Annotated in this window: 50 protein-coding genes, 3 tRNA genes and 1 riboswitch (2 of these 54 running past the window's edge); of the genes, 40 read left to right on the plus strand and 13 right to left on the minus strand. The window is 61.7% G+C overall.

Going from position 1 to position 56,652, the window contains the following annotated elements; translation table 11 throughout:
- Nucleotides 1–123 carry the beginning of a 50S ribosomal protein L13 gene (rplM, locus tag RTP54_RS06270; protein WP_112809941.1) on the minus strand. The gene continues 342 nt to the left of window position 1, outside the view, so only the first 123 of its 465 coding nucleotides appear in the window; it begins with the start codon at nt 121–123; its stop codon lies beyond the left edge, outside the window.
- A gap of 226 nt (nt 124–349) precedes the next feature.
- Nucleotides 350–781, minus strand: a complete 432-nt coding sequence (locus RTP54_RS06275) for a PaaI family thioesterase (protein ID WP_112833990.1) — start codon at nt 779–781, stop codon at nt 350–352.
- Nucleotides 782–952: 171 nt separating this feature from the next.
- On the opposite strand from RTP54_RS06275, the gene RTP54_RS06280 reads away from it, so the two are divergent.
- Entirely contained in the window at nt 953–1,774 is an 822-nt protein-coding gene (locus RTP54_RS06280; RefSeq protein WP_312361595.1) for an enoyl-CoA hydratase, read from the plus strand.
- Nucleotides 1,775–1,777: 3 nt separating this feature from the next.
- On the opposite strand, the gene RTP54_RS06285 is transcribed toward RTP54_RS06280, so the two are convergent.
- Nucleotides 1,778–2,614 carry a DMT family transporter gene (locus RTP54_RS06285; RefSeq protein ID WP_112809938.1) on the minus strand — a complete coding sequence of 279 codons (837 nt, stop codon included), beginning with the start codon at nt 2,612–2,614 and terminating at the stop codon, nt 1,778–1,780.
- Between the two features lie 198 nt (nt 2,615–2,812).
- Between RTP54_RS06285 and RTP54_RS06290 the strand changes: the two genes are divergently transcribed.
- Nucleotides 2,813–3,241: a CoA-binding protein gene (locus RTP54_RS06290; protein WP_112810081.1), complete on the plus strand. Its 429-nt coding sequence runs from the start codon at nt 2,813–2,815 to the stop codon at nt 3,239–3,241.
- Nucleotides 3,242–3,457: 216 nt separating this feature from the next.
- Nucleotides 3,458–4,741 carry an O-acetylhomoserine aminocarboxypropyltransferase gene (locus RTP54_RS06295; RefSeq protein WP_112809937.1) on the plus strand — a complete coding sequence of 428 codons (1,284 nt, stop codon included), beginning with the start codon at nt 3,458–3,460 and terminating at the stop codon, nt 4,739–4,741.
- A 136-nt stretch (nt 4,742–4,877) separates the two neighbouring features.
- Here the strand turns inward: RTP54_RS06295 and RTP54_RS06300 are convergent, their stop codons facing one another.
- Genes RTP54_RS06300 through RTP54_RS06310 form a run of 3 tightly spaced genes read right to left on the minus strand, consistent with a single transcriptional unit; the run spans nt 4,878 to nt 6,460 of the window.
- Nucleotides 4,878–5,720: a universal stress protein gene (locus RTP54_RS06300; protein ID WP_312361596.1), complete on the minus strand. Its 843-nt coding sequence runs from the start codon at nt 5,718–5,720 to the stop codon at nt 4,878–4,880.
- Between the two features lie 47 nt (nt 5,721–5,767).
- Nucleotides 5,768–6,139 carry a hypothetical protein gene (locus tag RTP54_RS06305; protein ID WP_312361597.1) on the minus strand — a complete coding sequence of 124 codons (372 nt, stop codon included), beginning with the start codon at nt 6,137–6,139 and terminating at the stop codon, nt 5,768–5,770.
- 39 nt (nt 6,140–6,178) lie between these two features.
- Nucleotides 6,179–6,460 (minus strand): hypothetical protein, encoded by a 282-nt coding sequence (locus RTP54_RS06310; protein WP_409517091.1) that lies wholly within the window; start codon nt 6,458–6,460, stop codon nt 6,179–6,181.
- 109 nt (nt 6,461–6,569) lie between these two features.
- Between RTP54_RS06310 and RTP54_RS06315 the strand changes: the two genes are divergently transcribed.
- From RTP54_RS06315 to ppk2, 3 genes are all read left to right on the plus strand, one after another.
- Nucleotides 6,570–8,327, plus strand: coding sequence for a hypothetical protein (locus tag RTP54_RS06315; RefSeq protein ID WP_312361598.1), 1,758 nt, complete (start codon nt 6,570–6,572; stop codon nt 8,325–8,327).
- Between the two features lie 190 nt (nt 8,328–8,517).
- Nucleotides 8,518–10,266 (plus strand): SulP family inorganic anion transporter, encoded by a 1,749-nt coding sequence (locus tag RTP54_RS06320; RefSeq protein WP_312361599.1) that lies wholly within the window; start codon nt 8,518–8,520, stop codon nt 10,264–10,266.
- Nucleotides 10,267–10,268: 2 nt separating this feature from the next.
- Nucleotides 10,269–11,102, plus strand: coding sequence for a polyphosphate kinase 2 (gene ppk2 / locus RTP54_RS06325; RefSeq protein ID WP_112809931.1), 834 nt, complete (start codon nt 10,269–10,271; stop codon nt 11,100–11,102).
- Between the two features lie 50 nt (nt 11,103–11,152).
- Here ppk2 and RTP54_RS06330 read toward each other — a convergent pair whose 3' ends face one another.
- Together RTP54_RS06330 and RTP54_RS06335 are read right to left on the minus strand one after the other, a co-directional pair.
- Complete coding sequence (locus RTP54_RS06330) at nt 11,153–12,268, minus strand: AI-2E family transporter (protein ID WP_112818398.1); 1,116 nt, start codon at nt 12,266–12,268, stop codon at nt 11,153–11,155.
- Nucleotides 12,269–12,398: 130 nt separating this feature from the next.
- Complete coding sequence (locus tag RTP54_RS06335) at nt 12,399–12,869, minus strand: hypothetical protein (RefSeq protein ID WP_312361601.1); 471 nt, start codon at nt 12,867–12,869, stop codon at nt 12,399–12,401.
- Nucleotides 12,870–13,084: 215 nt separating this feature from the next.
- On the opposite strand from RTP54_RS06335, the gene RTP54_RS06340 reads away from it, so the two are divergent.
- Nucleotides 13,085–13,429 carry a cupin domain-containing protein gene (locus tag RTP54_RS06340; RefSeq protein ID WP_112809928.1) on the plus strand — a complete coding sequence of 115 codons (345 nt, stop codon included), beginning with the start codon at nt 13,085–13,087 and terminating at the stop codon, nt 13,427–13,429.
- A gap of 9 nt (nt 13,430–13,438) precedes the next feature.
- Here the strand turns inward: RTP54_RS06340 and RTP54_RS06345 are convergent, their stop codons facing one another.
- Nucleotides 13,439–13,927 (minus strand): MarR family winged helix-turn-helix transcriptional regulator, encoded by a 489-nt coding sequence (locus RTP54_RS06345; protein ID WP_312361603.1) that lies wholly within the window; start codon nt 13,925–13,927, stop codon nt 13,439–13,441.
- 125 nt (nt 13,928–14,052) lie between these two features.
- On the opposite strand from RTP54_RS06345, the gene RTP54_RS06350 reads away from it, so the two are divergent.
- Complete coding sequence (locus tag RTP54_RS06350; protein WP_312361604.1) at nt 14,053–14,871, plus strand: SDR family oxidoreductase; 819 nt, start codon at nt 14,053–14,055, stop codon at nt 14,869–14,871.
- Between the two features lie 71 nt (nt 14,872–14,942).
- On the opposite strand, the gene RTP54_RS06355 is transcribed toward RTP54_RS06350, so the two are convergent.
- The gene (locus tag RTP54_RS06355; protein ID WP_312361605.1) at nt 14,943–16,190 is read right to left on the minus strand and encodes a cytochrome P450; all 1,248 of its coding nucleotides are present in this window, start codon (nt 16,188–16,190) and stop codon (nt 14,943–14,945) included.
- Nucleotides 16,191–16,442: 252 nt separating this feature from the next.
- Between RTP54_RS06355 and RTP54_RS06360 the strand changes: the two genes are divergently transcribed.
- The 9 genes from RTP54_RS06360 to RTP54_RS06400 all read left to right on the plus strand — a co-directional run bounded on the left by RTP54_RS06360 (nt 16,443) and on the right by RTP54_RS06400 (nt 29,073).
- On the plus strand, nt 16,443–17,090 hold the full coding sequence (locus RTP54_RS06360; protein ID WP_312361607.1) for a VOC family protein: 648 nt from the start codon (nt 16,443–16,445) through the stop codon (nt 17,088–17,090).
- A gap of 204 nt (nt 17,091–17,294) precedes the next feature.
- The gene (locus RTP54_RS06365) at nt 17,295–18,152 is read left to right on the plus strand and encodes an endonuclease/exonuclease/phosphatase family protein (protein WP_112810080.1); all 858 of its coding nucleotides are present in this window, start codon (nt 17,295–17,297) and stop codon (nt 18,150–18,152) included.
- A gap of 22 nt (nt 18,153–18,174) precedes the next feature.
- Nucleotides 18,175–19,734, plus strand: coding sequence for a phospholipase D family protein (locus RTP54_RS06370; protein ID WP_112818393.1), 1,560 nt, complete (start codon nt 18,175–18,177; stop codon nt 19,732–19,734).
- A 290-nt stretch (nt 19,735–20,024) separates the two neighbouring features.
- A complete protein-coding gene (locus tag RTP54_RS06375; RefSeq protein WP_112809922.1) occupies nt 20,025–20,657 on the plus strand; it encodes an ATP-dependent Clp protease proteolytic subunit in 633 nt (210 codons plus the stop codon).
- Nucleotides 20,658–20,951: 294 nt separating this feature from the next.
- Nucleotides 20,952–22,229 (plus strand): ATP-dependent Clp protease ATP-binding subunit ClpX, encoded by a 1,278-nt coding sequence (gene clpX / locus RTP54_RS06380; protein ID WP_065787148.1) that lies wholly within the window; start codon nt 20,952–20,954, stop codon nt 22,227–22,229.
- 376 nt (nt 22,230–22,605) lie between these two features.
- The gene (lon, locus tag RTP54_RS06385) at nt 22,606–25,026 is read left to right on the plus strand and encodes an endopeptidase La (protein WP_112809921.1); all 2,421 of its coding nucleotides are present in this window, start codon (nt 22,606–22,608) and stop codon (nt 25,024–25,026) included.
- Between the two features lie 222 nt (nt 25,027–25,248).
- Complete coding sequence (hupB, locus tag RTP54_RS06390) at nt 25,249–25,524, plus strand: DNA-binding protein HupB (RefSeq protein ID WP_034803616.1); 276 nt, start codon at nt 25,249–25,251, stop codon at nt 25,522–25,524.
- Between the two features lie 120 nt (nt 25,525–25,644).
- Nucleotides 25,645–25,794, plus strand: a riboswitch (FMN riboswitch).
- 77 nt (nt 25,795–25,871) lie between these two features.
- Nucleotides 25,872–26,780: a DMT family transporter gene (locus RTP54_RS06395; RefSeq protein ID WP_409517092.1), complete on the plus strand. Its 909-nt coding sequence runs from the start codon at nt 25,872–25,874 to the stop codon at nt 26,778–26,780.
- Nucleotides 26,781–26,877: 97 nt separating this feature from the next.
- Nucleotides 26,878–29,073, plus strand: a complete 2,196-nt coding sequence (locus RTP54_RS06400) for an esterase-like activity of phytase family protein (RefSeq protein ID WP_312361616.1) — start codon at nt 26,878–26,880, stop codon at nt 29,071–29,073.
- An 89-nt stretch (nt 29,074–29,162) separates the two neighbouring features.
- Here RTP54_RS06400 and RTP54_RS06405 read toward each other — a convergent pair whose 3' ends face one another.
- Together RTP54_RS06405 and RTP54_RS06410 are read right to left on the minus strand one after the other, a co-directional pair.
- Nucleotides 29,163–29,636 carry a MarR family winged helix-turn-helix transcriptional regulator gene (locus RTP54_RS06405; protein WP_112810079.1) on the minus strand — a complete coding sequence of 158 codons (474 nt, stop codon included), beginning with the start codon at nt 29,634–29,636 and terminating at the stop codon, nt 29,163–29,165.
- A gap of 183 nt (nt 29,637–29,819) precedes the next feature.
- Nucleotides 29,820–31,658 carry a HAMP domain-containing methyl-accepting chemotaxis protein gene (locus RTP54_RS06410; RefSeq protein WP_312361617.1) on the minus strand — a complete coding sequence of 613 codons (1,839 nt, stop codon included), beginning with the start codon at nt 31,656–31,658 and terminating at the stop codon, nt 29,820–29,822.
- A 376-nt stretch (nt 31,659–32,034) separates the two neighbouring features.
- Between RTP54_RS06410 and RTP54_RS06415 the strand changes: the two genes are divergently transcribed.
- The 3 genes from RTP54_RS06415 to RTP54_RS06425 are packed head-to-tail and all read left to right on the plus strand — an operon-like array spanning nt 32,035 to nt 37,232.
- Nucleotides 32,035–33,312: an exonuclease SbcCD subunit D gene (locus tag RTP54_RS06415; RefSeq protein ID WP_312361618.1), complete on the plus strand. Its 1,278-nt coding sequence runs from the start codon at nt 32,035–32,037 to the stop codon at nt 33,310–33,312.
- Nucleotides 33,312–36,773, plus strand: a complete 3,462-nt coding sequence (locus RTP54_RS06420; RefSeq protein ID WP_312361619.1) for an AAA family ATPase — start codon at nt 33,312–33,314, stop codon at nt 36,771–36,773. The genes RTP54_RS06415 and RTP54_RS06420 overlap by 1 nt, the downstream gene beginning before the upstream one ends.
- 60 nt (nt 36,774–36,833) lie before the next feature.
- On the plus strand, nt 36,834–37,232 hold the full coding sequence (locus RTP54_RS06425) for a cupin domain-containing protein (RefSeq protein WP_112809916.1): 399 nt from the start codon (nt 36,834–36,836) through the stop codon (nt 37,230–37,232).
- Between the two features lie 263 nt (nt 37,233–37,495).
- On the opposite strand, the gene RTP54_RS06430 is transcribed toward RTP54_RS06425, so the two are convergent.
- Nucleotides 37,496–37,571 (minus strand) — tRNA-Val (locus RTP54_RS06430).
- Nucleotides 37,572–38,240: 669 nt separating this feature from the next.
- On the opposite strand from RTP54_RS06430, the gene RTP54_RS06435 reads away from it, so the two are divergent.
- From RTP54_RS06435 to RTP54_RS06530, 20 genes are all read left to right on the plus strand, one after another.
- A tRNA-Asp gene (locus tag RTP54_RS06435) sits at nt 38,241–38,317 on the plus strand.
- Between the two features lie 75 nt (nt 38,318–38,392).
- Nucleotides 38,393–38,469 (plus strand) — tRNA-Asp (locus RTP54_RS06440).
- 306 nt (nt 38,470–38,775) lie between these two features.
- The gene (locus RTP54_RS06445; protein WP_112809915.1) at nt 38,776–39,141 is read left to right on the plus strand and encodes an NADH-quinone oxidoreductase subunit A; all 366 of its coding nucleotides are present in this window, start codon (nt 38,776–38,778) and stop codon (nt 39,139–39,141) included.
- The gene (locus RTP54_RS06450; protein ID WP_077498495.1) at nt 39,132–39,710 is read left to right on the plus strand and encodes a NuoB/complex I 20 kDa subunit family protein; all 579 of its coding nucleotides are present in this window, start codon (nt 39,132–39,134) and stop codon (nt 39,708–39,710) included. The genes RTP54_RS06445 and RTP54_RS06450 overlap by 10 nt, the downstream gene beginning before the upstream one ends.
- 18 nt (nt 39,711–39,728) lie before the next feature.
- Nucleotides 39,729–40,334, plus strand: a complete 606-nt coding sequence (locus RTP54_RS06455) for an NADH-quinone oxidoreductase subunit C (RefSeq protein ID WP_112809914.1) — start codon at nt 39,729–39,731, stop codon at nt 40,332–40,334.
- A gap of 57 nt (nt 40,335–40,391) precedes the next feature.
- Nucleotides 40,392–41,582: an NADH-quinone oxidoreductase subunit D gene (locus tag RTP54_RS06460; RefSeq protein WP_112809913.1), complete on the plus strand. Its 1,191-nt coding sequence runs from the start codon at nt 40,392–40,394 to the stop codon at nt 41,580–41,582.
- Nucleotides 41,582–41,836 carry a hypothetical protein gene (locus RTP54_RS06465; RefSeq protein WP_112809912.1) on the plus strand — a complete coding sequence of 85 codons (255 nt, stop codon included), beginning with the start codon at nt 41,582–41,584 and terminating at the stop codon, nt 41,834–41,836. Before RTP54_RS06460 ends, RTP54_RS06465 begins: the two co-directional genes overlap by 1 nt.
- Nucleotides 41,837–41,852: 16 nt before the next feature.
- Nucleotides 41,853–42,980, plus strand: a complete 1,128-nt coding sequence (locus tag RTP54_RS06470; RefSeq protein WP_312361622.1) for an NADH-quinone oxidoreductase subunit E — start codon at nt 41,853–41,855, stop codon at nt 42,978–42,980.
- Nucleotides 42,981–42,991: 11 nt separating this feature from the next.
- Nucleotides 42,992–44,296 carry an NADH-quinone oxidoreductase subunit NuoF gene (gene nuoF, locus RTP54_RS06475; RefSeq protein ID WP_112809910.1) on the plus strand — a complete coding sequence of 435 codons (1,305 nt, stop codon included), beginning with the start codon at nt 42,992–42,994 and terminating at the stop codon, nt 44,294–44,296.
- A gap of 6 nt (nt 44,297–44,302) precedes the next feature.
- Nucleotides 44,303–44,956: an NADH:ubiquinone oxidoreductase gene (locus tag RTP54_RS06480; RefSeq protein ID WP_312361625.1), complete on the plus strand. Its 654-nt coding sequence runs from the start codon at nt 44,303–44,305 to the stop codon at nt 44,954–44,956.
- A gap of 104 nt (nt 44,957–45,060) precedes the next feature.
- A complete protein-coding gene (gene nuoG, locus RTP54_RS06485; protein WP_312363197.1) occupies nt 45,061–47,142 on the plus strand; it encodes an NADH-quinone oxidoreductase subunit NuoG in 2,082 nt (693 codons plus the stop codon).
- 20 nt (nt 47,143–47,162) lie between these two features.
- The gene (gene nuoH / locus RTP54_RS06490; protein ID WP_112809907.1) at nt 47,163–48,206 is read left to right on the plus strand and encodes an NADH-quinone oxidoreductase subunit NuoH; all 1,044 of its coding nucleotides are present in this window, start codon (nt 47,163–47,165) and stop codon (nt 48,204–48,206) included.
- Between the two features lie 64 nt (nt 48,207–48,270).
- Complete coding sequence (gene nuoI / locus RTP54_RS06495; protein WP_112809906.1) at nt 48,271–48,762, plus strand: NADH-quinone oxidoreductase subunit NuoI; 492 nt, start codon at nt 48,271–48,273, stop codon at nt 48,760–48,762.
- A 136-nt stretch (nt 48,763–48,898) separates the two neighbouring features.
- Nucleotides 48,899–49,513, plus strand: coding sequence for an NADH-quinone oxidoreductase subunit J (locus tag RTP54_RS06500; protein WP_112809905.1), 615 nt, complete (start codon nt 48,899–48,901; stop codon nt 49,511–49,513).
- A gap of 28 nt (nt 49,514–49,541) precedes the next feature.
- Nucleotides 49,542–49,850: an NADH-quinone oxidoreductase subunit NuoK gene (gene nuoK, locus RTP54_RS06505; protein ID WP_025426592.1), complete on the plus strand. Its 309-nt coding sequence runs from the start codon at nt 49,542–49,544 to the stop codon at nt 49,848–49,850.
- Between the two features lie 7 nt (nt 49,851–49,857).
- Complete coding sequence (nuoL, locus tag RTP54_RS06510) at nt 49,858–51,852, plus strand: NADH-quinone oxidoreductase subunit L (protein WP_112809904.1); 1,995 nt, start codon at nt 49,858–49,860, stop codon at nt 51,850–51,852.
- Complete coding sequence (locus tag RTP54_RS06515) at nt 51,852–53,363, plus strand: NADH-quinone oxidoreductase subunit M (RefSeq protein ID WP_112810078.1); 1,512 nt, start codon at nt 51,852–51,854, stop codon at nt 53,361–53,363. The genes nuoL and RTP54_RS06515 overlap by 1 nt, the downstream gene beginning before the upstream one ends.
- Nucleotides 53,364–53,382: 19 nt before the next feature.
- Complete coding sequence (nuoN, locus tag RTP54_RS06520; protein WP_112809903.1) at nt 53,383–54,828, plus strand: NADH-quinone oxidoreductase subunit NuoN; 1,446 nt, start codon at nt 53,383–53,385, stop codon at nt 54,826–54,828.
- A complete protein-coding gene (locus RTP54_RS06525; RefSeq protein ID WP_162704520.1) occupies nt 54,828–55,592 on the plus strand; it encodes a biotin--[acetyl-CoA-carboxylase] ligase in 765 nt (254 codons plus the stop codon). Before nuoN ends, RTP54_RS06525 begins: the two co-directional genes overlap by 1 nt.
- Nucleotides 55,593–55,615: 23 nt before the next feature.
- Nucleotides 55,616–56,652, plus strand: partial view of a ribonuclease J gene (locus tag RTP54_RS06530; protein WP_312361630.1) — the 5' portion only. Its footprint extends 631 nt past the window's final position; 1,037 of the gene's 1,668 nt are visible here — the first part of the coding sequence; the start codon lies at nt 55,616–55,618; the stop codon falls past the right edge of the window.

Below are 56,652 nucleotides of genomic sequence, written 5' to 3' on the forward strand. Positions count from 1 at the left end.
TTTGTGCTTGCCGCGCAGGCGGTTCGCGATGATGGAGGCGAGGCGACCGACAACGAGGCCTTCGGCGTCGATGATGATCCACTTCTTCTCCACCTCTGCAGGCTTCTGAACGAAGGTTCCCATAACAAAACTCTTTCTTTGGACCCATAACGGCGAACCGTTGGGCGTTTCTTGTTGCTTGGTTTTGACCGAATTTCAGCCAAAAGAAGAAAGCGGCCCGAGAGGGACCGCGATCTGAGGGTGCTTATACGCAAGCGCGAAAAAGGCGTCAACAACGTCGATTTTGCAATGCTGAAATAAACATAAGCAAAAACAATGTATTAGGTATGGGGTATTTTGATACCTCAATTTAACGCGGTGGAATCGAATAGGTCGCCGTTGCATGCGCCACGAGATCGTCGCTGCCGACCATGGCGATCGAAGCATCCAGAACCGCCAGACGCTTGCCGAGCTTGAGAATGCGACAGGTGCATTCGAGCGGTTGGGGCTCCGGTTTTCGCAGGAAATTGATGTTGAGATTGGTGGTGACCGCAAGTGCCACGGGGCCGATATGGGCGATGAGCGCGATATAGGCGGAAACGTCGGCTAGGGCGAAAAGCGTCGGCCCGGACACGGTGCCGCCCGGCCGGATATGACGTTCGTTCGGATCGAGCCGCATCGTCGCAAATCCGGGGCCCGTGTCCGTGACCTGGAAGACCTTGCCGTCCGTGTGGACCTGGGGAAAATCGGTGTCGAGAAACTGGTTCAGCGCCTCGACCGTCATGATCGGCTGGAATTTCATGGGTCTTCCTCTGCGCGGGTCTTTCGTTACGTCAACAGATGCCGCCATCCGATTCTTCGCAAGGCGGAAAAAGGTCTTAGTCGCCCTGATCATCGCCGACTTGAAAGCAGGCGGGAGGCGGCGTACCACGATGCCCATCGACTGGAATAGACAAGACAGCAGGAGAAGGACATGGCGGACGTTGTTTCATTTCGCAAGGAAGAGCCGAATGGCTTGCTGCTGCGCGAACTCAATGGGCCGGTTCTCCGGTTGACGCTCAACAACCCGCCCGCCAACGTGCTTTCGATCGGGATGATGGAGGCCCTGCACACGGCGCTCGACGCCATCGCCCATTCCGGGGAGATCAGGGTTGTCATCCTTTCGGCATCGGGCAAGCTGTTTTCGGCAGGCCATGACCTCAAGGAAATGACCGCGCATCGCGCCGATGCCGATGGGGGCAGGGCATTCTTCGAAACGACGATCCGCCTCGCTGCGGAACTGATGATGAAGATCACCCGGCTGCCCCAGGCAGTCATCGCCGAGATCGACGGTCTGGCGACGGCGGCCGGCTGCCAGCTTGTCGCCAGTTGCGATCTCGCGATCTGCACCGACAGTTCCACCTTCTGCACGCCGGGCGTCAATATCGGTCTGTTCTGCTCGACGCCGATGGTGGCGCTGTCGCGCGCATCGCACCGCAAGCAGGCGATGGAAATGCTGCTGACGGGCGAAACCATCGATGCCTCGACGGCAAAGGACTTCGGCATCGTCAACCGCATCGTGCCGCAGCAGTACCTTCGCCAGGTCGTCGACAAATACGCCGCCGTAATCGCCTCGAAATCGCCGCAGGCACTGAAGATCGGCAAGGAAGCCTTCTATCGCCAGGCGGAAATGAGCCTTCCCGAGGCTTACGATTACGCCGTCGGCGTGATGGTCGAAAACATGATGGCCGGCGACTCGGCAAACGGCATCGGCGCCTTCCTCGACAAGCGCATGCCGGAATGGGACGGCAAATAGCCGTCAGGCAAGCTTCAGAAGAAGCGCGCCGAGCGCGATGACGCAGGCAGCTGCAATGCGCCAGACGCTGACGCGCTCTTTCAGGAACACCACCGAGATGACGACGGCAAACAGGATCGAGGTTTCGCGCAGTGCGGCGACCGACGCGACTGGCGCCTTCGTCATCGCCCAGAGCGCGAGCCCGTAGGCGCCGATCGACCCTGCGCCGCCGACGAGGCCGCGCCACCAGTTCTTGTAGACGTGGCGAAGGACGGGTTTGACGCCGCGGCGCGCGAAGGCCCAGGTGAAAAGCAGCACTGGCGGCAGCAGCGCCATCCACAGCGTGTAGGCGATGGCGTTGCCCGATACGCGGGCGCCGATACCGTCGACAAAGGTATAGCATGCAATCACGCAGGCATTGAGCAGTGCCAGAATGATCGCGTGCTTGCCTCCCTTTCGCGATTCGAACGCCAGCGTCAAAACACCGACGCTGATTGTCAGCACACCCGCCATCGCACCGGTCGTCAGCCTTTCGCCGATGATGACGCTGCTGGTGGAGGCGACGATCAGCGGAGCGACACCTCGCATCAATGGGTAGACGAGGCCGATATCGCCAGCGCGATAGGAGGCGGCGACCAGCTGGAAATAGGCAAACTGGAAGACCGCCGAGACCAGGATATAAGGCCAAGCTTCCGGTTGAGGTAACGGCAGGAACGGCAAAAGCGGGATGGCGACGACGGCTGCGCCAAGCGCGATCATGGCCGCATCGAGCGATTTTTCCGAACCCGCCTTGACCAGGGCATTCCAGGTCGCGTGCAAAAGCGCCCCGAAAAGGACGAGCGCAATGACATCAAGGGGCAAGATGAAACCTCGGTGGACGATAGGGCAGGCCGTTGCCAGCGTTGTCGCGCCGCTGTACGGGAAAAGCAACCGGAAACTGGCGGAAGCCCGGATCACATGGTCTCACGCTCGTTCGCCTTGGAGATCCGGCGTTCGATTGACACCCACCGCAGCCGTGCCGACTATAGCCGCCCTCACCAGATGAATTCGGATCAGAAGATGAACCACGACGCCTACCCGGATTATTACCTCGCCGACATCCTGCGCTCGACGCAGACGATCGCGCTCGTTGGTGCGTCGCCGAACGCCGAGCGACCGAGCCATCGGGTTATGGCCTTCCTCCTGCGCAAGGGTTACCGCGTCATTCCCGTCAATCCGGGCCATGTCGGCAAGACGATCCTCGATCAACCTGTCGTTGGAAGGCTTGCCGACATAAAGGTTCCGATCGACATGATCGACGTTTTTCGCGCGGCCGATGCACTGCCGGGGCTCGTCGACGAGATCCTGGCGCTGGAGACCCTGCCGAAGGCAATCTGGGGGCAACTGTCCGTGCGCCATGACGGGGCTGCTGCCAAGGCGGAGGCGGCCGGCATCAAGGTGGTGATGGATCGCTGTCCGGCGATGGAGTATCCGCGCCTGATCGGCTGACGCCGGGTCGGCCGCAGCGTTGTTTCGCGCAACCGTCAGTTTTGAAAAAATCTTTCTTTGACCATGTGGGGCGGCTCTGGAATAGTGCCGCCGCTCCAGTGCACGCGCCCGAGATCGAAGGCGATCCTCGACACGCTCGATGCCTGGAATCAAAGCGATAGGGTGCCTTTGGGCGGCTCCACAGGAGGCGCGGCACCCTCGTCATGGGAGGGATGAATGACGAAAGACAATCCTGGTTTCAGCACGCTCGCAATCCACGCCGGAGCGCAACCAGATCCGACGACGGGCGCGCGGGCGACGCCGATCTACCAGACGACCAGCTTCGTCTTCAACGACACCGACCATGCCGCTGCACTCTTCGGCTTGCAGCAGTTCGGCAATATCTACACCCGCATCATGAATCCGACGCAGGCGGTGCTCGAAGAGCGCCTGGCAGCGCTTGAAGGCGGAACGGCGGCACTGGCGGTTGCATCGGGCCATGCGGCCCAGCTTCTCGTCTTCCACACCATCATGAGCCCGGGCGACAACTTCGTCGCTGCCAACCGGCTTTACGGCGGCTCGGTCAATCAGTTCGGTCATGCCTTCAAATCCTTCGACTGGCATGTACGCTGGGCGGATCCGAGCGATCCTGCGAGCTTCGAAGCCAAGATCGATGCCCGCACCAAGGCCATCTTCATCGAGAGCCTCGCCAATCCGGGCGGCACCTTCGTCGACATCGCCGCGATTGCCGAGGTTGCGCACAAGCACGGCCTGCCGCTGATCGTCGACAACACGATGGCGACGCCCTACCTGCTGCGCCCGCTGGAGCACGGTGCCGACATTGTCGTGCATTCGCTGACCAAGTTCATCGGCGGTCATGGCAATTCGATGGGCGGCGTCATCGTCGACGGCGGCACCTTCGACTGGTCGAAATCCGGCAAGTACCCGATGCTGTCGGAACCGCGCCCGGAATATGCCGGTGTCGTGCTGCACCAGGTGTTCGGCAATTTCGCCTTCGCGATCGCAGCACGCGTCCTTGGTCTTCGCGATTTCGGCCCGGCCATTTCGCCGTTCAACGCGTTCATGATCCTGACCGGCGTCGAGACGCTGCCGCTGCGCATGCAGCGCCATTGCGACAACGCGCTCGCCGTCGCCACGTGGCTGAAGAGCCACGACAAGGTATCCTGGGTCAACTATGCCGGCCTTGACGAGGATCCGAACAACGGGCTGCAGAAGCGCTACTCGCCGAAGGGGGCGGGCGCTGTCTTCACCTTTGGCCTCAAGGACGGCTACGAAGCAGGCAAGCGTTTCGTCGAGGGGCTGGAGATGTTCTCGCACCTTGCCAATATCGGCGACACCCGTTCGCTCGTCATCCATCCGGCCTCGACCACCCATCGTCAGTTGACGCCGGAGCAGCAGGTCGCGGCGGGGGCAGGCCCCGACGTTGTGCGCCTGTCCGTCGGCATCGAAGACGTCTCCGATATCATCGCTGACCTCGAACAGTCGCTCGCCAAGATCTGACGCGCTTCTGGAGGCGGCCGCTGGACATCTTTGAAGATGCCCGGTGAGGCCCATCACGTAATGCAGGCGCAGGCGGATCCCGCCTGCGCCTGCATCGGTTTAAGCGGTCGATCTGGTCGTGCCGGAAGGCACGTGCTCAGTGGGCAATGAGCAACGGCACCGCGACATGCGAAAGCAGGGAGCGCGTCACGCCGCCGAAGAGTGTCTGCCGGGGGCGGGAGTGGCTGTAGGCACCAACAACGAGCATGTCGCCATTGTGTCGCTGAACCGCCATCTGAAGTACGTCGGCAACGGAATGGTCCGCCGAGCGGGTGTGCTCCACCTCGACCTTTGCGCCATGTCGGCTCAGGTACTGCGCGATATCTGCGCCGGGCGTCCGGCTGTCACGGGCGTTGTCGTCGCAATCAACCAGGACAACGCAAACCGATCTCGCCGCGATCAACAAGGGCAGCGAATCTGCGATCGCCCGGCGGGCCTCGCGACTGGCATTCCAGCCAACGACGATATGCTCGCCGACCGAATTTGAATTCCAGGTCTCGGGAACGATCAGCAGCGGCACTCCGGTCGCCAGCAGCATGTCTTCCGGCGACCAGTTGTACGGCAGTCCTCCCGGGCCGGGGAAACCTGAAATGACGAGGTCTGCGTGCAAAGAATGCAACTTGCCGTCTTCATTGGCATCGCCCTCCCGAATGATGCGGAAGTCAAAGTTGATGTCCTCGCGCTCCGTTAGTGCCTTGAAACTTTGCAGTGCTGTCTGCGATGCTGATGTCTCCTCGGCCTTATGTCGTTCGATGACCTCGCGGATCGCATCCTGACCGCGGGCAAAACAACTGGCATGATCGCCTTGCCATCCGGATGGTGCGACATAGACCCCGACCAGGTGGGCGCCGTGGCGACGTGCCAAGTTGGCGGCGTAGCGTGCGCGCGGTTGGCCCGCCGGCGGACAATCAAGGAAAACGAGTATGGTCTTGAGAGGCATGGCTTGCCCTTCATGTTGTGTGGCGGCGTCGCGCCTGACGCTCGCGATCAAATCTCGTGAGCCTGCTCGACGATGGCACGGTAGAATTTGTTGGCTGCCTGCTGCGCGGTTCTTGCCTTCAGCCATAACGGCTTGGTGGCATCGTTGGAAAAGCGGCGCGAAAGCGGACGGCTTGGGCGCTTGGCTTCGTACAGAGCGCAGGCGCAGCGCGTCTGCGGATTGACCACAATCTCCATGATTCCCGACGGATGGCTCGCGACGTCATCGAAAATCATCAGCATGTAGGCTTCGAATGCACTGCTGTCTTCCCGACCTTCGATTTCGTGCAGCAGAGCGGGATGAAGCTCAAGCGGGTATACGGGCAGGGGCAGCGTCCAGTATGGCCCGGTCTCGGCCAGAATGGGGTTCCTGCGGGTCATTGTGGTCCTCGCCTTCGCCTGGTCCCTCTGCCGCACGGGCTATGTCAGGCACTGCTTGATCTCCAGGGCCAGGCTCTCGATCATGTCTTCAAATTCAGCCCGACGTTCCTCGCGCAGATGGGGTGGAAGTCTGTCCACGGACGCGAGCGCCGTTTCGGCATCGGCAAGATCGGCGCAGATGCCTCTGAACGTCTCGTCTTTCAGCGCGCGTGACCTGATCTTCAGAGACAGCAGCGGAAACCGGCGCGACGCCGCCTCCAAGCCCTGCTTTGCCCCATGGGAATTCCAGTTCATGCCGATCCTCCGTTCGAAGCGCGACACGATGCATGCGTGCAATCTTATATTGTGTTATGCTGTGATCGGGCACGTAAATTACGGGAGCATACGGGACCCCCACGTCTGCGTGGCCATCGGGGCATAGGGGGAGACTATGACTCTTGCCATGAGAGCGAGTGCCGCTGACCGGGCGGCAACGCTCCCGAGCGAACTTGAGATCCGCGCGCAACTCGATCGAATTCGGTCCAGTCCCGAGTTCGACACGCCCGAACGTGCGCGCAAGTTTCTGGGCTACGTCATCGAAGAGGCAATCGCCGGGCGGGCCGGGCGGATCAAGGCCTATACGATCGCAACGGAAGTTTTTGGCAGGGAAGCGTCCTTCGACGCGCAGGCGGATCCGGCCGTGCGCATCGAGGCGGGCCGGGTGCGCCGGGCGCTTGAGCGCTACTATCTCGTTGCCGGCCGCGACGATCCGATCATCATCGCCATGCCAAAAGGCGGATATGTCCCGACCTTTACGCGACGCGAAACGATCGCCCTCGACGGCCACCGCGAGATCGATGACGATACCCGCTCGCCGCGGCCGGAATGGCGCTGGCTGACCTTCGGTATCATTGCGTTGATCATGACTGCGCTGATCATGACGTTCGTTCCGCGGCTGCGGCAGCTGACTGCGCCCGAAAGCCCTGCCACGCTGGCGCAGGGCGATGCTCGGCCGGCAATCCCCCGCCTGCTCGTCGAGCCTTTCGAGGACCTGTCCGATGGCCAACTCTCGTCGACGATCGCCCGTGGCCTCACCGACGAGGTGATCAGCCAGATCGTCAAGTTCAAGGAAATCACCGTTGTGGTCGGGCCACCCTCCGCGTTGCCCGATGCCAGCCTGCCACCCACGAAGTTGCCCCTCTATGCCCTGCAAGGCAGTGTCCGCCTGGACAACACCAAATTGCGACTGGGTTTCCGCCTGGTTCAACGTTCGGATCAATCCATCCTTTGGGCCGCCAACTACGACGAGGTGCTGGATGTCGGCAATCTGCTGACGATTGAAGGGGAGGTGGCGCGGTCGGTCGCGACGGCGCTGGCCCAGCCTTATGGCATCATCTTTCAGGCCGATGCCACCAATCTCGGGCAATCGCCGCCGCAGGACTGGGATGCCTATGCCTGTACGCTTTCCTATTACGGCTATCGGGCAAGCCTCGATCCTCAAACGCACGCCTCGGTGCAGACCTGCCTGCAGAAGGCGGTCGCCAGGTTCCCGAACTATGCCACCGCCTGGGCGCTGCTGTCTTTGACCTATATCGACGAGCTTCGCTTCCGCTATCGCTTCAACCAGGCGTCGCCGGTCTCGTTGGACCGAGCGATCGAAACCGCCGCGCGTGCGGTCGAGCTCGACCCGCAGAACGTGCGGGCCCTGCAGGCGGAGATGCTTAGCCTGTTCTTTCGCGGCGAGGTCGATGCGGCGCTGAAGATCGGGGCGCGCGCGATGGCCCTCAACCCGAACGATACCGAACTTGCGGGCGAATATGGCTTCCGGCTGGCCTTGTCGGGTGAATGGGCGCAAGGCTGCGGGCTGGTCGGCGGAGCCGTTGAGCGCAATCCGGGGCCGCTCGGTTACTTCGAAACGGCCCTGGCCGTCTGCTCCTACATCGCGGGCGACTATCCGGGGGCGGAGCGCTGGGCCCGGCTCGCCGATATGCAGACCAATCCGATCTACCACCTGATATTGCTCGCGATCCTCGGTCGCTCCGGGCAGACGAAGGAAGCGGCCATCGAGCTGCAATGGCTGCGTGCCAACGCACCTGAAATCGTGGCGAATATCCGCAGCGAAGTTGCCATTCGTGTCGCTCGCCCGGTCGACCAGGCGAAGTTCATGGAAGGCATCCGCGGTGCCGGGCTGGACGTGCCGCAGGAATAGGTCCTTTGGCGTCCGCGCGGCCGGACACACCGATGTTACACGATGCTACAGGCCGCTCGGGCGGCTGAACGGTATGTTGGGTGGTCGGCGAGCCTCCGGATTTCCGCGAGCCTCTCGATTGCGCAACGCGCGCGGGCGCGTGAAGGCGTAGAGATCGAAGACCATTCGGTTGCCCGTGAGGGAGTGCGCAATGGGAGGTCGCTTTCATCTGCCGGTCTTCTCTGGTTTTGGTGGCTTTCGCGCCGCCTGGCTTGCGAACGATATTTCAGCAGGATTGGCGATAGCAGCCGTCGGGCTGCCCAGTGCGATTGCCTATCCGGCGATCGCTGGCCTCCCCCCCGAGGTCGGGCTCTATGCCAGCATTGCCGCGCCGGTGGCCTATGCGATCTTTGGTCCGTCGCATCGCATGATCGTCGGCCCGGATGCCGCCACCATGACGGTGCTCGCCGCAGCAATCGCCTCGATCATCGCGGCAATGCCGGCTGCCGCCTCGATCGACCGCGTCGGCATCGCCGCAGCCCTGGCGCTCGCTGTCGGCGGATTTTGCCTTGCCGCGCGTCTCCTGCATCTTGGCGTCCTGGCGACCTTCCTCTCTAGGCCCATCCTGGTCGGCTTCTTTGCCGGCATTTCCCTGTCGATCCTGGTTGGCCAGATCAGTCGGGTCACAGGTCTTTCCATCGAGGCAGACGGGCTTTTCGCGCCGATCCTGGAGCTTCTGCGAAAGAGCGGGGACATTCATTGGCCGTCGGTGCTGCTGGCAGGCTCGATGTTCTTGCTGCTGCAGGCCGCGACGGCGTTCCGTCTTCCGGTGCCCGGGCCAGTGATCGCCATCGTGATCTCGGTGATCCTGTCGGCTCTCCTTGACCTCAAGGGCATGGGCATTGCTGTCGTCGGCGACATCCCGTCGACCATCCCGACCCTCTCGCTGCCTTCGGTCTGGGCCTTGCCGCTGGACAAGGTGCTGCTCGGTGCCGGAGCGATTTTCCTCGTCAGCTTCGGATCGGGCATCGTCGCCGCACGCAGCTTCGCCAATCGCGCCGGCGAACGCGTGGACGCGGACCAGGAGCTCGTTGGCATCGGCGCGGCGAACGTCGCGGCGGGCCTGTTCGGGGCCTTCCCGGTAAGCATGTCGGACTCCCGAACCGCCATCAATTTTTCGGCAGGCGGCAGGTCGCAACTGGCCGGTCTGGTATCGGCCGCAGCGCTCATCGTCATTCTGCTCTATCTCGGGCGGGCACTGACCATCCTGCCGACGCCGACCCTCGGCGCTATCCTTGCGGCCGCCGCCATCAGCCTCATCGACATCCGGGAGCTCAGGCAGATCTGGCGTGTCAGTCGCGTGGAATTTGCCTTCGCGCTCGTCACCATGTGGGGCGCCATCAGCCTCGGCGTCCTGAACGGGGTGATCATCGCCATTGCTGCCACGCTCAGCTACCTGCTCCTGAAAATGATGTTCCCACGCGATGCGCTGCTCGGGCGGCTTGCCGGGCGCGACGGCTTCTACAAGCTTCATCGAACGCCCGATGCCCGGCCCGTGCCCGGTTTCGCGGTCTGCCTGATCCAGGGCAGTCTGCTGTTCTTCAACGCTGACTACGTGCAATCGCGTCTCCGGGCGATTTTCGAGGAGCTGCCCGCGGGGACACGCTGGTTCGTGCTCGACGCCAGCGCAATCGTTCAGATCGACAGCACCGCGGCGGTGATGCTGGCGGAGGTACATGATGAGCTTGCCAAGCAGGGCACGACGCTGGCGCTGGCGGAGCTTCACGACGAAGTCAGGCAATTGCTGGAGCGCGCCGGGGTTCTGGACCAGATCGGAGCGACATTCGTGTTCGCTGATCTCGACGATGCATTTCGTGCCTTCCAGGCATCGGGGGCAAACAAAGCCAAGCAGGAGGCGATCGCCGCGACAGGCGTGCGGGGCCAGTATCAGGAGGACTGAACATGGACAAGAAAGTCGACAAGGCGGTTCGCCAGAACGGCGAAAGCAAGAAGGAGCATACGGCCCGCTATGAAAAGGAAATGACGCGCCTGCAGGTGGAACTCGCGCACCTTCAGGCCTGGGTGAAGAAATCCGGCGCACGCGTGGTGATCATTTTCGAGGGGCGAGACGCGGCCGGCAAGGGCGGCGTGATCCGACGCCTGACCGAGCGCGTCAGCCCCCGTGTGTTTCGCGTGGTCGCGCTGCCGGCGCCGACCGATCGCGAGAAGACCCAGATCTACATGCAGCGTTACATTGCCCTCTTGCCGGCCGCGGGCGAAGTCCTGATCCTCGACCGCAGCTGGTACAACCGTCCGGGCGTCGAGCGTGTCATGGGCTTTTGCACGGACAAGCAGGCGCGCCGGTTCCTGGAACTTGCCTCGCGCTTCGAGGCGGCGATTGTCGAAAGCGGTGTCACGCTGCTCAAGTATTTTCTGACCGTCAGCGAGGACGAGCAGGAGCGGCGTTTTCGCCGGCGAATCGAAGATCCCTTGCGCCAGTGGAAGTTGAGCCCGATGGATGTCGAGTCCTATCAGCGCTGGTGGGACTATACCCGCGCCTATGACGAGATGATCCGCATGACGGACAGCAACCATGCGCCCTGGTGGATGGTCCCGTCAGACGACAAGAAGAGCGCGCGGATAAACTGCATCAGCCATATCCTGAAGTCGATCCCCTATGAGAAGGTCAAATTCCAGAAGCCCGATCTGGGTAAACGGCAGAAAAGACCTGACGGATGGGTCGATGACACGACGCCGCGCAACTCCGTGCCCGACGTGTTCGACAGGCACCGCTAGCCGCGTGAGGGCGGTCCCCCGCGGCCTATCGACGAAGCGCCGCATAAGGATCAATCCAAAGGTCCAGGGCTATGCCCGGGGCCTCCGGCGCGCAGCCAGACGCGCAACAGGTCGTAGAAGACACTGAGCACGATCGGCCCGAGGAACAGGCCGATAAGGCCATAGGACAGCGTGCCGCCGAGGACGCCGATGAGGATGACGAGCGTCGGTGTCGAAAGGCCGCGCGCGACCAGAATAGGCTTCATGATGTTGTCGATCAGCCCGATGGGCACGAGCAGCAGCGTCAGCGCCACCGCGCTCCCGGTATCGAAGGTAAACCAGCCCCAGATCGCCAGCGGGAGCAACACCGGTGCCGGGCCGATCTGCACGATGCACAGGATGAGCACGACAAAGGCAATCAGGCCGGGCAGGGGCACGGCAAATATATGCAACACGATGCCGACGAGAAACGTCTGGATGAGGGCGACGCCGATGATGCCCCGCGCCACATTCCGGATCGTCGAGGTGGTCATGTTGACGAAGCCGATGCCTCTTTGCCCCGCTATCCGATCGGCGAAGGTCATGATGACGCTGCCGATGCGCGGTCCGGGCTGAAACAGAAACCCGGCAACAATCACCGATGCGACAAAGCCCAAGAGCCCGATCCCGATGCCGGCGATGATCCCGACGGCCGAACCGCCCATTTGCAGAAGCGACGGCTCGAGTTGCCTGATCAGGGCCTCGAGGTTGTTGGAAGCAAGTACCCAGTTTGCATAGAGGCGTTCGCCGATGAGCGGCCAGTCACGCACGCTTTGCGACGGCAGCGGAACGGCGATGCCGCCAGCCTTGAATTTGGTGAAAAGCACCTGGGCGGCTTCTGCCGAGCCGAGGACGATCGCCGCCAGCGGACCGATGATGATGCCGAGGCTGAGCAGGGTCAGAAGAAGTGCGGCGAGCCCGCCGCCCAGCACGCGACGAAGCTGTGCGTAGGCGGGATAGAGGGCGACGGTGAGAATGGCCGCCCAGATCGCGATGATGGCGAAGGGGGCGACCAGCGTCAGCGACCAGTACGCAAACAGCCCGACGATACCGAGCCGAACATAGTCGGTGATCCGCGTCTCGATCGCCGGGGCCGCATTTTTCGGCGGATCGACGCGCTCATCCTTTTGCGTTCGGCTCTCATCCATGCACGCGCCCCCCGGCGTTATCGTTATCCCGGATCAGACCCGACAGCAGCGCCACCGATCGGGCGGCGCGGGATCAGTCCCATCGTTCGTCTGTGCCGAAGCGCACGCGTTCCAATGATCGCACGGTACGCTAGGCGATCGGTTGCTCCCAGTTCAGGATGAAACCGATGTCGCCCGGGACGCCGCCCGGAAAATTGATGACCATTGCCTTCAAACGATAGCCCTCCGGTTGCGCGACCAGTTTGAAGCGATCGTAGAGCTCCTTGGCCTTGCCCTGCAGCGTCTCGGGCCAATCCGGCTGGCTGTTGTTGATCGCCCGGCCGCCGTCCGTGCAGAAATCGGAGGGGAAACTGTAGACCAGCGCCTCCATCTTTCCGTCGGAAACGGCCCGCATCACGACCTTGCGGATAATGGCCCGCTCTTCGTCGCTGACATGGGTCTTGAAGAATTCGTCGGCGAACTTGGCGCGCTCTTCCCGCTGCCGCGCCTTGATCACGTCGTCGCGATCCATCGCCGCCAGTTGTTTCTCCAGCAGCGTTTTTCGCAGATCGGCCGCACTTGGGACCGGGGTATTGGGATCTGGGCCTTTCACGTCACTCATGTCACCACTCCCTCGTGAAAACAGTTGCGTAGAGGATAGTACCGGTCCCGATCGGCCAAGAGTAAGATACCGTAGTTTACTGCGAGCAAGGCCTTGTGCCCGAAATTCTTGTGTCCGGGCGCAGCCGCCCCTTGAAAACGCCGGTCGGAGTAACGAACGTGTCGATCATACCCCAATGACGGGGCGGATCCCACTGACTTCGGAGCTGTCGAGCCATGGTGAAGATGCAAAAATTCGATCTGGCGACGGTCGAACCCGAAGTCGGTGGTCCCGCCGCCGACCGGCTGATCGCCGGCACGCCGCAGTTCCGCACCTGGAATGTCGAGGAGGCCGATGGCGGTCTCTATGCCGGCGTCTGGGAATCGACGCCGGGAAAGTGGCGGATCGCCTATGACGAGTGGGAGTATTTCCACATTCTGTCCGGCTACTCTGTTGTGACGGAAGATGGCGGCGCGGCCGTGCATCTGCGCGCCGGCGAGAGCATGATCGTCAGACCGGGCTTCAAGGGAACGTGGGAGGTCGTCGAGACCACCCGCAAGGACTACGTCGTCCGTCTCTGATCGGGTCGGCTACCCGTTTTCGCCCGGCCCGGTGTTGTCGGACGCACGCGTGAACGCTTCCGCGAAGGATGCTTCCGATATGCCGTTCAGCGCCCGCCGCAGTGCGTCGGCTTCCGGTTTGCCAAGGGCATTGTCGAAGCGCGCCTGCGCCTTGCGCCAGAGATCTGTGGCCTCCTGCTGCTTCTTCTGGCCGAGCGGCGTCAGCTGGACGCGCTTGACGCGCCGGTCCGAGACGTCGGGAACCAGCTCGACATAGCCATCGCGGATCAGCGGCTTCAGCGTGTGGCCAAGTGCCGACAGATCCATCACCAGCAGATTGGCGAGCGTGCGCAAGGACGCGTTCTTGCTGTGGGCGATCTGGCTGAGGAGCGAGAATTGCGTGCCGCGCAGTCCACTCGGCGCCAGCACGTCTTCATAGAGCTGTCCCAATTGCCGGGACGCGCGCTTCAGCGCGCTGTTGGTGCAGAAGTCCCAGATACCCCCAGGCGTCTCGTCCATCGTTTTCCTCCCGGGGCGATCCACACGTTTGCGACTTTCGTAGCGCCACACTTGCGCAGCGTCCAGTTTGATGTATATTTAGTGGCATATACCACTAATTTGAAATCGGAACAAGGAAACCGGCAATGAGTGCAGTGGAGAAAATGGGTAGGGCGCTGGTGACGGGCGCATCTTCCGGGATCGGCGCGACCTATGCGGACCGTCTGGCGCAACGCGGCCACGACCTGGTGCTGGTGGCGCGGGACGAGAAACGCCTGGCCGGCCTTGCTGCCAGGCTCTCGGCGCAATACGGCGTCGCCGTCGATGTGCTGAAGGCGGACCTCACGCAGCGTGAAGACGTAAGGGTAGTCGAGAAACGTCTGCGCGAAGACGGCGCAATCGAACTGCTCGTCAACAATGCCGGCATCGGCCCGAAGGGGCCGCTGCTTGCCGATGACGTCGATTATCTCGAGGCGATGATCGAGTTGAACGTCGTGGCGGTCAATCGGCTGGCGATCGCTGCGGCACAGGTCTTTGCCGCCCGCGGCAAGGGCGCGATCATCAACATCGCCTCCGTCGTGGCGCTGGTGCCCGAGCGGTTCAACGGCACCTACAATGCAAGCAAGGCGTTCGTGCTCAACCTGACGCAGTCGATCAACGCAGAAGTATCGGGCAAGGGCGTCAAGGTCCAGGCGGTGCTTCCCGGCCTGACCCGTACCGAAATCTTCGATCGCGCCGGCGGCTCGATCGACCATCTCGATCCGTCGATGGTCATGGACGTTACCGATCTTGTCGACGCGGCGCTTGCCGGTTTCGACCAGGGCGAGCTGATCACCATTCCATCGCTGCCGGACGCCGCCGACTGGGACGCCTTCGTCAAGGCGCGCCTGGTGCTAGCGCCCAATCTTTCGCACGACCGGCCGGCAGGCCGCTATGGTGTCGAGCGCAAGGCCGCTGCCATCTGAGGTTCACCGGCGTTCGCGCAACGTCGAACGGCCGCTGCGATGACGCTTCGGCCGTTCTGGCAGGCGGGCCCTCACCAGACAAGATCAAGCCGCTCCAGCCCGTGAAAGTGAAAGCTGTCCCTGACCTCGGGTTCGTGCTTCAGCCGCATGCCGGGCAGGCGCTGAAACAGGATCGGCAGCGACAGATTGAGTTCGAGCCTTGCAAGCGGCGCGCCGATGCAGAAATGCAGACCCGCTCCGAACGAGACGTTGGCACCTTCGTCGCGCTTCGGGTTGAAGCGGTTGGGGTCGGCAAACTTTCGCGGATCGACATTGGCAGCGCCGAGCAGCAGGCCGATCTTGTCGCCCTTGCGCAGCGAAATGCCGTCATCGAGTTCGATGTCCGACAGCGCATAGCGTTGGAAGATGTGCAGAGGTGCTGCAAACCGCAGGCATTCCTCGATCGTGAGCGCCGTTGCCGCCTCCGTTGCGAACAGATCTGCAGGCGCGTGCCCAGATTGGAGGATGGTGTGGACCGCATTTCCGATCTGATGCACGGTCGCCTCATGTCCGGCGTTGAGCAGCAGGGCAGCGGTGGAGACCAGTTCGGCCTCCGACAGCCGCTCCCCGTCCTTCTCCGAGGTGATCATATGCGTCAGCAGATCGTCGGCCGGATTGCGGCGCTTCTCGGCGATGACGGTTCTAAGGTAGTCGGCGAAGTCGGCGGACGCCTGGTTGGCATCGAGCTCGGTCTCGCGGCTTGGATTGAAAACATACATGCGCACCATGCGATGCGACCAGTCGAGAAGGTCTGGCGCCGCTTCGACCGGGATGCCGAGCATGCGGGCGATGATCGTCACCGGAATGGTTTCGGCATAGGTTTTCAGGAGCTCGACCTCGCCGTCGCGCTCGAAGCCATCAATGACAGCATGCGCAAGGCGTTCGATATCGGGCCGAAGCTGTTCGATCTGCCTTGAGACGAAGGCACGGTTGACGAGCGTTCGCAGCCGGGTGTGGGCCGGTGGCTCGAGTTCCAGCAGCGAGTGCTCCTCGAGCGCGTCGAAAGCCTTCAGATGCGGTTTCGGGGCGGGCATGCCGAGCTCTTCGCGCGTCGCCACGTGCAGGATCTGCCGTCCGAAACGTCGGTCGCGCAGCAGCGCATTCACCTGGTCGTAGCCTGCGAAATACCATTGCTGGCGCTCGCTCCAGTAAAACGCCGGGCATTGTGCATGGATCTCCGCATAGATCCTGGATGGCGAACGGTAGAAATCCGGGTCGTGGACGTCGATGGACACGCGCCGGTCGGTGCGGTCGATGGTGATTGCAGGCTTCAGCGGCATGATCCGGCTCGTTTGAAGGCAGGTGGACGGCTAGTTCTAGGAGCGTCCTGGTCTCGCCTGCAAGGGCTCTGCATGCGACGTGTCAGATCGATGATGCGAACAGGCAAGGTATGATGGCAGTTTTCCTCTACAATGCGGCTCCGTTGACAAGATGGCTTTCCCGGAGTCAATCTGTTGACGCTGCGTAGGGCGCATCGGTGCAAGGTCGAAAGGGCTACGCCCACCTACGGGAGACGGACCTTAGTTGCGCCCATGCCGAACCTCGAAAACCTGAAGAAGCAGGCCAAACAGTATCTGAGATGGCACCGCGAAGGATATTTTCCTGTGGCTGCCGAGATCAGGTCTGCCTTGCCGCGCTTTCGTGAACTGGACGACCGGGAGATATTGACGGCGGCGTTCAAGCTCGCCGACGCCCAGGAACTCGTTGCACGCCAGATGGGTTTTGACGGCTGGCAGGCGCTCAGATCAGGAGCCCTGACAATGACCATACCAGCACGACAGGAACAAGCCCGCCCCGTTTTGCAATCGACCGCGGCGCAATTGTTCGTCGCCGATATCAAAGCGTCTTGCGACTTCTTCACGGAGAAACTCGGCTTTGCCGTTGACTTCACCTATGGCGATCCGCCTTTCTATGGCCAGGTAAGCCGCGACAATGCGCTTCTGGCATTGCGCCTGGTTTGCGAACCCGTCTTCGTCGGTGATGTCAGGGAGCGGGAGCATCTGCTGTCCGCTGCACTGACTGTTGCGACGACGGACGAGATCAAACGCCTGTTCCTCGAGTTTCAGGCTGCCGGCGTTCGATTTCACCAGACCCTGCGAACGGAGCCCTGGGGCGCGCGAAACTTCATCGTGCTCGATCCCGATGGCAATCTTATCCTGTTTGCAGGTCCCGCGGATTGATGGTGTTTGCCCGACGGCGTGTGGTGTTGCCGCGCGCGGTCGCGGCAGTTTGAAAGCTGGCTCGATGGTGTCCGGGGAGGGCGGAATGGCGCACGCAAAACGCCGCCCCCGGCATTTCGAACGGAACAACTTTCCATCCCAAGCCTTTTTCTGTGGCGTCCGGCGACCTATTTGCGCATGATGCGGCAGCAAGCAGGGAGCGGCATGGCAAAAAACCAGACCAGTCTATCGGCGGGCATCGTGGCGGCTATCCGCAAGCGGCGACCCACCGTCGTCAGCCGGGAGGCGGCGGTCAACCGCGGTGATATCGTCATCGCTTCCTACAACATCCACAAATGCGTCGGTACCGACGGCCGTTTCGATCCGAGCCGAACCGCCCAGGTGATCGGCGAACTCGGAGCTGACATCGTCGCCCTTCAGGAGGCCGATCAGCGCTTCGGCGAACGGGCGGGCTTGCTCGATCTCGAACATCTGCGGCGCGAGGCCCATCTCGTCTCCGTGCCGATCTCGGGCTTTTCCACCAAGGGGCACGGCTGGCACGGCAATGTGCTGCTGCTGCGCGAAGGTGCGGTTTCCGACGTGAAGCAGTTGAAACTGCCAGGTGTCGAGCCGCGCGGCGCGCTGGTCGTCGATCTGGACCTGAAGATCGGGCCGTTGCGGGTGATCGCCGCCCATCTCGGGCTTTTGCGCCATTCCCGCGCCCAGCAGGCGGAAGCGATCATCGAGGCTGCGTCGGATGCCGGCGGGCGCCCCACCTTGCTGATTGGCGACCTCAACGAGTGGCGCATGGGCAAACGCTCGTCGCTCTCCTTCCTCAGCCCCGTTTTCGATCCGTCGCATGCGACGGTCGCGAGCTTTCCATCGCGCTTTCCGCTCTTGCCGCTCGATCGCGTTCTCGGTAATCCCCACAGCCTGGTGACATCGGTCGCCGTGCACGATTCTCCCCTGGCCCGCGTCGCGTCCGATCATCTGCCAGTCAAGGCATCGATCGATCTGAAGGTCGGCAAGCGGGAAGACCACAACAACGAACGGATCGAAGTGAGCCGGGCCGGTTCGGCCTGAGACACTTTCTGGCGGGCAGGTGATGTTGTCCTTTGTTATTGTTGCCGTTGTCGCCGTCGGCGGCGCGCTCGGCGCAGCGATCTTGTACGTCTATGGCCGCTTCGGCCGGCGTCCCCATGGAGAACCGTCCTCGGCGCTTGCCGTCGCCGACCACGACACCGAACTCGATCGGGCGATCGGCCCGCTGCTTCTTACTCGCCAAGCCAGCAACGGCGTCTCGCTGGTCTCCGACAACATCGAGGCTTTTGTCGTCCGGGTTCATGCGGCGCGCCGGGCCGGGCGCAGTCTCGACCTGCAATATTATTACTGGAAAGACGATCTGACCGGGCTGCTGCTGACGCGCGAAATTCTGGCGGCGGCCGACCGCGGCGTCCACGTCCGCCTGCTGCTCGACGATATCAATGCGGGCCTTCACGACCGGATGTGCATCGCGCTCGACGCGCATGCAAACATCGACGTCAGGCTGTTCAATCCCAGCCGTGCCCGCACCGATCGTATCCGCCGGGGTTTCGAGATGGCCATTCGCGCCTTCAGCGCCACCCGGCGCATGCACAACAAGCTGTGGGTCGCCGATGCGCGCGTGGCGATCGCCGGCGGACGCAACATCGGCGATGCCTATTTCGACGCGGCGGAACTCTCGAACTTTCGCGACCTCGACATCTGGATGGTCGGGCCGGTGGTCGAGCAGGCGACTTCCATGTTCGACCGCTATTGGAACAGCACGTCCGTGCTGCCCATCGCCAAGCTGCGCACGCCACGCAAGCACTACCTGCCGGCACTGAGGGATGCGCTCGAAACCCACGCGCGAACGCCTGCCGCCCGCTTCTATCTGGATCGGGTGGCGGACGCTCTGGAGAACGAAACGGTCTACAGCGGCTCGCGCATTCTGCACTGGATCGAAGAGGTCCGGCTCGAGGCCGATCCACCCGAAAAGGCGCTGATGCAGAAGCGGCAGAACTGGTTGCTGCGCGAACTCTTTCCGCTGATCCAGGCGACAAGGAATGATCTGCGCATCATCTCGCCCTATTTCATTCCCGGCACCGCCGGGACCCGCGAATTGACGGCGCTTGTGAACAGGGGCGCCCGGGTCGCGGTCCTCACCAACTCACTGGCCGCCACCGATGTGGCAGCCGTTCACGGTGGCTACGTCAAGTATCGCCGCAGCCTGGTTCGCGCCGGTATCGAGCTTTTCGAGTTGAAAGAGCAGGGCGATACCGTCGAAAGCCACCGCATGTCGCTGTTCGGTCGACGCAACGCCAGCCTGCACAGCAAGGCCTTCGTCGTTGACGGTCTGAACGGCTTTGTCGGCTCGATGAACTTCGATCCACGGTCGGCGTCCTTGAACACGGAGATGGGCGTCGTGTTCACCGATGCGGCGCTCGCGGGCGAACTCGCCGCGATGTTTACGGAGGAGACGGCGCCGTCCGTCAGTTATCGCCTCGGTCTCGATGGCGCGCGGCTCGTCTGGCGAGACCGCACCAACGGAACCGAGCGGTTGCTGCGCCGCGAGCCGGACGCCAGCCTGCTCAGGCGAATGATTGCCGGCATCATCCGTTTCCTGCCGATCGAATCGCAACTTTGACGCCGTCGACCGTATCGTCGGGTTTACCGTTCATTTACCGCGCCGTCGCGAATGCTGTGCGGAAAGCGCAAAAGCCAGGGTGTTGCCAAAGGCGGCGGGGAAAAAATGTTCTATCAGCAATCCCGTGTGGAAGACCGCCGTTCTTCGGCCTGACAGGCGCTGTCGATTAAGCTTATCGAAGCGTGGCGACTTGAAGTGAAGGGTGTTGACACTCTATGTAGGGACAGAAGGCCAATCCTGTGATTCCCGGTTCGCAAAGGTATTGCGGGCCCGATTGATGAAGGTTCGATATGAGAAATCCAGTTGATACCGCCATGGCGCTGGTGCCGATGGTTGTGGAGCAGACCAACCGCGGCGAACGTTCCTACGATATCTTTTCGCGCCTTCTGAAAGAGCGCATCATCTTCATGACCGGTCCGGTCGAAGACCAGATGGCGACGCTCGTCTGCGCCCAGCTTCTGTTCCTCGAGGCGGAAAATCCGAAGAAGGAAATCGCGCTTTACATCAATTCGCCGGGTGGCGTCGTGACAGCCGGCATGGCGATCTACGACACCATGCAGTTCATCAAGCCGGCGGTTTCGACGCTGTGCATCGGCCAGGCTGCTTCGATGGGCTCGCTGCTCCTGGCGGCCGGCCACAAGGACATGCGTTTCGCCACCCCGAATTCGCGCATCATGGTGCACCAGCCGTCCGGCGGCTTCCAGGGCCAGGCCTCCGATATCGAGCGCCATGCCAAGGACATCATCAAGATGAAGCGCCGGCTCAACGAGATTTACGTCAAGCATTGCGGCCGGACCTACGAAGAGGTTGAACAGACGCTCGATCGCGACCATTTCATGAGTTCGGACGAAGCGCTCGGTTGGGGCCTGATCGACAAGGTCATCACTTCGCGTGAAGCGATCGAGGCTGCAGAGCAGGCGTGATAACGCGCTTTTGTGTCGCGATAGATGCAATTGTGACACAATTGTAATGGTCAAAGGGGTTTATCGAGGGGGTAAAGCCGCTAAGATGACCCCCTTAATGTTATGTTGAGCTGTGAAGACATAGGGTTCAGACTTAGGTGGGAGAGTCGTTGCGGCCGGAACATGGGCAAATCGCCCTGCTACGGTGGGTACTCCCGGAAGCCCTCTTCATGCGGCGCAAGTTATTGCGCGGGGCGAATTGAGTGGTCCGTGACATCTTTTCGAGGATGTCCGACGTGCTGGAAGGAAATGGAAATGAGCAAGGTCAGCGGTAGCAACGGCGGTGACTCGAAGAATACGCTTTATTGTTCGTTTTGCGGCAAGAGCCAGCACGAAGTCCGCAAACTGATTGCCGGACCGACGGTGTTCATCTGCGATGAATGCGTCGAACTCTGCATGGACATCATTCGCGAAGAGAACAAGACCTCGATGGTCAAGTCCCGCGATGGCGTTCCGACCCCCCAGGAAATCATCAAGGTCCTCGACGAATACGTCATCGGCCAGCAGCAGGCAAAGCGCATCCTGTCGGTCGCGGTGCACAACCACTACAAGCGCCTGGCCCATGCGGCCAAGGGCAGCGATGTGGAACTGGCGAAGTCGAACATCATGCTCGTCGGTCCGACCGGCTGCGGCAAGACCTACCTCGCGCAGACACTGGCGCGCATCATCGACGTACCGTTCACCATGGCCGATGCGACGACGCTGACGGAAGCCGGTTATGTCGGTGAGGATGTCGAGAACATCATCCTGAAGCTGCTGCAGGCAGCCGACTACAATGTCGAGCGCGCTCAGCGCGGCATCGTCTATATCGACGAAGTCGACAAGATCTCGCGCAAGTCCGACAACCCGTCGATCACCCGTGACGTTTCGGGCGAGGGCGTGCAGCAGGCACTTCTGAAGATCATGGAAGGCACTGTCGCCTCGGTGCCGCCCCAGGGCGGTCGCAAGCATCCGCAGCAGGAATTCCTGCAGGTGGATACGACCAACATCCTGTTCATCTGCGGTGGCGCATTTGCCGGCCTCGACAAGATCATCTCGGCGCGTGGCGAGAAGACCTCGATCGGTTTCGGCGCAACGGTCCGTTCGCCGGAAGATCGTCGGGTTGGCGAGGTCCTGCGCGAACTCGAGCCGGAAGATCTGGTCAAGTTCGGCCTGATCCCGGAATTCATCGGCCGTCTGCCGGTTCTGGCGACGCTCGAGGACCTCGACGAGGACGCGTTGATCCAGATCCTGTCGGAGCCGAAGAACGCTCTGATCAAGCAGTACCAGCGCCTGTTCGAGATGGAAGACGTCGAGCTGACCTTCCACGAAGACGCGCTGCGCGAGATCGCCCGTCGTGCCATCGTGCGCAAGACCGGCGCGCGCGGCCTGCGCTCGATCATGGAAAAGATCCTGCTCGACACGATGTTCGAGCTGCCGACGCTCGAGGGTGTTCGCGAAGTTGTGATCTCCGACGAAGTGGTGAAGGGGTCGGCACGGCCGCTCTACATCTACTCCGAGCGCTCGGAAGAGAAGACCAACGTTTCGGCCTGATTACCGGTCGACGGATACGATCTGAAAGCCCGCCTCGTGCGGGCTTTTTCGTGAGCTGAACATAGTTGTTGAGATGCGTTGCGCTAACGCCGATTTAACAATTCGGTTGTTGCTAAAGTGTCTTAACAACGCAATGATGTGACGATTCAGTAAAAGGGCCTCGGCCGTTGCCTATCCTTGAAGCCTCGTTTTCCGTCGCAAGGTACGCAACAGCAACCAAGCGTAGTCAGAAGGACCCGGCCATTGAGGGTGGATGTCGCATCGAGCCTTGAAAAGGACTCTCAAGCACTCCACTTTCATGTGGAAATCATGACAACCGGGAGTGCCGCTGTGGCTCCTGGGAACGGGCCCGAAATCGGGACGGAAAGGAAATGACATGACGAGCAAAACGTCTCCGACGACTGAGAGCGCGACCTATCCGGTCTTGCCGCTTCGCGACATCGTAGTGTTCCCGCACATGATCGTGCCGCTCTTCGTCGGCCGCGAGAAGTCGATCCGTGCACTGGAAGAGGTCATGGGGACGGACAAGCAGATCATGCTTGCCACCCAGATCAACGCGACGGATGACGATCCGGAACCGTCCGCGATCTACCAGGTCGGCACGATCGCCAATGTTCTGCAGCTTCTGAAGCTGCCCGACGGCACGGTCAAGGTGCTGGTCGAAGGGCGCACGCGCGCCAAGATCGACAGCTACACGCCACGCGAAGAATTCTACGAGGCAACGGCACAGGCGCTCGACGAGCCGGAAGAAGATCCGGTCGAGATCGAGGCGCTGAGCCGCTCGGTCGTCTCCGAATTCGAGAGCTACGTGAAGCTCAACAAGAAGATTTCGCCTGAAGTCGTCGGCGTTGCCAGCCAGATCGAAGATTATTCGAAGCTCGCCGATACCGTCGCTTCGCACCTCTCGATCAAGATCGTCGAGAAGCAGGAAATGCTGGAAACCACCAGCGTGAAGATGCGTCTCGAAAAGGCGCTCGGCTTCATGGAAGGCGAGATTTCCGTCCTGCAGGTGGAAAAGCGCATCCGCTCGCGCGTCAAGCGCCAGATGGAGAAGACCCAGCGCGAGTACTATCTCAACGAACAGATGAAGGCGATCCAGAAGGAACTCGGCGACGGCGAAGACGGCCGTGACGAGATGGCCGAAATCGAAGAACGCATCGCCAAGACCAAGCTTTCCAAGGAAGCGCGCGAAAAGGCTGATGCCGAGCTGAAGAAGCTGCGCCAGATGAGCCCGATGTCGGCGGAAGCCACCGTCGTGCGCAACTATCTGGATTGGCTGCTCGGCATGCCCTGGGGCAAGAAGTCCAAGATCAAGACCGACCTTAACCATGCCGAGGAAGTGCTCAACGTCGATCACTTCGGCCTCGACAAGGTCAAGGAACGCATTGTCGAATACCTCGCCGTCCAGGCGCGCTCGACCAAGATCCGGGGCCCGATCCTTTGCCTCGTCGGCCCTCCGGGTGTCGGCAAGACCTCGCTTGCCAAGTCGATCGCCAAGGCGACCGGTCGCGAATATGTCCGCATGGCGCTTGGTGGCGTTCGTGACGAAGCGGAAATCCGCGGTCACCGTCGCACCTATATCGGCTCGATGCCCGGCAAGGTCGTCCAGTCGATGAAGAAGGCCAAGAAGTCCAACCCGCTCTTCCTGTTCGACGAGATCGACAAGATGGGCCAGGACTTCCGCGGCGACCCGTCTTCGGCTCTGCTGGAGGTGCTGGATCCGGAACAGAACTCGACCTTCATGGATCACTACCTGGAAGTTGAATACGATCTGTCCAACGTGATGTTCATCACAACGGCAAACACGCTGAACATTCCGGCGCCGCTGATGGACCGCATGGAAGTGATCCGCATCGCCGGTTACACGGAAGAAGAAAAGCTGGAGATTGCCAAGCGGCATCTGCTGCCCAAGGCGATCCGCGATCACGCGCTTCAGCCGAAGGAGTTTTCGGTCACCGACGGTGCGCTGATGGCGATCATCCAGACCTATACGCGTGAAGCCGGCGTTCGTAACTTCGAGCGCGAACTGATGAAGCTCGCCCGCAAGGCGGTGACCGAGATCATCAAGGGCAAGACCAAGTCTGTGGCCGTTACGGCGGACAATGTTCCAGATTACCTGGGCGTGCCGCGCTACCGTCACGGCGAAGCCGAACGCGACGATCAGGTCGGTGTGGTCACCGGGCTTGCCTGGACCGAGGTCGGCGGCGAACTGCTGACGATCGAAGGCGTCATGATGCCCGGCAAGGGTCGCATGACGGTCACCGGCAACCTGCGTGACGTGATGAAGGAATCGATTTCGGCGGCGGCGTCCTACGTCCGTTCGCGGGCGATCGACTTCGGCATCGAGCCGCCGCTGTTCGACAAGCGCGACATCCACGTGCACGTACCGGAAGGTGCGACGCCCAAGGATGGCCCGTCGGCCGGTGTTGCCATGGCAACGGCAATCGTCTCGGTGATGACCGGTATTCCGATCTCGAAGGACGTGGCGATGACGGGTGAAATCACCCTGCGCGGTCGCGTCCTGCCGATCGGTGGTCTGAAGGAGAAGCTGCTGGCAGCGCTTCGCGGCGGCATCAAGAAGGTGCTGATCCCAGAGGAGAATGCCAAGGATCTCGCGGAGATCCCTGACAACGTGAAGAACGTTCTGGAGATCATTCCTGTCTCGCGCATGGGTGAGGTGCTTGAGCACGCTCTGGTGCGCGTGCCCGAGCCGATCGAATGGGACCCGGCAAACGAACCGGCGACCGTCGCCGCGGTTGATTCGCAGGACGAAGCCGGCGCATCCATCGCTCACTGATCGTCACGGACCGGCGGCGGCAATAGTGTTGCCGCCGGGTCCAATTGGCAGAAAAACGCTTAAGACCGGCCTTTGGCCGGTCTTTTTTGTTGTAAAAGCACGGCCCAAGCCTTGCATTCCAAGGGATTAGGCGCAATTGGGAATGGCAAGGCGCAGGCGATGCGAAAGCCGCCGCGGCTTAAAAACACAGTTGTTTCGAACCATTTTGAAAGGGGTGGAAACATGAACAAAAATGAGCTCGTGTCTGCCGTTGCTGAGAAGGCCGGACTTTCCAAGACCGACGCATCTTCCGCAGTTGATGCAGTTTTCGAGACCATCCAGGCTGAACTGAAGAACGGCGGCGACATTCGCCTCGTCGGTTTCGGCAACTTCTCCGTTTCGCGTCGCGAAGCCTCCAAGGGCCGCAACCCGTCCACGGGCGCTGAAGTTGACATTCCGGCACGCAACGTTCCGAAGTTCACGGCCGGCAAGGGCCTGAAGGATGCCGTTAACGGCTGATAAGTTTGCTTGACGGCCGGATACGAGGCCGGCAGTCCAAGTCTTGAAGGGTTCGGCTCACGCCGGACCCTTTTGCGTTGCGGCGACCTTGCAGCCGCGCAGTCTTTCGTCTACGGCTCGATCTGTTCTCAGGGCGGGGTGAAAGTCCCCACCGGCGGTAAGGGTTTCGGCCCAAGCCCGCGAGCACTTCCGGCGTCTCGGCAATGGAAGGTAGCAGATCCGGTGCAATTCCGGAGCCGACGGTCACAGTCCGGATGGAAGAGAATGAACGAGGTGCGAGGGGCAGGGCTGCCCGTCGTCGCATACGGCGTTCATGCGTCCTGATTTGTGTTGGTCCCTGTTTGCGGATGAAGGACATGAATCAGACTACCCAAGTGCTTTTTACCTCCCGTGCCGTGGCCGGCGCCGCCTGGATGATCCTGGCCGGGGTCGCCTTTGCCTTGCTCAATGTCGTCACCCAATGGATGACGATGCAACTCGGCTACTCCGCGACGTCGACGGCCTTCTGGCAATATGCCTTTGCGCTTGTCTTTTCCCTGCCGTTCCTGCTGCGGGTCGGTCTGTCGGCGATGCGCACCGACTACCCCTGGCGCCATGTCGTTCGCGTTGGACTTGCGGCACTGGGCGTTGCGGCATGGGTGTCGGGCCTTGCCTCCGTCCCGATCTGGCAAGCCATCGCGCTGGTGATGACGTCGCCATTCTTCATCATTCTCGGCGCACGCCTTTTCCTCGGCGAGCGCGTGGGGGCTGCGCGCTGGGCCGCGGCCGCCGTCGGCTTTGCCGGTGCCACCATCATCCTGCAACCCTGGTCGGAGACTTTCACCTGGGCGGCGCTGCTGCCGGTCTTGTCGGCATTGCTCTGGGGCGCGTCGTCGCTCATCACCAAGAGCCTGACAGGCATCGAGCGCCCTGAAACGATCACGGTCTGGCTGCTGGTCCTCCTGACGCCGATCAACGGCGTGCTGGCGCTATCGGCAGGGTTCGTCGTACCGGGTGGGACGATCCTCGCGCTTCTCGTCCTGGCAGGCCTGCTGACGGTGGTGGCGCAATATCTTCTGACCCTTGCCTACAGCGTTGCCGACGCGGCTTATGTGCAGCCCTTCGACGATCTGAAGCTGCCGCTCAATGTGCTGGCCGGTTGGCTGGTCTTCGGCTACGCACCGAGCGGCTATCTGTGGCTCGGGGCCATCCTCATCCTCGGCGCCTCGCTTTTCATCATGCGGCACGAGATGAATCGCGAGCGCAGAACCGCATAGCGCCACGCTGCACAACAAAGGCGCGGGATTGTCATGCGCCTGTCATCGCCATCCCGCAGAAACCCCCTTGTTTTGAAGATTCGAACTGGGGGATTTCATGACCATTTCATCATGCAGAACGGCACTTGCCGCCATGCTTCTCGCGTCCGTCGCATTTCCGGCCGCAGCCGAACCGGTGTTCAATCGCATCGCGTCCTTCGCAGTGGCAGACAACCTGCCTGAAGGCGATGCCCGCAAGGAAGCGACATCGGCGGAAATCATCACTGCCACCGAAGACGGCAACACGCTGATCTATTCCGATAGCCCCGGCAAGCGCATCGGTCTCATCGACATCACCGATGCCAAGACACCGAAGCCGGCCGGCATCGTCGGTTTCGATGGCGAGCCGACATCGGTTGCCGTCGCAGGTGGAAAGGCCCTGGTCGCGGTCAACACCAGCGAGAGCTTCACCAAGCCGTCGGGTTTCCTTGCCACCGTCGATGTCGCCTCCAAAAGGATCGAAGCGACCTGTGATCTCGGTGGCCAGCCGGACAGCGTTGCCGTCAACAAGGACCGGACGCTGGCGGCGATCGCCATCGAGAACGAGCGTGACGAAGAGGTCAACGACGGCAAGATCCCGCAGATGCCGGCCGGCGACCTGGTAATCCTGTCGCTGAACGACGGCGTTGCCGATTGCGCCACGATCAAGCACGTGACCCTGACCGGCCTTGCCGAGGTTGCCGGCGACGATCCGGAGCCGGAATTCGTCTCCTTCAACGGCAAGGACGAGATCGCGCTGACGCTGCAGGAGAACAACCACATCGTCATCATCGACGCCAAGTCGGCAACGGTGAAGACGCATTTCTCCGCAGGCAGCGTCGACCTCAAGGACATCGATACCAAGCGCGACGGCGCGATCGCCTTCAAGGACGAGCAGCCTGGCCGCAAGCGCGAGCCCGATGCCGTCAAGTGGCTCGACGACAACCGCATCGTCGTCGCCAACGAAGGCGACTATGAGGGCGGTTCGCGTGGCTTCACCGTCTTCGACACGTCAGGCAAGGTGTTGTTCGAGTCGGGCGCAAGCTTCGAACACGCGATCGCATCGATCGGCCACTATCCCGAGAAGCGTTCGTCGGCCAAGGGCGTCGAGCCGGAGGGCCTGGAGGCCGCAAAGTTCGGTAACGACAATCTGTTCTTCGTGCTTGCCGAGCGTGCATCTGTCGTCGGCGTCTACAAGGACACCGGCGCTGAACCGGAGCTCCTGCAGTTGCTGCCGTCGGGCATCTCGCCTGAAGGTGCCGTCGCGATCCCGTCGCGCAACCTGCTTGCCACCGCAAACGAGGTCGATCTCGGTGAGGACGGCGGCGCGCGTTCACACGTGATGCTCTATGAGCGCGGTGAAGGCGTGGCCGCCTATCCGCAAATCCGCTCGGCCGACAAGGATGGTTTGCCGGTCGGATTCGGCGCGCTTTCGGGCCTGGTCGCCGTGGCCGACAAGCCGGGCTTCCTGCGCGCCGTCAACGATTCGGTTTACGCATCGCAGCCAACCATCTTCACCATCGACGCGACGCAGAAGCCGGCGCTGATCACCGAAGCCCTTCGCATCACCCGCGATGGCGCGCCGGCACAGAAGCTCGACATCGAAGGCATCGCCAATGACGGGGAAGGGGGCTTCTGGCTCGTTTCGGAAGGCAATTCCGACAAGCTCTACAGCCACGCCCTGCTGAAGGTGAACAAGAAGGGTGAGATCAAGAAGGAGATCGCGCTTCCCGAAGCTTTGCGTGCCGGCGAAACCCGCTTCGGTTTCGAGGGTGTGACGGTCGTTGGCGAAGGCGACGATCAGGTTCTGTGGATGGCGGTGCAGCGCGAGTGGAAGGACGACCAGAAGGGCTTCGTCAAGCTCGTCTCCTACAAGCCGTCGAGCGAAGAATGGGGCGCCGTTCGCTATCCGCTCGAAAAGGCTGATGGCGGCTGGGTCGGCCTGTCGGAAATCTCGGTCCACGGCGACTATGCCTACATCATCGAACGCGACAACCTGATCGGCCAGGCTGCAAAGCTGAAGAAGCTCTATCGCGTGGCACTCGCAGAGTTGAAGCCGGCAGAACTTGGCGGCGAACTGCCTGTCGTCAAGAAGGAAGTGGTTCGCGATCTCATTCCCGATCTGAAGGCTCTGAACGGTTACGTCGTCGACAAGGTCGAAGGCTTCACCGTCGATGCAGCAGGCAACGGCTATGTCGTCACCGACAATGACGGGGTCGATGATTCCTCCGGTGAAACGCTGTTCTTCTCCATCGGTGCCATCGACGCGATGTAAGCGTCTGGCCAGGAGAAAAACGGAAGAGGCCGGAACATGACGTCCCGGCCTCTTTTTGTTCCGGACAGCTCTAATGGGGAAGAATGCGCCTAGCGTGCGACCGCGATCTGCGCGGCTTCCGCCTCGTCCTTGCGCTTGCGGATCTCGTCGGTCCTGTCCACCAGCTTGCCGACGATATCGAAGAGCTGATCCAGCTCCTTGTCGTCCAGCGCCGAGAAGATCTCCTCGATCAGCTGCTTGCGCGGATGTTCGGCGGCCTCAAGAATGACGCGGCCGGTATCGGTGATCGAGACGATCTTGGCGCGGCGGTCCTCGGGGTCCGGCTTGCGCGTCACCAGCCGGTCGCGCTCCAGGCCATCGATCGCTTCGGTGACGGTTCGTGGCGCAAAGTTCAATGCGCAGGCGATATCCGTTGAGCGACAGGGGCCGAGCTTGCTCAGGAAGAACAGGAATTTGCTGCGCGCCAGCGAAACGCCTTCCTCCGTCATGGACTCGTTCACCAGCCGATGGACGCGGTGGTAAAGCTCAAACAGCCTGTCGGAAACTTCAAATGTCTTCTTCATGATCATCGTTGGAAATTTGTGAGGTGCCATGTGAAATGGTAGCAACATTATTGATAGTTACAATTGCTACATTTGTCGACTAAAACCTCTGCCGTTTCACGGTAATGGCTGCCACAGACAAGAAACGGCCCCCGTTTCCGGAGGCCGTTTGACTTGCAAGCGGAAGAAATTAGCCCGTTCGGACTATGCCGCCCAGCGCGATGATCCGGCCGAAGTCTTGTGGCCGTAACCGGAAGCCTCGGCCAAAGTGAAGCGGGCGATCAGTTCGCGTAGGCGTCCTGCTTCCTGTGCGAGCGTTGCGCTTGCCGCGTTTGCCTCTTCGACCATGGCCGCGTTCTGCTGGGTCACATGGTCCATCTGGTTGACGGCGGTGTTGACCTCCGAAAGACCGGCGGACTGTTCCTGCGCGGATACGGCGATAGCATCCATGTGCTGGTTGATCGTCACGATGAAGCCTTCGATGGTGCGCAGCGCTTCGCCAGTTTCGCGAACGAGCTTGACGCCGCTCTGCACCTCGACGGCCGAATTGCGGATCAAGTCCTTGATCTCCTTGGCAGCATTGGCCGAGCGCTGCGCCAATTCGCGCACTTCCTGGGCGACAACCGCAAAGCCCTTGCCGGCATCGCCAGCACGCGCGGCCTCGACGCCTGCATTCAACGCGAGAAGGTTGGTTTGGAACGCGATTTCGTCGATGACGCCGATGATATTGGAAATCTGGCTCGACGAATGCTCGATGCGACCCATGGCGTCGATGGCGCCGGAAACGATGGCGCCCGACTTGTGGGCGCTTTCGTTTGCCTGGCTGGCGATGGCGCGGGCTTCGTTGGTCCGCTTGGAGGAGCTGCCGACATTGACCGTGATCTCATCGAGCGCGGCGGCCGTTTCTTCGAGCGATGCGGCCTGCTGTTCCGTGCGGCGCGACAGGTCGTCGGCGCTCTGGCTGACTTCGCGCGCTCCGCTGTCGATGCTGCCCGAGCTCGACGATACGGCTGCCAGCGTGTCGGCGAGTTGCGCGACAGCCTGGTTGAGGTCATGGCGGAGCTGTTCGAAATCCGGCGCGAAGGGCTCGTTGAGCTGGAATGCGAGGTCGCCGGCCGCAAGGCGGCGAAGACCGGTTGCAAGGCCAGCGGTGGCTTCCTGCAGGCGATGCTGGGCGGCGGCCTCGGCGTCTTCGGTCACGCGGCGACGCTCGGCTTCTGCCTGCGAACGCTGCACCTTGGCATCTTCCTCGAGCTGCAGATTGGAGATGGCCGCCTCGCGGAACACCTCGACGGCACGGGCCATCTCGCCGATCTCATCCTTGCGCGCACCATAGGGAATGGCGGTGGCGGTGTCGCCGTTTGCAAGGCCCGCCATCGAGCGGGTGATGATCTGGATCGGCCGGGCGATACCGCGGATCGCATAGAAGATCGCGCCGAGCACGATCAGGGCGGCAACGGCGATCACGGCGATTTCGATCATTCGGATCTGGTCGTGGGTCGCCGAGCTGGCGGCAACGGCAGCATCGGCGCCTGCGAGGTTGAGGGCGCGCATTTCCTTGATCGCCTGATCGACCTGCTGTTCCGTTTCGCGCATCTCGACCTTGAACACGCTCTGCGCCTTCATGTTCTCGAGATTGTTGGAGAGCTTGACCATGCCGGCGGATACCGTGAGATAGGCGTCGTAGGCGCCCTTGACCTTTTCCAGCGCGGCCTTGTCGGCATCGGTCACCATCAGGGCTGCATATTCGTCGGAAAGCTTGCCGAAGCCGCTCACGGTTTCGCCGATAACCTTTTCGGCCGCCTTCTTCTCGAACGGCGTCAGGGAGATGAGATGCCGGGCAAACGCCATGCGTGTGTCGGAAAGCTGCGTTTCAAGGGCGCGCGAGAGAGAGACACGCGGCAACCATGTGGTGGCGATCTCGTTGTTGCGCTCGTTCATCATCTTGATGCCGCCGAGCGAGGCGACCGCGAGCACGGTGACGATGAGACCGACCATCAGGAAAAGGGCAATAAGGGTGTGTGATATCTTTAGGCGCGACATGAATAACTCCGGAAAAACGGCGTCCGCAAAAGCTTGTGCATGAATAAGTCGTTCCGGCTCTTGATCGTCATGACGGAGCGGATGCCGAAGCAGGGAGTCATTCCTGTGCTTGGCGGCACGCAAAGTGCAGCCGCGCGGACCCTAGCCAACAAGTTCTTACAAAAGCGCTAATCGATTAAAGTGAGTATAATCTGATATTTGCACGTAAGATTTCGCATTTTGGCGGTGCAGCATCTCATGTCGAATCTGCGGGCTTCATGTATCAGTCAGCGCTTTACTTGCCAGACCTGAACGCGTGGTTAGTGACTGCTGTGTGTGCGTGGATGACGCAATCGGCAGCATTGACGGACGTGGCGCCAGCGGGCCATGGTCGCCCATGCCTTTCCGCTTCGTTCACACCGCCGATCTTCATCTTGATTCCCCCCTGCGCAGCCTGGCGCTTCGAAACACGGATCTCGCCGACATCGTGCGCGGCGCGACCCGGCAAGCGCTTGTGCGGATCGTCGACCTCTGCCTTGCCGAGGAGGTCGACGCCCTGCTGATCGCTGGTGACCTCTATGACGGCAATCAGACGTCGATGAACACGGCACTGTTCCTGGCTGGCGAACTGCGCCGCCTGGATGAGGCGGGCATCCGCGTCTTCATCATTCGCGGCAATCACGATGCCCAATCGCAGGTGACCAATGAATTGACGCTGCCGCCGTCGGCGCATGTCTTCAAGGGACGCAGCAAGGCGGTTCTGGCAAAGACGCTGGAGAGCGGCCGCGACGTCTATGTTCACGGCATGAGTTTTGCCAACCCGCACGCGGCCGAAAGCCTGCTGCCGTCCTTTCAGCTGCCCGCAGCCGGGGCCATAAACATCGGCATGCTGCATACGAGCCTTGCCGGCGCTGCCGGCCATGATCTCTATGCCCCCTGCAGCGTGGCGGATCTGCAGGCGCACGGGTTCGACTACTGGGCGCTTGGCCATGTCCATCAGCGTCAGGTCCATGCCAGCGAGCCCTTTGTCGTCATGCCAGGCATGCCACAGGGACGCGACATCAACGAAGCTGGAGCCAAGGGCGTAACGCTCGTGACGGTGAACGACGAAGGACGCCTTTCGATCGAGGAGCGACCGATCGGCCTCGCCACCTTCGCGCGCATGACCCTGGACCTAACCGGGGTTTCCGAATGGAGCGCCATGCTTGATGTTATTGCTCGTGCTTTCCAGCGGTCTCGAGAGACCACGGTGGCGGACAATGTCATCCTGCGCCTGACCCTGAGCGGAGCGACGCCGCTTGCCTGGCGCCTGCGCCGCGATGGCGATCTGCTGCAAGCCGAGATCGACAATGCGGCGGCCGGCATAGGCGGCTGCTGGGTCGAGAAGATCGAGCTCGATTGCCGCAGTCCCGACGCCGAGATCTCGACGGCGATGGCCGATCCGGTCGACGAATTGGCGGCTTTGGTCTCAAGCGATGTGGTGCCGGCGCATGGCTTTCGACAGGAAGTTCGCGCCGCATTGGAGGAGTTGCTGCAGCAACTGCCTCCGGAGCTGCGCCAGACCCTTGCGCCGGATGAGGCTGCGGTCGAAAAACTCGCGTTCGATGCCGGGGTATCCGGGGCGGCGGAGGTGCTCGCGCATCTCCACGGCGGCGCCGGCGAGGGGGCACGCTGATGCGGTTGCGCGAACTCGATCTGGTGCGGTACGGCAAGTTTACCGAGCGCCGCCTCGATTTCGGTCCGCAGACGCCGGGCAGCCCCGACCTGCATATCGTCTACGGCCCCAATGAGGCCGGCAAGTCGACGCTGTTTTCCGGCTTCCTCGATCTGCTCTTCGGCATCGAGCATTACAGCGGCTATGGCTTTCTGCATCCCTACCAGACCATGCGGGTCGGCGGCACACTGGAGGCTGCAGGACGCACCCATCGCGCCTACCGGATAAAACGCAAGGCAAATACGCTGGTGGGAGCCGACGATCAGCCGCTGCCGGACAACCTGTTTTCCGCCTCGCTCGGCTCGATCGACCGCGCAACCTATCGCATGATGTTTTCGCTCGACGACGACAGCATCGAGCAGGGCGGGGAGGCGATCCTGAAGAGCGAGGGGGAACTCGGCTCGCTGCTTTTTTCCGCCAGTTCCGGTCTGCCGGACAGCGCGGCGGTCCTGTCTGCGTTGCGCGCTGACGCGGACGGCTTTTTCCGTCCGCAGGCCCGAAAGCACCAGCTCTCCGAACTCAAGGCGGAACTCGACGCACTGAAGGCCGAGCGCAACGGCTTGGATGTCAATGCCCGCGAATATGCTGCGTTGCGCAAGACGCTGCTTGCCGCGCGCGAGCGGCACGATGCGTCGATGGCACGTCGCGTCGAGCTGCGCGTGGAGCGCGACAGGTTGAAGGCCCAGTTGGATGCCTTGCCGCTCTTTCGGCGGCTTGAAGCTTTGCGCGCCGATCTGGCAAGGGCACCAGCGCTGCCGCGTGCTCCGTCGGAGTGGGCTACGGAATTGCCCGCGCTGCGTCGGCGCGACATAGAAATAGCCGCCCGCTTGCGTCGTCTCGCCGACGAAAGCCGTCGTCGGCAGCAGGAATTGGAAGATCTGCCGCGCGACGCGACGGCCCTCGAGCTGATGGAGCGCTTGAACGCACTTGAGGAAATGGCGCTCGATGCGCGCTACATAACGGCGGCACGCGACATGCCGGCCCGGATCGACGAACTGTCGCGCACGACAACGGAAATTTCCGCCCGCCTTGTCCGGCTGGGCGTGCCGGTGGACCGGGATCCGGCATCGCTGCTGCTGACGGCGTCCACGGGTGCCCGCCTGCAGGAGCTTTCCCGGCAACACTCTGCGCTCAACGAGCGTGTGGCCTCCGCTCGACAGGAGATGGAGGGTGCAAAGCGCCTGGAGCGCGAGGCGACGGTCGCAATGTCGCAATTGCCGGCCGCAGGCGATCCGGATGCCGATCCGGGTGTGCTCGTCGAGCGAATGCGGCGTCTGCGACAGGATGACTGCGCACTCAGGCTGAAGGCTGCGAGACAGTCGCTCATGCGCCTGGATCTGGATCTTGCCGACAGACTGGCGACGCTGCAGCCCTTTACCGGCAGCAGCGACGATCTGGCCGGCCTGCCGGTGCCTGCTGCCGGCACGATCGAAAGCTGGCGGCGGGAGCTCGTGGCGCAGGATGAAAGACGCCTGCGCCTTGCCGATCGGGTTGCCAGCGAGGCCGAGCACCTGGCTGGGGAAGAGGCGCGTCTGGCCCAGCTGACGGCTTCGGGCGGCGCAATCGACGACGACGCATCCGCCGAGCTTCGCCAGCACCGCCAGCGCGCCTGGGAACAGCATAAGGTCCGGCTGGACGCGGCGACAGCGGCGCTCTTTGAAGACGCGTTGGATCGTGACGACGATGCGACGGCGTTGCGGCTTGCCGAAGCGGCCAAGGTTGCCGACATGCGCGCGCTCGCCGTGTCGGTTGCCGAGCGCAAGGGCCGCATCGATGCGCTGGAGCGGCAGCAGCGTGCGCTGACAAAGGACATGTCGGAGGTTCTGGACGCGGTGGAAGCCGCGGCAGCCGCATGTGGATTACCCAACGTCAGGCAGTTAACGCAGCTTGAGGCATGGCTCACGGCGCGACTTTCGGCGCTTGACGTTCGAGCGCAGCAACGCGCAACGCAGTTCGAACTCGATCGCGCCCAGGCCGACGAGGACGACGCACGCGATGTACTGAAAGGTTCACTTGCCGAGATTGGTGTAGCGGCGCAGTTGCCGCAGCGGTTCGACGACCTCATGGCGTTCGCGGAAAACGCTGTCGCTCAGGTCCAGGCGGCGCTTTCCGCCGGCAAGGCGGCGCGCGAGGCTGTGCGGCGTGCCGGCGACGTGGTGGAGCAACGTCAGTCGGCATTGCTTCTGGCGGAAGACGCGCTGTCCTCCTGGCAGGCGCAGTGGGAGCAATCGCTGTCGACCACCTGGCTTGCCGGCTCGCCAGAGCGGCTGTTGCCTGATCAGGTTTCACCGATGCTCGCGGTCCTGCAGGAGCTCGACAAGCTGGTGCAGCGCAAGGCGGACCTCGACCACCGCGTCGCCGGCATGCGCAAGGACCAGGTGATGTTTGAGACGGCGATCGCGGATCTGGCCGGAGAATCCTCCGGGGAAGAACCGCTTTCGACCTTCGCGGCCATGAAAGCGCGCGTCGGCGAAGCTGAAAAACAGGAGGATCGGCGTACCGCGCTGCTGAAGGAACTTGCCCGGCTTGAGGAGGAAAGCCGCGATGTGGCGGCCGAGCAGGACCTGCACGACGCCCGCACACGTCTGATCCTCGATTTCTTCGACTGCGAGACCCTGGATGAAGCCGGGTTGCGACTGGACGCCTCCCGCGAACAGGAGAGGTTGCGCCAGCGAATCGCCGAATCGGAGGCTGATCTCGTCCTGCGCCTCGGCGTCCCCAGTTGCGCGGATGCCGAGGCGTTGCTCGCCACGCTTGAGGACGAGACGCTCCGGCAGGCGCTGGTTGGCGTCGAAGCGCTACTGGAAGAGAGCGACCGGGACGTCAGCGAACTGCATGCCGATATGCGGACCAAGGAAGCAGCGCTCGATGGCGTCGCCGGCGACGACACTGTCGCCGCGCTCGACCAGCGCCGCCGCACGCTGCTTCTGGAAATGGAGGCGAAAGCGCTCGGCTATCTCCGGCTGAGGGCCGGGTTGATCGCCGCCGAGCAGGCGCTGCGGCTCTTCCGCGAGCGCCATCGCAGCGCCATGATGCGGCGCGCTTCGGAAACGTTCAGCCGGATCAGCGGCGGCGAGTATAGCGGCCTGTCGGCACAGGCCGAGAAGGGTCAGGAGTTTCTGATTGCCAACGCTGCCGGCGGTGGATCGAAGCTGGCGCGCGATCTTTCAAAGGGTACGCGCTTTCAGCTTTATCTGTCACTGCGGATCGCGGGTTATCACGAGGTTGCGGCGGCACGAGAAACCCTGCCTTTCATCGCCGACGACATCATGGAAACCTTCGACGACGGCCGTGCCGGCCGCGCCTTCGAATTGATGGCGGGGATGGCACGCGTCGGTCAGGTGATCTATCTCACGCACCATGAGCATCTCTGCGACATTGCTCGGGCGGCTTGCCCTGAGGTGACTATCCACAGGCTATGACGACCGCACGCAGGCAATAAGTTTCAGGCGAATTATCGCCATGACCTGGAGGAACGGCAGATGGAGATCATACCCGCTGGATCGCGACCCTCGGCTCGGCCCCCGGCCGCGTATTTTACCGGGGTCGTCAGGCAGGATCCCGTCATCGAGGCGGCCGAGCCGGCGCGCGTGCGTGCCGTCAACGTGACGTTCGAGCCAGGGGCGCGCACCGCGTGGCATACGCACCCGCTCGGGCAGACGCTGGTGGTCACATCCGGCCGCGGCCTTGCACAGGTCTGGGGCGGGCCGATGCGCGAGATAAGGGCAGGAGACGTGGTCTGGTTTCCTCCGGGCGAAAAGCACTGGCATGGTGCCGCGCCCGATACAGCCATGTCTCACCTCGCCATTCAGGAGGCGCTCGACGGCAAGGCTGTCGATTGGCTCGAGCATGTCGATGACGCGCAGTATCACGGCGCCTAGCCGGTTCAGTTGCGATTCGATGTCGGCGGAGATGGTCTGACGAATCGTCCGCGCGGTCGCCCGCAGCCCGCTACGTCAGCAAGGAGCTTTACGCATGAGATCAGGCTCTGCGGTCGCATGCTCGTCGATGCGCGCCGCTTGTGCGGCGGGCACGGCTGCGGGAGCAACCGGAGAGGCAAGATAGAGAGCGGCGGTCGTCCCCGCATAGAAAGCGGCGACACCCAAGAATTCTGAATATTTCGATGTAACATACTGGGAAGAAATGGTGGGCGATGACGGACTCGAACCGCCGACATCCTCGGTGTAAACGAGGCGCTCTACCAACTGAGCTAATCGCCCTTCAGCGTCCGGACCAGATGTGTCCGCCGCGTCGGTGGCCGTGATCTAGGCGTAACCGAAAAAAACCGCAAGAGCATTTCCGTCGTTTTTTCGATTTTTTTTGTTCGAGGCGACAGAAGCACAGGAGTTGTCGGGTTTTCGCGTTGTGGAAAAAGCGGCGAGCTGAGGCTGTGGAAAACGACTGCTGGTCTCGCGGCAATCTTCGCACGAATCCGTCGATCGGTGCCGATACGATTCTCTCACCTGGGCCGATGCTGACACATCAATCAAGCATATGACGCCAAGACCGGCAACGCACCACCATCGGAAGGCTTCTCAGCGGCGGCGGGATCCTTGATTGCTGCGTGAGCATTGTTCCGCGCAACGCACCGAGCTGCAAATCCGATCGGGGCTGCCTCAATGGTCCCCATCAACGAGACTTGGCGTAATATCTGCGCATCGGCTTGCTGCACGCCGGAACGTCTCGCCGTACAAGGGCAAGTGAGCTTGCAGTGACAGGGGAGGGAGAAGTTCGCATTGAGGTTGCCTGTGGATCAAATTTGGCTCTGTCACGGTTTTGTCTCCAAACACGCTTGACACCCAAATGCGAACCGCTTAGTTAGCCGCTCATCGAACGGGCAAGCCCGCTTCGGTGCCGGGGCGGAAACGCTCCAGCCACTTCAAGATGATGCGGGTGTAGCTCAGTCGGTTAGAGTGCCGGCCTGTCACGCCGGAGGTCGCGGGTTCGAGCCCCGTCACTCGCGCCATTCTTGACATGGTTAGACTAGAGGCATTCTCAGGAAGCGCCGATGGTGGTAATACTGACCCCTTGGGTCATATGCGCGGGTGTAGCTCAGTCGGTTAGAGTGCCGGCCTGTCACGCCGGAGGTCGCGGGTTCGAGCCCCGTCACTCGCGCCATTTACCACTTTATTTCCTCCGATATAATCCGATATAACATGAGTGCGAAAAGCCTCTTTTGCGGTGCGGCAATCTGTCCTTCAGCTGCCGTTTTTACCGTAAAGTCTGGCTATCCCTGCAAATCAGCGCTTTGCCGCGGCACGTCGTCCAATCCTGTGTCGTGAACCGGTTTAAATGCCCCTCAAAGGCTTGCGCGCAAGCGCGGGCTGCGCTAACCACTCTGGCGTTGCAACATATTTTTCGGCCTGTGAGATTTGTTGATTGGCGCTCTCCCATGCGCCCTCCCGCAGGCAGGGACGGATAACAATGACTGAACTTCTCGGTTCCTATGTTCCGATCGCGATTTTCATTGGAATCGCACTTGTGATCGGCGTGGCACTTTTGATTGCCCCCTTCGCCGTTGCGTTCAAGGCGCCTGATTCGGAAAAGCTGTCGGCCTACGAGTGCGGTTTCAATGCGTTCGACGATGCGCGCATGAAGTTCGACATTCGTTTCTACCTTGTGTCGATCCTCTTCATCATCTTCGACCTGGAAGTCGCTTTCCTCTTCCCATGGGCCGTTTCGTTCCACCAGTTGGGCTGGTTCGGATTCTGGTCGATGATGGTCTTCCTCGGCGTGCTGACGATCGGCTTTATCTATGAATGGAAGAAGGGAGCGCTGGAATGGAACTAGCATCCGGCACCACGCTCGTTGCGCCCAAGCCGAAGGGGATCATCGATCCCTCGACCGGCAAGCCGATCGGCAGCAATGATGCATTCTTCGGCGAGATCAACAACGAGCTCGCCGACAAGGGTTTTCTGGTTACCTCGACCGATGAGCTCATCACCTGGGCGCGCACCGGCTCGCTGATGTGGATGACCTTCGGCCTGGCTTGCTGCGCCGTCGAGATGATGCAGATGTCGATGCCGCGTTATGACGCCGAGCGCTTCGGCTTTGCGCCGCGTGCTTCGCCGCGCCAGTCCGACGTGATGATCGTCGCCGGCACGCTGACCAACAAGATGGCGCCCGCACTCCGCAAGGTCTACGACCAGATGCCGGAGCCGCGTTACGTGATCTCGATGGGTTCGTGCGCCAATGGCGGCGGCTACTATCACTATTCCTATTCCGTCGTGCGTGGCTGCGACCGTGTCGTGCCCGTTGATATCTATGTGCCAGGCTGTCCTCCCACGGCAGAAGCGCTGCTTTACGGCGTGCTTTTGCTGCAGAAGAAGATCCGCCGGACCGGCACGATCGAACGCTAAGGGTAGGGGGTTCTGAACATGAGTGAAGCCCTGAACGAGCTTGCCTCCTATCTGCGCGAGACGCGCAGCCAGCTGATTTCGGACGCTGCGATCAACTACGGCGAACTGACGCTGACGACGACCGCTGCAAACCTGATCGAGCTGTTGACGTTCCTGCGCGACGACGTGCAGTGCGCCTTTATCAACTTCGTCGATGTCTGCGGTGTCGACTGGCCGCAGCGCGAGCAGCGTTTCGACGTTGTCTATCACCTCCTGTCGCCGCGCCAGAACCTGCGTGTGCGCATCAAGGTTGCCACCGGCGACGGCGAGCCCGTGCCGTCGGCCACCGGCGTCTTTCCAGGCGCCGACTGGTTCGAGCGTGAAGCCTACGACATGTACGGCATTCTGTTTACCGGGCACCCGGACCTGCGTCGCATCCTGACGGACTACGGTTTCGAAGGGCATCCGCTGCGCAAGGACTTTCCGGTTACCGGGTTTGTCGAGGTTCGTTATGATGACGAAGCCAAGCGCGTCGTCTATGAGCCCGTCGAACTGAAGCAGGAATTCCGGAACTTCGATTTTCTCTCACCGTGGGAAGGGACCGAATATGTCCTGCCCGGCGACGAGAAGGCGAAAGCACGGTGAGACTAAGGCGGCCCGCGGCAGCCCTTTTGGGGCGCCGTCCGGCCTGGAGCAATCGGCATGACCGAACATAACGTCCGTAATTTCAACATCAACTTTGGTCCGCAGCATCCGGCGGCGCACGGCGTTCTGCGTCTGGTGCTCGAGCTTGATGGCGAAATCGTCGAGCGCGTCGACCCGCATATCGGCCTGCTGCACCGCGGCACCGAGAAGCTGATCGAGACCAAGACCTATCTGCAGGCTGTCCCTTACTTCGATCGGCTCGACTACGTCGCGCCGATGAACCAGGAGCACGCTTTTGCGCTTGCCGTGGAAAAGCTGACCGGAACCGAAGTTCCGATCCGCGGGCAGCTGATCCGCGTTCTCTACTCGGAAATCGGCCGCATCCTGTCGCATCTTCTGAACGTGACCACGCAGGCCATGGACGTCGGCGCGCTGACGCCGCCGCTGTGGGGCTTCGAAGAGCGCGAGAAGCTGATGGTGTTCTATGAGCGTGCCTGCGGCGCGCGCATGCACTCGGCTTATTTCCGGCCCGGCGGTGTCCACCAGGACCTGCCGCACGAGCTGGTCGAAGACATCGGCAAGTGGATCGATCCCTTCCTGAAGACCGTCGACGATATCGACGAGCTCCTGACTGGCAACCGCATCTTCAAGCAGCGCAACGTCGATATCGGCGTGGTCAAGCTGGATGACGCCTGGGCCTGGGGTTTCTCCGGCGTGATGGTTCGTGGTTCGGGTGCTGCCTGGGACCTGCGCCGCTCGCAGCCCTACGAGTGCTATTCGGACATGGAATTCGACATTCCGATCGGCAAGAACGGCGACTGCTTCGATCGTTATCTCATCCGCATGATCGAAATGCGCGAGTCGGCCAAGATCATGCGCCAGTGCGTCAACCGCCTGCTCGGCGACGCCAAGGTCGGCCCGGTCTCGTCGATGGACGGCAAGATCGTTCCGCCGAAGCGCGGCGAGATGAAGCGCTCGATGGAAGCGCTGATCCACCACTTCAAGCTTTACACCGAAGGCTACCACGTGCCGGCGGGCGACGTTTATGCCGCCGTTGAAGCGCCCAAGGGCGAATTCGGCGTCTATCTCGTCTCCGATGGCAGCAACAAGCCCTATCGTTGCAAGATCCGTGCCCCGGGCTATGCGCATCTGCAGGCGATGGACTTCCTCTGTCGCGGACACCAGCTTGCCGACGTTTCGGCCGTGCTGGGCTCCCTCGATATCGTGTTCGGTGAGGTGGATCGCTGATGCGTTTCGCGCCCCTTGCAATGGCTGGACTTCTTTTGGCTGCACCGGCGGCATCCGCTCAGGATTCCGCGAGCACCGAAGCATCCGCCGGCATGCGCGGGGGATCGATGGCCGATCTCGTGGCTAAGGGCTACGAGATCAAGGCAGCCGTGGCCAATGGCACGCGCTACATCGTATTTTTACAAAAAGACCAGTCGGCCTATGCCTGCGAGTTCGTTTCGGTGACGAAGTCGCGGTGTGGATCGATTAACTGATAAGGTGTCGTGAAGAATGTCTGTTCGTCGACTAGCCGAAGACAATGTCCAGCCGGCCGCTTTCGCGTTCAATCGCGAAAATGCCGCCTGGGCACAAATGACAATCCAGAAGTATCCGAAAGGCCGCGAGCAGTCCGCGGTCATTCCGCTGTTGATGCGGGCGCAGGAGCAGGACGGCTGGGTAACGAAGGCCGCGATCGAATCGATCGCCGACATGCTTGGCATGGCCTATATCCGCGTGCTCGAAGTCGCGACCTTCTATACCCAATTCCAGCTGAAGCCGGTCGGAACGCGGGCTCACGTCCAGGTCTGCGGCACGACGCCGTGCATGCTGCGCGGCGCTGAAGACCTGATCCGCGTCTGCAAGAGCAAGATCGCTCACGATCCCTTCACCCTCAACGAGAGCGGCACGCTGTCGTGGGAAGAAGTGGAATGTCAGGGCGCCTGCGTGAACGCGCCGATGGTCATGATCTTCAAGGATACCTATGAAGACCTGACGCCCGAGCAACTCGAGCAGATCATCGACCGCTTCGATGCAGGCAAGGGCGCCGACGTTGCCCCCGGTCCGCAGATCGACCGCATCTTCTCGGCACCGGAAGGTGGCCCGACGACGCTCGCGACCCCGGATGCACCGGTGAAGAAGGCGCCGGCGGCCGCAAAGAAGGCTGGCGACGCGCCTGCCGTCAGCGTTCCGCCGTCGAACGCCGCGCGCGTCAAGACAGATGCCATCGAAACCAACGCCGCCGTGAAGACGCCGGTAACGGCGAAGTCGGCCGCGGCCGCAAATGCCAAGGTTGAAGGCGACACGGCCGACAAGTCGAAGCCCGCCAAGGCGCCCGAGATCTCCGGCAAGCCGTCGCTCGAAGACAAGAACCGTCCGGCCGGCATGTCCAGGCCCGGTTCCGTCGACGACCTCAAGCTGATCTCGGGTGTTGGCCCGAAGATCGAAGGCACGCTGCACGAACTCGGTATCTTCACCTTCGCGCAGGTCGCGTCGTGGAAGAAGGTCGAGCGTGAATGGGTCGACAGCTATCTCAATTTCAAGGGCCGGATCGAACGTGACGATTGGGTCAAGCAGGCCAAGGCGCTCGCCAAGGGTGGCGAAGCCGAATACATCAAAGTTTTCGGCAAGAAGCCGCGGTAAAGAGGTGAACCATGCTCAGAGATGAAGATCGCATCTTTACCAACATTTACGGCCTCAAGGACAAGTCCCTCAAGGGCGCGATGAGCCGCGGCCATTGGGATGGCACCAAGCAGCTGCTCGAAAAGGGTCGTGACTGGATCGTCAACGAAGTGAAGGCCTCGGGCCTTCGCGGCCGTGGCGGCGCGGGCTTCCCGACGGGCCTGAAGTGGTCCTTCATGCCGAAGGAAAGCGACGGCCGCCCGCACTATCTCGTCGTCAACGCCGACGAGTCCGAGCCCGGCACCTGCAAGGACCGTGACATCATGCGTCACGATCCGCACACGCTGATCGAAGGCTGCGTCATCGCCTCCTTCGCCATGGGTGCGCATGTCGCCTATATCTACGTGCGCGGCGAGTTCGTGCGCGAGCGCGAGGCGCTGCAGGCAGCCATAGACGAGTGCTACGACTACGGACTGCTCGGCAAGAACAACAAGCTCGGCTACGACATCGACATCTACGTGCACCATGGTGCCGGCGCCTATATCTGTGGCGAAGAGACGGCCCTGCTCGAAAGCCTTGAAGGCAAGAAGGGCCAGCCGCGCCTGAAGCCGCCGTTCCCGGCCAATATGGGTCTCTACGGCTGCCCGACGACCGTTAACAACGTCGAGTCGATCGCGGTTACCCCGACCATCCTGCGCCGCGGCGCTGGCTGGTACACGAGCTTTGGCCGCCCGAACAACCACGGCACCAAGCTCTATTCGATTTCCGGCCACGTCAATCGCCCGTGCACGGTCGAAGACGCCATGTCTATTCCGTTCCACGAGCTGATCGAAAAGCATTGTGGCGGCATTCGCGGCGGCTGGGACAATCTGCTTGCGGTCATCCCTGGTGGCTCGTCCGTTCCTTGCGTGCCCGGCGCGCAGATGAAGGACGCGATCATGGATTTCGACGGGCTGCGCGAGGTCGGTTCCAGCCTTGGAACCGCCGCGGTCATCGTCATGGACAGGTCGACCGACATCATCAAGGCGATCTGGCGTCTCTCGGCCTTCTACAAGCATGAGAGCTGCGGCCAGTGCACGCCGTGCCGCGAAGGCACGGGCTGGATGATGCGCGTGATGGAACGCATGGTTCAGGGGCGCGCCCAGAAGCGCGAAATCGACATGCTGTTCGATGTGACCAAGCAGGTGGAAGGCCACACGATCTGCGCGCTTGGCGACGCAGCCGCCTGGCCGATCCAGGGGCTGATCAAGCATTTCCGTCCCGAAATGGAAATGCGCATCGACGAATACACGCGCAACGCCTCGTCGCACGGCGCGGTGCTGCAAGCAGCGGAGTAACGGGTCATGGCCGGCGCACGCAAGGATGGACAGGTGAGGGGAGAGGCCGCAGACGGCATTTCGTTCGCACGTCCGCTTGGCGGCGAGCCGGCCGATCCGTTTGGCATGGGCGAATGGCTGAAGGCCATGCCGCAGGTTCCGCTGCATCCGCTGATGGCGCACCCTGCAGGGGCCGTGGCGGCTGCAACGGCGCTCGGTTTCGGTCTGTCGAGCCACATCGCCGGCGTCATGCTCGGTGCGATGCAGGGTGCCGTCGAAGTTTTGCAGAAGGGTTCGGCTCTGGCCGGCCAGATGGCCGGCGTGCCCGACGTCGCTCCGGTCCAGACGGATGCAGGGCCGCAGGAGGCCGGGAAGCCGGCCGCGGCAAGGAAAAGTCCGGCATCCGGGCCGAAGGCTGAGAAGATATCGGCAGAGCCTGCAAGGGCGAAGGCTGCTTCCAGGCAGAAGGCCCGTGCCGCCGATGACCTCAAGCGGATTTCGGGCGTCGGCCCGAAACTCGAGCAGGTGCTGAACGCAAAGGGCATTCGCCGGTTTGCCGATATCGCAGCCTGGAGCGACGCCGACGTCGCCCGCTTCGACGACGAACTGGGTTTTGGCGGGCGCATTCTGCGCGACGACTGGGTAAAGCAGGCAAAGGCGCTGAAAGGCGCAAAGGAATAAGAGGCGGTGACCTCAAGCGGTCACCACCGGCAAGCAGCATGGCTGTGTTGGAATTGTCCGTCGCCTTGAGGGTGGACGGATGGAAGACAGGATTGAGTACGAAGATGGCAAAGCTGAAAGTCGACGGAAAAGAGATCGAGGTCCCGGATCATTTCACGCTGCTTCAGGCGTGCGAAGAGGCCGGCGCCGAGGTTCCGCGCTTCTGTTTCCATGAGCGGCTGTCGGTCGCCGGTAACTGCCGCATGTGTCTGATCGAGGTGAAGGGAGGGCCACCCAAGCCCGCCGCTTCCTGCGCGATGGGCGTGCGTGACCTGCGTCCCGGCCCGAACGGCGAGACGCCGGAAGTCTTCACGACCACGCCGATGGTCAAGAAGGCGCGCGAAGGCGTGATGGAATTCCTGCTGATCAACCATCCGCTCGATTGCCCGATCTGCGACCAGGGCGGCGAATGCGACCTGCAGGACCAGGCGATGGCCTTCGGCATCGACAGTTCGCGCTACCAGGAAAACAAGCGCGCCGTCGAAGACAAGTATATCGGTCCGTTGGTCAAGACGGTGATGAACCGCTGCATCCATTGCACGCGTTGCGTTCGTTTCACCACGGAAGTCGCCGGTATTGCCGAGCTTGGCCTGATCGGCCGCGGCGAAGACGCCGAGATCACCACCTATCTCGAACAGGCGATGACCTCCGAGCTGCAGGGCAACGTCGTTGACCTCTGCCCGGTCGGCGCGCTGACTTCCAAGCCCTTCGCCTTTACGGCGCGTCCGTGGGAGTTGAACAAGACCGAATCCATCGACGTGATGGATGCGCTCGGTTCGGCGATCCGCGTCGACACCCGTGGCCGCGAAGTGATGCGCATCATGCCGCGCGTCAACGAGGACATCAACGAAGAGTGGATCTCCGACAAGAGCCGCTTCATCTGGGACGGCCTGAAGACCCAGCGTATCGACCGTCCTTACGTCAAGAAGGATGGCCGCCTGCAGGCAGCCAGCTGGGGTGAGGCGTTCCAGGCGGTCAAGGCCGCCGTTGCCGCCACCTCCGGCGACAAGATCGGCGCTATCGCCGGTGATCTTGCTTCCGTGGAAGAGATGTTCGCGCTGAAGGCGCTGATGGCTTCGCTCGGCTCGGAAAACGTCGACTGCCGCCAGGATGGCGCCGCTCTCGATCCGTCTCTCGGCCGCGCCAGCTACATCTTCAACCCGACGATCCAGGGCATCGAAAGTGCCGACGCGCTGCTGATCATCGGCTCGAACCCGCGGTTCGAAGCCTCCGTTCTCAACGCTCGCATCCGCAAGCGTTACCGGATGGGCAATTTCCCGATCGGCGTTATCGGCGAGCCGGGCGAACTGCGTTACGAATACGAATACCTCGGCGCGGGCACCGACACGCTTGCCGAACTCGTGTCCGGCAAGGGCAAGTTTGCAGCCACTCTGAAGAAGGCGCAGCGTCCGATGATCATCATCGGCCAGGGTGCCGTCGCAGGGGAGGGCGGTGCAGCCGTTCTCGCCGCAGCCGCCAAGCTTGCCGGTGCAGTCGATGCCGTGACAGCGGAGTGGAACGGTTTTGCCGTTCTGCACACCGCTGCGTCGCGCGTCGGCGGTCTCGACCTCGGCTTCGTTCCGGGCGCGAACGGAAAGACGGCGGCCGAGATGGTCACTGCCTCCGACGTTCTCTTCCTGCTCGGCGCTGACGAGATCGATCTGGCTGGCCGCAAGTCGGGCTTCACGGTCTATATCGGTTCGCATGGCGACAATGGCGCGCATGCTGCCGACGTCATCCTGCCGGCTGCCACCTACACCGAAAAGTCCGGCACCTGGGTCAACACCGAAGGTCGCGTGCAGATCGGCAACCGCGCCGGCTTCGCACCGGGCGACGCCCGTGAAGACTGGGCGATCATCCGTGCGCTTTCCGACGTTCTTGGCAAGAAGCTGCCCTTTGATTCGCTTGGTGAATTGCGCTCGAAGCTCTATGCCGCGCACCCGCATTTCGCCGATGTCGACGCAATTGCGGTCGGCAGTGGCGACGAAATTGCCGCACTTGCTCAAAAAGCCGGTGAGATGGGCAAATCCGTGTTTGCGTCTCCGGTGAAAGACTTCTATTTGACGAACCCGATAGCGCGCGCATCCGCCGTCATGGCCGAATGCTCGGCATTGGCACGCAACAACTTCAAAGCTGCGGCGGAATGAGCGCGAGGGAATAGAGTATCATGGACGCTTTCATTTCGACCTATGTCTGGCCCGCGATCATCATGGTCGCCCAGTCGCTGCTGCTGCTGGTCGCGCTGCTGCTTTTCATCGCCTACGTTCTTCTGGCTGACCGCAAGATCTGGGCTGCTGTCCAGCTTCGCCGTGGTCCGAATGTGGTGGGCCCCTGGGGTCTTTTCCAGTCCTTCGCCGACCTTTTGAAGTTTGTCTTCAAGGAACCGGTGATTCCGGCTGGCGCCAACAAGGCAATCTTCCTGCTGGCACCGCTCGTCTCCGTGACGCTGGCGCTGGCAGCCTGGGCGGTCATCCCGCTCAACGCCGGCTGGGTGATCGCGAACATCAACGTCGGCATCCTCTTCGTGTTCGCCATATCTTCTCTCGAAGTTTATGGCATCATCATGGGCGGCTGGGCGTCGAACTCGAAATATCCCTTCCTCGGCGCGCTTCGTTCCGCAGCACAGATGGTCTCCTACGAAGTCTCGATCGGCTTCGTCATCGTCACCGTTCTGCTCTGCGTCGGCTCGCTGAACCTGACGGATATCGTCAATGCGCAGTCGAACGGCATAGGCACCAACCTCGGTCTGCCGGCATCGTTCCTTGACTGGCACTGGCTGGCGCTGTTCCCGATGTTCGTGGTGTTCTTCATCTCGGCGCTGGCTGAAACGAACCGTCCGCCCTTCGATCTGCCGGAAGCGGAATCCGAACTCGTCGCCGGCTTCATGGTCGAATACGGCTCCACGCCCTACATGATGTTCATGCTCGGCGAGTATGCCGCGATCTGCCTGATGTGCGCCCTGACGACCATTCTCTTCCTCGGCGGCTGGCTGCCTCCGGTCGACGTCTGGTTCCTCAACTGGGTCCCGGGCATCATCTGGTTCGTTCTCAAGTCATCCTTCGTGTTCTTCATGTTCGCGATGGTGAAGGCTTTCGTTCCGCGCTACCGCTACGACCAGCTGATGCGTCTCGGCTGGAAGGTCTTCCTGCCCATCTCTCTCGCAATGGTCGTGATCACTGCGTTCGTTCTCAAGCTGACGGGAGCCGCATGATGCTGGCTTTCGCTCGGTTGCATACCGCTGGCCGCTTTGAGGCCAGCAAGTCTGGAGGTAAATGATGGCCGGTCTTTCGCACGCCGTCAGCTCGCTGTTCCTCAAGGAATTCGTCGGCGCGTTCTTTCTGTCGATGCGCTACTTCTTCAAGCCGAAGGCGACGTTGAACTATCCCTTCGAAAAGGGCCCGGTCAGCCCGCGCTTCCGCGGAGAACATGCCCTGCGTCGTTATCCCAACGGCGAAGAGCGCTGCATCGCCTGCAAGCTTTGCGAGGCGATCTGTCCTGCCCAGGCGATCACCATCGAGGCCGGCCCGCGCCGCAACGACGGCACCCGCCGCACGGTGCGCTACGACATCGACATGGTGAAGTGCATCTATTGCGGTTTCTGCCAGGAAGCCTGTCCGGTCGATGCCATCGTCGAGGGTCCGAACTTCGAATTCGCCACCGAGACGCGTGAAGAGCTGTACTACGACAAGGACAAGCTCCTCGCCAATGGCGACCGTTGGGAACGGGAAATCGCACGCAACATCGCAATGGACTCGCCTTATCGCTGAGCCTCTGCGTGGTGCCGCCCCCAAAAGGCGGCACATGTGAAACAGTTTGGGGCAAAGGCCGGACAAGCGTCCGGCTTTGCCAGTGGAGTGGGGCTGCGAGAGCTTCACGCCGTGCAAGACGAAAAAGGCACCGATCATGGGTCTGCAGGTTCTTTTTTTCTATCTCTTTGCCTTCATCGCGGTGGCATCGGCATTCATGGTCATTGCGGCCAGGAACCCCGTTTATTCGGTGCTGTTCCTGATCCTGACCTTCTTCAATTCGGCGGGCCTGTTCCTGCTGGCCGGCGCCGAGTTCCTGGCGATGATCCTGCTCGTCGTCTATGTCGGCGCGGTCGCGGTTCTGTTCCTCTTCGTCGTCATGATGCTCGACATCGACTTCGCGGAGCTGAGGGCCGGCGTGCTTGAATATGCCCCGGTCGGTGCGCTGATCGGCCTGATCCTTGCCGCCGAGCTGATCATCGTCGTCGGCGGCGCGAGCTTCTCGCCGGAGATTGCCAAGGGCATTTCGATGCCGATCCCGGCGATTGCCGATCGCACGAACACGGCCGCCCTCGGCGACGTGCTCTACACCCACTATGTCTACTTCTTCCAGATCGCGGGCCTCGTGCTGCTGGTCGCCATGATCGGCGCCATCGTGCTCACGCTGCGCCACCGCACGAACATCAAGCGCCAGAGCATTCCGCAGCAGGTTGCCCGCACGCCCGAGACCGCCGTCGAGGTGGTCACGGTCAAGCCCGGGCAGGGCATTTAATTCGGACGCGAGGTCGAGGAACAAAAAAATGGAAATCGGAATTTCCCACTATCTCACCGTCAGCGCCATCCTGTTCACGCTTGGTGTCTTCGGCATCTTCCTGAACCGGAAGAACGTCATCGTCATCCTGATGTCGGTCGAACTGATCCTGCTTGCGGTCAACATCAACATGGTCGCTTTCTCGTCGTTCCTGAACGACATCACCGGCCAGGTGTTCGCCCTGTTCATTCTGACCGTCGCGGCCGCGGAAGCCGCCATCGGTCTTGCAATTCTCGTCGTCTTCTATCGCAACCGCGGCTCGATCGCTGTTGAAGACGTCAACATGATGAAGGGCTGATTGGGCTATGGATACCATCATCAAGGCTATCGTTTTCCTGCCTTTGATCGGCTTTCTGGTCGCTGGCCTCTTCGGCAATTCGATCGGCGCCAAGGCTTCCGAATTCGTCACCAGCGGACTGATGATCATCACCGCCGGATTGTCGTGGTTTGTCTTCTTCCATGTCGCGCTCGGCGAGCCGGAACTGATCAAGGTCTCGGTGCTGCGCTGGATCCAGTCCGGCAGCTTCGACGTCGACTGGGCATTCCGCGTGGATACGCTGACGTCGGTCATGTTCGTTGTCGTCAATACCGTGTCGACGCTCGTGCATGTCTATTCGATCGGCTACATGCACCACGATCCGCATCGCCCGCGCTTCTTTGCATACCTGTCGCTGTTCACCTTCGCGATGTTGATGCTGATCACGTCGGACAACCTCATTCAGATGTTCTTCGGCTGGGAAGGCGTGGGTGTCGCATCCTACCTGCTCATCGGCTTCTGGTATAAGAAGCCTTCGGCGAACGCCGCGGCGATGAAGGCCTTCATCGTCAACCGCGTCGGCGACTTCGGTTTCGCCCTCGGTATCTTCCTTGTCTTCGTGCTGTTCGGCTCGGTCAATTTCGAGACGATCTTCGCTGCTGCCCAGACCTACCTGCCGGCCGAAGGTGCCGCAGCCGGGGAGGCGGTCATCACGCTGTTCGGCATGCATCTCGACAAGGCCGATGCGATTACCGCTGCCTGCCTGTTGCTCTTCGTCGGCGCCATGGGCAAGTCGGCCCAGTTCCTGCTGCACACCTGGCTGCCGGATGCGATGGAAGGCCCGACCCCGGTTTCGGCCCTCATTCACGCTGCAACCATGGTCACCGCCGGTGTCTTCCTCGTCGCCCGCATGTCGCCGCTGTTCGAACTGTCGCCGGATGCACTGACCGTCGTCACGCTGATCGGTGCGATCACAGCGTTCTTTGCCGCGACCGTCGGTCTCGTCCAGAATGACATCAAGCGCGTCATCGCCTATTCGACCTGCTCGCAGCTCGGTTACATGTTCGTGGCGCTCGGCGTCGGCGCCTATGGCGCGGCGATCTTCCACCTGTTCACGCACGCCTTCTTCAAGGCACTGTTGTTCTTGGGTGCAGGCTCCGTCATTCACGCCGTCGATGGCGAACAGGACATGCGCTACATGGGTGGCCTTCGGAAGCACATTCCGGTCACCTATTGGATGATGTTTATCGGCACCATCGCACTGACCGGCGTCGGCATCCCCGGCACCATCATCGGCACGGCCGGCTTCTTCTCCAAGGACGCGATCATCGAATCGGCGTTCGCGGCTCACAATGCGGTTTCCGGATTCGCGTTCTCGATGCTCGTCATCGCGGCGCTGTTCACCAGCTTCTATTCCTGGCGTCTGACCTTCATGACCTTCCACGGCAAGCCGCGCGCTTCCTCGGATGTCATGCATCACGTCCATGAATCGCCCCAGGTCATGCTGGTGCCGCTCTACATCCTGGCCGTCGGCGCCCTCGTGGCCGGCGTCCTGTTCCACGACTACTTCTTCGGTCACCACTATGCCGAATTCTGGCAGGGTGCGTTGTTCACCTCGGCGGAGAACGAAATCCTCGAGGAGTTCCACCATGTTCCGTTGTGGGTGAAGTGGAGCCCGTTCTGCGCCATGGCGCTCGGCCTCTTCACCGCCTGGTACATGTATATCCGCCGGCCGGATGTGCCGAAGTATCTGGCAGAGCAGCATCGCGGTCTCTACCAGTTCCTGCTCAACAAGTGGTACTTCGACGAACTGTACGATTTCCTGTTCGTGCGCACGGCCAAGCGCCTTGGCGTCTTCCTGTGGAAGGAAGGCGACGGCCGGGTCATCGACGGCCTCGGTCCGAATGGGATTGCGGCACGCGTGCTTGATGTCACCGATCGTGTTGTCCGGCTGCAGACCGGTTACCTCTATCACTACGCGTTTGCCATGCTCATCGGCATCGCAGCGCTCGTTACATGGATGATGCTCGGGAGTTCCTTCTGATGACCGATTGGCCCGTACTTTCCGCGGTCACCTTCATGCCGCTCGTCGGCGTTCTGCTTCTCTTGCTGACAAGAGAAGACAGCGCCTACGGCCGCCGCAACATCCTGAACGTATCGCTGCTGACGACGCTCTTCACCTTCGCCGTCTCGGTTTATGTCTGGTACCAGTTCGACGCCTCGAACCCGGGCTTCCAGATGACCGAGAAGCATGAATGGCTCGGCACCGGGATCTCCTACCATCTCGGCGTCGATGGTATCTCCGTGCTCTTCGTCGTTCTCTCCGCCTTCCTGATGCCGTTCTGCGTGCTCGCAAGCTGGTTTTCGGTCGAAAAGCGGCTGAAGGAATACATGATCGCGTTCCTGATTCTGGAAACGTTCATGATCGGCGTGTTCGTCTCGCTCGACATCGTGCTGTTCTACGTGTTCTTCGAAGCCGGCCTCATTCCGATGTTCATCATCATCGGTGTGTGGGGCGGCAAGGACCGCGTCTATGCCAGCTACAAGTTCTTCCTCTACACGCTGCTCGGCTCGGTGCTGATGCTGCTCGCCATCATGGCGATGTACTGGCAGGCCGGCACGACCGACATCACCGAACTGCTTGCCTATAACTTCCCGCGGGAAATGCAGACGTGGTTATGGCTCGCCTTCTTCGCGTCCTTCGCGGTGAAGATGCCGATGTGGCCGGTGCACACCTGGCTTCCCGACGCGCACGTTCAGGCGCCGACGGCGGGCTCGGTCATTCTGGCCGGCATCCTCTTGAAGCTCGGCGGCTACGGCTTCCTGCGCTTCTCGCTGCCGATGTTCCCGCTTGCATCCGACTATTTCCAGCCGTTCGTCTTCACGCTGTCGGTCATCGCCATCGTCTACACCTCGCTGGTGGCGCTGATGCAGAGCGACATCAAGAAGCTGATCGCCTATTCGTCGGTCGCGCACATGGGCTATGTCACCATGGGCATCTTCGCGGCCAACACCCAGGGCGTCCAGGGTGCGATCTTCCAGATGCTGTCGCACGGCATCGTCTCCGGCGCGCTCTTCCTTTGCGTCGGCGTCGTCTATGACCGTCTGCACACCCGCGAGATCTCGGCCTATGGTGGCCTCGTCAACAACATGCCGAAATATGCCGTCGCCTTCATGGTCTTCACCATGGCGAACGTCGGTCTTCCGGGCACATCAGGCTTCGTCGGCGAAGTTCTGACCCTCGTCGGTGCCTTCCGCGCCAACACCTGGGTCGCGCTCTTTGCAACGTCCGGCGTGGTGCTGTCGGCCGCCTACGCGCTCTGGCTCTATCGCCGTGTCGTGTTCGGCGCGCTGGAGAAGGAAAGCCTGAAGGCGCTGCTCGATCTTTCGGGCCGTGAGAAGGCGATCCTCTATCCGCTGGTGATCCTGACGATCTTCTTCGGTGTCTATCCGGCGCCGATCTTCGATGCGACTGCAGCCTCCGTGGATCTGCTCGTCAACAACTACTCCGCAGCCCTGCAGGCAGCGCAAAACGTTGCGCTTTCGGTGCAATGACCACAGGACGTGATTGGACATGACTGCTGAAACCCTCCTCGCCAGCCTGCAGCTCTCGATCCCCGAGTTGATCCTCGCCGTCGGTGCGATGGCGCTCCTGATGATCGGCGTGTTTTCCGGTGAAAAGTCGACGTCGACCGTCACCGGACTTGCGGTTGCCCTTCTCATCATCGCCGGTCTCTGGCTTGTCCTGAAGACCGGCGAGGGCGAAGCCTATAACGGCGCCTTCCTGTCCGATCCCTTCGCCAAGTTCATGAAGGTGCTGGCGCTGATCGGATCGATCACCGCCATGGTGATGACGGTCGGACACGCCCGTTCGTCGCAGATCGATCGTTTCGAGTTCCCGGTACTCCTGGTTCTCGCAACTCTCGGCATGCTCTTGATGATCTCGGCCAACGACCTGATGTCGCTGTACCTGTCGCTGGAACTGCAGTCGCTGGCGCTCTATGTCGTCGCTGCGATCAACCGCGACAGCATCCGCTCGACGGAAGCCGGCCTGAAGTATTTCGTCCTCGGCGCACTGTCTTCGGGCATGCTGCTCTACGGCATGTCGCTGGTTTACGGCTTTACAGGCCACACTGGCTTCGATGAGATTGCCGCTGCTCTGACTGCAACCGGCACTCCTTCGCTCGGCCTGATCTTCGGTCTGGTCTTCGTCCTGGCCGGCCTCGCGTTCAAGATCTCCGCCGTTCCCTTCCACATGTGGACGCCTGACGTCTATGAAGGTGCGCCGACACCGGTGACGGCGTTCTTCGCCGCTGCTCCGAAGGTTGCCGCCATGGCCATCTTCGTTCGCATCGTCATCAACGCCTTCGAGCCTGTCGTCGTGCAGTGGCAGCAGATCGTCGTCTTCATCTCGATCGCTTCGATGCTGCTCGGCGCATTCGCTGCAATCGGCCAGAAGAACATCAAGCGCCTGATGGCCTATTCCTCGATCGGCCACATGGGTTATGCACTCGTCGGTCTTGCTGCCGGGTCGATGGCGGGCGTTCGCGGCGTTCTGCTCTACATGCTCATCTACATGGTCATGACGCTCGGCACCTTTGCCTGCATCCTTGCCATGCGCCGCAAGGACGGCGAGAACGTCGAAAGTGTTGACGATCTCGCTGGTCTCTCGCAGACCAACCCCTTCATGGCCACGGTGCTGACCGTCCTGATGTTCTCGCTCGCCGGCATCCCGCCGATGGCAGGCTTCTTCGGGAAGTACTTCGTGTTCATGGCGGCGATCGAAGCGCATCTCTATGCGCTCGCCATCATCGGCGTGCTCGCTTCTGTTGTCGGTGCCTACTACTACCTGCGTGTCATCAAGGTGATGTGGTTCGACGACGCCAAGGGCGAATTCGCCCGCACGGCTGGCGAGCTTCGCCTGGTCTTCGGTCTCTCCGGTCTGTTCGTGCTTGGATACGTCCTGATTGGCGGTCCGCTCGGCGAAGCCGCTGAAGCTGCGGCTCGGACGTTCTTTTGATCGGCCTTGAAGGCGGCGGCCGGGTTTCGCTCGACGATTTCCGGCACGTCGCTCTCAATGAAGTCGGTTCCACCAACAGCGAATGCCTGTTGCGGGCGCGTGCGGGAGACGGGGGAAACCTCTGGATCACCGCCGCCCGCCAGACAGGTGGACGCGGCCGACGCGGCCGGGCCTGGTTTTCAGAGCCCGGCAATCTCTATGCATCGCTGCTCCTGATCGAGCCGGCGCCGATCGAGCTGTTGCATTCGCTACCGCTCGCGGTGGCGGTCGCGGTCCACAAAGCGATCCGCCAAGTGATGCCGCCTGCCGGTGCCCCGGTCGAAATCAAATGGCCGAACGATATTCTCATAGACGGCAAGAAGACCTGCGGCATCCTGCTTGAAGGCGAAAGCCTTGCGGATGGCCGTCGTGCGCTCGTTATCGGTTGCGGCATCAACATTGCCGTCACACCGGATGAAGCGCTCTACCCGGTGACGTCGCTTCGCAACGAAGGCGCGTCGGTATCGCCGGACGAACTGTTTGCCCACCTGTTTCTGACTATGGCCGAGACGCTTTCCGTTTGGGACCGGGGCCGGGGTGTGGCAAACATCATAGACCAATGGCGGGCGGCAGCGCGCGGCATCGGCGAGACCATTACGGTGAACCTGCCGGACCGGTCGCTTTCCGGCCGCTTTGCCGGTATTGATCAGGACGGCCGGCTGATGCTCGATACGGGCTCGAACACGATGCAGACGATCGCCGCCGGCGACGTATTTTTCGGATAATCAAAACAAGGGCGCATCAAAACATGGCGCAAGAAGAAGAACTGGTGTTCTTGCCGCTCGGCGGCGTCGGTGAAATCGGGATGAACCTCGGCCTCTACGGCTATGGCAGACCCGGTAACCGACAGTGGATAATGGTCGATTGCGGCGTCACCTTTCCGGGGCCGGAGCTTCCGGGCGTGGACCTGGTGCTGGCCGATATCAGCTTCCTGGCGGAAGAGCGGCGCAATCTCAAGGGCATCATCATCACCCATGCCCACGAGGATCACTATGGTGGCCTCAACGACCTCTGGCCGGGGCTGAACGTGCCGGTCTATGCCTCGCCGTTCACGGCAGGCATGCTGGAAGCAAAGCGCGATTTCGAGAAGAGCCGCGGCGAAATCCCGATCACGATCTTCAAGCAGGGCGACCGCATCAATGTCGGTCCATTCGAGATCGAGGCGGTCGGCGTCAACCATTCGATCCCCGAGCCGATGTCGCTGATCATTCGGACGCCGCTTGGAGCAGTTGTGCACACCGGCGACTGGAAGGTCGACCTTCAGCCGTCGCTCGGGCCGCTGACCGACGAGCAGCGCTTCCGCAAGATCGGCGACGAAGGCGTACTGGCACTGGTCTGCGATTCGACCAATGCGCTGCGTGATGGCGTTTCGCCGTCCGAGCAGGAAGTGTCCGCGAGCCTGACGGAGATCATTTCGAGGGCTGAAGGGCGCGTCGCGATCACCACCTTTTCCTCGAACGTCGGGCGTATCCGCTCGATCGCGGAAGCGGCCGACGAGGCCGGCAGGGAAGTTCTGCTTCTCGGCAGCTCGATGAAGCGCGTCGTGGCCGTTGCCCGTGATCTCGGCCTGATGGAAGGCATCAAGCCGTTTCTCGCCGAAGACGAGTTCGGCTACGTCCCGCGCGACAAGGTCGTTGTGATCCTGACCGGCAGCCAGGGCGAGCCGCGTGCGGCTCTCGCCAAGATCGCCCGCGACGAGATGCGCAATGTCGCCTTCTCCGCCGGTGATACGGTCGTTTTTTCGTCGCGCACCATTCCCGGCAACGAGAAGGCGATCAACGACAT

Origin of the sequence: Ensifer sp. (assembly GCF_031989085.1) — a bacterium.
Classification (GTDB): Bacteria; Pseudomonadota; Alphaproteobacteria; order Rhizobiales; family Rhizobiaceae; genus Ensifer.

Excerpts from the sequence above, each read along its gene's own strand:
- RTP54_RS06415 (WP_312361618.1), top strand. The coding sequence starts at position 32,035 with ATGCCTTTCCGCTTCGTTCACACCGCCGATCTTCATCTTGATTCCCCC.
- RTP54_RS06400 (WP_312361616.1), top strand. The coding sequence starts at position 26,878 with ATGACCATTTCATCATGCAGAACGGCACTTGCCGCCATGCTTCTCGCG.
- nuoF (WP_112809910.1), top strand. The coding sequence starts at position 42,992 with ATGCTCAGAGATGAAGATCGCATCTTTACCAACATTTACGGCCTCAAG.
- RTP54_RS06515 (WP_112810078.1), top strand. The coding sequence starts at position 51,852 with ATGACCGATTGGCCCGTACTTTCCGCGGTCACCTTCATGCCGCTCGTC.
- nuoL (WP_112809904.1), top strand. The coding sequence starts at position 49,858 with ATGGATACCATCATCAAGGCTATCGTTTTCCTGCCTTTGATCGGCTTT.
- ppk2 (WP_112809931.1), top strand. The coding sequence starts at position 10,269 with ATGGACAAGAAAGTCGACAAGGCGGTTCGCCAGAACGGCGAAAGCAAG.
- RTP54_RS06410 (WP_312361617.1), bottom strand. The coding sequence starts at position 31,658 with ATGTCGCGCCTAAAGATATCACACACCCTTATTGCCCTTTTCCTGATG.
- RTP54_RS06445 (WP_112809915.1), top strand. The coding sequence starts at position 38,776 with ATGACTGAACTTCTCGGTTCCTATGTTCCGATCGCGATTTTCATTGGA.
- RTP54_RS06365 (WP_112810080.1), top strand. The coding sequence starts at position 17,295 with ATGGCAAAAAACCAGACCAGTCTATCGGCGGGCATCGTGGCGGCTATC.
- clpX (WP_065787148.1), top strand. The coding sequence starts at position 20,952 with ATGAGCAAGGTCAGCGGTAGCAACGGCGGTGACTCGAAGAATACGCTT.
- RTP54_RS06330 (WP_112818398.1), bottom strand. The coding sequence starts at position 12,268 with ATGGATGAGAGCCGAACGCAAAAGGATGAGCGCGTCGATCCGCCGAAA.
- RTP54_RS06290 (WP_112810081.1), top strand. The coding sequence starts at position 2,813 with ATGAACCACGACGCCTACCCGGATTATTACCTCGCCGACATCCTGCGC.
- RTP54_RS06320 (WP_312361599.1), top strand. The coding sequence starts at position 8,518 with ATGGGAGGTCGCTTTCATCTGCCGGTCTTCTCTGGTTTTGGTGGCTTT.
- RTP54_RS06375 (WP_112809922.1), top strand. The coding sequence starts at position 20,025 with ATGAGAAATCCAGTTGATACCGCCATGGCGCTGGTGCCGATGGTTGTG.
- RTP54_RS06465 (WP_112809912.1), top strand. The coding sequence starts at position 41,582 with ATGCGTTTCGCGCCCCTTGCAATGGCTGGACTTCTTTTGGCTGCACCG.
- nuoG (WP_312363197.1), top strand. The coding sequence starts at position 45,061 with ATGGCAAAGCTGAAAGTCGACGGAAAAGAGATCGAGGTCCCGGATCAT.
- RTP54_RS06295 (WP_112809937.1), top strand. The coding sequence starts at position 3,458 with ATGACGAAAGACAATCCTGGTTTCAGCACGCTCGCAATCCACGCCGGA.
- RTP54_RS06450 (WP_077498495.1), top strand. The coding sequence starts at position 39,132 with ATGGAACTAGCATCCGGCACCACGCTCGTTGCGCCCAAGCCGAAGGGG.
- RTP54_RS06305 (WP_312361597.1), bottom strand. The coding sequence starts at position 6,139 with ATGACCCGCAGGAACCCCATTCTGGCCGAGACCGGGCCATACTGGACG.
- hupB (WP_034803616.1), top strand. The coding sequence starts at position 25,249 with ATGAACAAAAATGAGCTCGTGTCTGCCGTTGCTGAGAAGGCCGGACTT.
- RTP54_RS06455 (WP_112809914.1), top strand. The coding sequence starts at position 39,729 with ATGAGTGAAGCCCTGAACGAGCTTGCCTCCTATCTGCGCGAGACGCGC.
- RTP54_RS06470 (WP_312361622.1), top strand. The coding sequence starts at position 41,853 with ATGTCTGTTCGTCGACTAGCCGAAGACAATGTCCAGCCGGCCGCTTTC.
- RTP54_RS06480 (WP_312361625.1), top strand. The coding sequence starts at position 44,303 with ATGGCCGGCGCACGCAAGGATGGACAGGTGAGGGGAGAGGCCGCAGAC.
- RTP54_RS06280 (WP_312361595.1), top strand. The coding sequence starts at position 953 with ATGGCGGACGTTGTTTCATTTCGCAAGGAAGAGCCGAATGGCTTGCTG.
- RTP54_RS06345 (WP_312361603.1), bottom strand. The coding sequence starts at position 13,927 with ATGGACGAGACGCCTGGGGGTATCTGGGACTTCTGCACCAACAGCGCG.
- RTP54_RS06460 (WP_112809913.1), top strand. The coding sequence starts at position 40,392 with ATGACCGAACATAACGTCCGTAATTTCAACATCAACTTTGGTCCGCAG.
- RTP54_RS06420 (WP_312361619.1), top strand. The coding sequence starts at position 33,312 with ATGCGGTTGCGCGAACTCGATCTGGTGCGGTACGGCAAGTTTACCGAG.
- RTP54_RS06360 (WP_312361607.1), top strand. The coding sequence starts at position 16,443 with ATGCCGAACCTCGAAAACCTGAAGAAGCAGGCCAAACAGTATCTGAGA.
- RTP54_RS06500 (WP_112809905.1), top strand. The coding sequence starts at position 48,899 with ATGGGTCTGCAGGTTCTTTTTTTCTATCTCTTTGCCTTCATCGCGGTG.
- RTP54_RS06395 (WP_409517092.1), top strand. The coding sequence starts at position 25,872 with ATGAAGGACATGAATCAGACTACCCAAGTGCTTTTTACCTCCCGTGCC.
- RTP54_RS06300 (WP_312361596.1), bottom strand. The coding sequence starts at position 5,720 with ATGCCTCTCAAGACCATACTCGTTTTCCTTGATTGTCCGCCGGCGGGC.
- RTP54_RS06405 (WP_112810079.1), bottom strand. The coding sequence starts at position 29,636 with ATGAAGAAGACATTTGAAGTTTCCGACAGGCTGTTTGAGCTTTACCAC.
- RTP54_RS06350 (WP_312361604.1), top strand. The coding sequence starts at position 14,053 with ATGAGTGCAGTGGAGAAAATGGGTAGGGCGCTGGTGACGGGCGCATCT.
- RTP54_RS06370 (WP_112818393.1), top strand. The coding sequence starts at position 18,175 with ATGTTGTCCTTTGTTATTGTTGCCGTTGTCGCCGTCGGCGGCGCGCTC.
- nuoK (WP_025426592.1), top strand. The coding sequence starts at position 49,542 with ATGGAAATCGGAATTTCCCACTATCTCACCGTCAGCGCCATCCTGTTC.
- lon (WP_112809921.1), top strand. The coding sequence starts at position 22,606 with ATGACGAGCAAAACGTCTCCGACGACTGAGAGCGCGACCTATCCGGTC.
- RTP54_RS06315 (WP_312361598.1), top strand. The coding sequence starts at position 6,570 with ATGACTCTTGCCATGAGAGCGAGTGCCGCTGACCGGGCGGCAACGCTC.
- nuoI (WP_112809906.1), top strand. The coding sequence starts at position 48,271 with ATGGCCGGTCTTTCGCACGCCGTCAGCTCGCTGTTCCTCAAGGAATTC.
- RTP54_RS06425 (WP_112809916.1), top strand. The coding sequence starts at position 36,834 with ATGGAGATCATACCCGCTGGATCGCGACCCTCGGCTCGGCCCCCGGCC.
- nuoH (WP_112809907.1), top strand. The coding sequence starts at position 47,163 with ATGGACGCTTTCATTTCGACCTATGTCTGGCCCGCGATCATCATGGTC.
- RTP54_RS06355 (WP_312361605.1), bottom strand. The coding sequence starts at position 16,190 with ATGCCGCTGAAGCCTGCAATCACCATCGACCGCACCGACCGGCGCGTG.
- RTP54_RS06340 (WP_112809928.1), top strand. The coding sequence starts at position 13,085 with ATGGTGAAGATGCAAAAATTCGATCTGGCGACGGTCGAACCCGAAGTC.
- nuoN (WP_112809903.1), top strand. The coding sequence starts at position 53,383 with ATGACTGCTGAAACCCTCCTCGCCAGCCTGCAGCTCTCGATCCCCGAG.
- RTP54_RS06275 (WP_112833990.1), bottom strand. The coding sequence starts at position 781 with ATGAAATTCCAGCCGATCATGACGGTCGAGGCGCTGAACCAGTTTCTC.
- RTP54_RS06335 (WP_312361601.1), bottom strand. The coding sequence starts at position 12,869 with ATGAGTGACGTGAAAGGCCCAGATCCCAATACCCCGGTCCCAAGTGCG.